Below are 57,671 nucleotides of genomic sequence, written 5' to 3' on the forward strand. Positions count from 1 at the left end.
CAGGACCTCCGACGAGGTGCGGCCGTCGCGGATGGCGACCGTCCGGCGGACCTCGCCCGCGACCTCCTGGTCATGGGTGACGATCACGATCGTCGTGCCCAGCTCCTCGTTCGCGCGGCGGAACGCGGCGAACACCTGCTCCCCGGTCGCCGAGTCCAGTTCGCCCGTCGGCTCGTCGGCCAGCAGTACGGAAGGGGAGTTGGCGAGGGCGACGGCTATCGCCACCCGTTGCTGCTGGCCGCCGGACATCTGGTGCGGGCGGCGGTCGCGGCAGTCCGCCACGTCCAGCATCGTCAGCAGCGATTCGGCCCGCGCGGCGCGCTCCGCCCGACGACCACGACCACGACCACGACCACGACCACCTCGGCCGTCGTCCCGGCCGCCGCCATCCCGGCCCCGGCCGCTCAACTGCATCGGCAGGGCGACGTTCTGAGCCGCCGTCATGTACGGGAGCAGGTTCCGTCCGGTCTCCTGCCAGACGAAGCCCACCGCCTCACGCCGGTAACGCAGCCGCGCCTTCGCGTCCATGCCCAGGAGATCGCGGCCCGCCACCTTCGCGGCCCCGGCCGTGGGCACGTCCAGGCCGGCCAGGATGTTCATCAGCGTCGACTTGCCGCTGCCGGACGCGCCCACCAGAGCCATCAACTCGCCCTCGGCCACCAGCAGATCGAGGCCCTGGAGCGCCTGTACCTCCACCCCGTCGGCGGTGAAGATCCGCACCAGCCGGTCGCAGGCGATGAGCGCGTCGTGCCCGTACGAGGGCCGGTCGCGATGGCTGCCCGCCCGCCGCTCCAACTGCTCCAGCGTCGTCCCGGCCGAACGATCGGCCCCCGCACCGGACCCGGTCGACGATGTCATCGGCTGTCTCCTGCCCTGAGTTCGCTGATCGATCCTTGCCGCCCCGCCCACCACGCCTGCACCACCGACACCGCGGCGGCGAGCGCCAGCACCCCCACGGCCGGCAGCACCAGTGACCACGCGTCGGCCCGCAGGGGCGCCCCGTCCAGCGGGATGTCCGACGTCGTGGTGAGCGCGAGGCGTACGAGATCCACCCCGGGCGCCAGCAGCACGACGGTCGCCCAGCCGACGAACGCCCCGCCCACGGCGGCGAGCAGCGCCTGTGGAAGGACCTCCAGGCCCAGGAGTTGGCGGCCCTGGCGCTTGGTGAGGCCCATGGTGCGCAGCCGTGCCAGCAACGTGACACGTTCCGGGGCCGTCTGCGACAGCGAGAGCAGCAGGGCCAGCAGGGCGTAACCCGCGCCCGCCGCGATCGCCGCCGCGTAGATCCGCTCGGCGCCCTCCTGCATGGGCGTGTTGACGAACGTCTTCCGCTCGTCGGTGCGCAGCTTCACGGAGAAAGGCACACCGCCCGTCCCACCGGCCGTCTCGCCGAATCCGGTGACCGTCCGCCGCAGCGCCCCGCCGTCCAGCTTCGCGCCGGTGACCAGCAGGGTGGTCGGCGCCCGCTGCGTCAGATCGGCGGCGTTCACCAGGAGGTAGTCGTCGCTGGGCGACGCCGGGGTGTGCCGGCGTACTTCCGCCACCCGCACCTTGAAGTCCCCGGCCGCCGACTGGATGTCGCGCGGCCCGTCGCCGAGCCGTTCGGCGACGGCGGGCGACGCGATCGCGGGCAGCACCCGCCCCGGGTCGGACCCGCCGTCGCGCACCCCGCCCCCGCCCACGGACCTCAGCCCGGCAGCCGGGAACTCCCCGAGTCCCGTCTCCCGCGCCAGCCGCGCGTACGCCTTCGGCTCCACACCGATCATGGTCACGCCGAGCGACGTCCGGAACCCCTTGCTGTCGGACGGGAGCGGTACGCCGTACTCGACCCGTACGGCGGTGACATCCCCGACCCCCGCGCTCTTCCGCACGGCCTCCGCCAGCCCGTCGGGCAGCACCGGCGACGAACCGACGAGGCTGATCCGGGCGTCGGCGCCCGTCGCCAGCACGGCGGCCCGCTCCCTCGCGCCGTCGATCCCGGCGAGCACGGAGCCGCCGAAGGCGGCCGTCGTCAGCGCGATCAGCAGGGCGAGCAGCGGCAGTGCCCCCGACGTCGGCGCGCGGCCCGCGCGGGCCAGCGAGAGGAAGCCCACGGCGCCGCGCAGCCGGCCGGCGGGACGGCCGGCCAGACGCAGCGGCAGCGGATAGAGACGCACGAGGACGAGCGCGGCGATCAGCCCGGCCAGCACCGGCGCGGAGCTGACGAGATAGTCCACATCGCCCACCCCGCCCGCGTCACCCAGGTCGACTCCGGCCGCGTCGGCAGGTCCGCCCGCGCCGCGCCGGCGCAGTGCGACCACCGCGCCGACGGCCAGTGCCAGCAGGGTCAGTTCGGCGATCGTGCGGCGGCGGGACGGCCTGGCCCGTACGAGATCCTCCCGGCCTCCGCGCGCCTGGGGCCTGCGGTGGGCCACGACGGCGCGGACCGGCAGCGCCGCGCACGCCAGCAGGGCCGCCCCGCCCGCGGCGGCCACGGCGGGCAGCAGCCGGGCCTCCGGGACGGTCAGGACGGCCGGCAGCAGACCGACGGCCGCCGCCGGTACGACGATCACCGCCGTCTCGGCGAGAAGCCGGCCACCGATTCCGGGCAAGGAGCCGCCGCGCGAGCGCAGCAGGGCGAGTTCGGACCGCCGCCGCGCTGCGGTCAGGCCGCCCGCCATCACCAGGACGACACCGGCCACCGCGCCGATCCCCAGCGCGGCGACCGCGACGACCGGAGCGATGGCCGCGCGCATCGAGCGGTGCCCGGCGACGATCTCGTCAAGTCCCGTCGCCACCACGGCCGCGGGACCCACGACGGTCGGGGCGCGCAGTTCGGTCAGCTCGGGGCCGCTCTCCAACGAGGCGATGCCCGAGGCCAGTTGAGGCGCGTCGCGCGCGGTGAGCTCCGTGGTGTCGGGGGCGATGCGCCAGTACAGCCGGGGTTCACCGGTGGTGCCGAGCAGTACGGGCGCGGCGTCCGGGGCCAGCAGGAGGGAGGCGCGCCAGTAGCGGGGCTGGGGGCGGTCGTTGGTCGGTTTGGTGACCAGGGCGGGGGAGCCGAGTGTGGTCTCGACGGACCAGTAGCTGTTGTCCGGCTGCCGTGGCGCGACGATTCCGGTGATCCGTACGCCGAGCTCGTCCCGGTCCACACCGGGCACATGCACCACCGAACCGACCTTGAGCCGCAGCGACTTCGCGGTCTCGGCGGTGACCGCCGCCTCCACCTCTTTGGTGACCGCCGTCACCGGGCCGTCGGCGCGCGGGAGCCGGCCCTCGCGGAGGGTGGAGTGGCGGTCGAGGCCGGCCTGGGCGGCGAGGGTGAGCATCGGCGGCAGACTGTCCGGCGCGGGCAGCCAGGGGTCGGTGCCCTCGACCGGCTCGGAGGTCCGTACGCCGTACGCCGAACTGCCATCGGCGGCCCGTATCGGCGCGGGCAGACTCCGGGTGATGTTCCGCTGTGCCTGTGTCACCCAGGCGGCGCGCAGGGTCTTCTCCCGCTCCGGCTGCGGCATCCCGAGGCCTGGCGGCGCCGAGGTGACCTCCAGGACGCTCTCGGCAGCCGTGGCGGTACGGATGTCGTGGCGCAGGCCGTTCGTCTCGTAGGCGTCGACGGAGCGCGGGAACGCGGCGGCGAGGTACGCGGTGAGCACGACGAGCACGGCCATCGCGGCGGCGGCCCCGGGCGCGGTCCGCAACCGTGTCCGCACCCAGGGCGCGACGACCCGCGCGGGACGGGACGGATGAGACGGATGAGATGGATGGGACGGATAGGGCGAGCCGGCGCGCATCTCAGTTGCCTCCCCGTTCGCGCAGCGTGACCGCCGGGTCCGTACGGCGCAGGGTGAAGTACGCGATCAGCAGCAGCGGAAGCACGGACACCCCCGCCAGCAGCGCGGCGACCTGGCCGGCCGGCAGGTCGACCAGGACGTGCGGCACCGGCTGGGTGGCCTGGCCGGTCAGTACGACCAGAGGGACGACCGCCCTGGTGAGTACGGCGCCGAGGGCGAGGCCGACCAGGAGCGCGACGGCGAGGAGCAGCCCCTGTTCGGCGGCCAGCAGGCGCGCGAGTTGGCGGCGCGGGGTGCCCAGCGCCCGCAACAGGGCGAATTCGGCGCCCCGTTCACGTACCGATCCCGCCGCGCTCACCGCGAAGCCGACGGCCGCCAGCGCCGCCGCCGCGATGGCAGCGGCCAGCAGCGCCGACTGCGGGCCGACACCCAGCGGATCGGTCAGCAGCTCGTCCACGGTCTCGTCGCGCACCATCACCTGTGCCGGGTCGACGTCGGACCGCTCGCGCAGCGTCTCGGCGATCTCCGGCGCGCGGCCGGGCGCCGCGCTCAGCCACCACTCGGTGGGGGCCAGCGACGGCTCCCGCCGGTCGGCGAGTGTCCGGTTGACGGCGCGCAGATCGAGCAGGAGCCCGCCGCCGTCGCCCGTACGGCCGCCGTCGGCGGTCTCGGCGGCGGCCTGCGCGCTCAGGGCGCCGGGACCTGTGGTGGGCAACTGGTCGACCGCGCGCACGATCCTGACCCGGAGCCGGTTGCCGGAGACCTGGACGTCCAGGCTCTGCCCGGTCTTCGCGCCGGCGGCACGCAGGAAGGTCCCGGTGGCGATCGCGGGCAGCACGGCGGGCGGATCGGGCCGCTCCACGCCCACCTGGACGCTGATGCTCCGCGCCGGGTCGTAGGAGCTGCCGGCCTGAGGGCTGACCCCCGTCCGGTACGTGAGCACCAGCGGCGCTGACGCCGAGACGGCCGGCTTCAACGGCACCGCCGGGTCGGCCTCGCCGTCCAGCGACCCGAGGCGCGTCGCCTGCCACCCGAAGTCCGGGTCGGCGCGCACCGTACGCGCGGCCCCCTCGGCGTCCAGGGACTGGAGCGCGTCGACACTGAGCCGGTGGGTCTCGCTCCGGCCCTGAGGGGCGTTCGTGTCGAGTACGAGGCCGGTCAGCGTGAGCGGTTCCGCCGGGGTGAGCGGCGTGCTCGCCGCCTGTGGACCGCGTACGGAGTCCGAGGCTCCGGTCAGATCGAGCGTGACGGTGTGCGGGCGGCCGTCGACGGGCACCTCGCCCGCGAGCATGCGGTAGCCGATGCCGTAACGGTCCTCGACCACCACCGTGGTGAACGGAGCCCCGCCGGTCGGCGACACCCCGTCGCCCGCCGAGGTGTCGGTGATCCGCAGTGTCACCCGGAGCCGCCGGGTCCCGTCCGGCAGCGGGAGGCCCGGCCGCGCCGTTTTCGGCGGCTGTACGGCGTCGAGGAGCGGGGCCGCCCCGCCGCCGTCCCCGTCCTCCCCGCCCTCGTCCTCGCCGCCCCCGCCGGCCAGGTCGTCGCGCAGGAGCATCCGCTCGCCGGCCTGACCCGTGTCCAGCGCCAGGACGGTCGCCGTCCGGTCCGCCGACAGATCGGTGGTGGCCCGGTGCGCGGGTGCCGCCTCCCGTACCCCCGGCAGCGCGGCGTAGATCCCTGCCTGGCCGGGGTCCCCGGGCCGGTTCGTCAGCACCCGCAGCGACGCGCCGGTCCTGAAGTCCGCCTGGTCCTCCTGCGACCGGTCCCACGACGCGCTCTGCCCGATCGCCAGCATCCCCATCGCCACGGCGAGCACCAGCAGCAGCACCGGACCCGCGCCGCGCAGCGGCCGGCGGCTGAACTGCCAGCCCGCGAGCGCCGCCGAGAGGCCCCTCCCGCTCGCCGCGCGCCGTTCCGCGAGGCGCGCCACGGGCGGCAGCAGGCGCAGGGTCAGTACGGTGCCAGCGAGCAGCGCCAGCGCGGGGGCGGCGACCAGCAGCGGATCGACGCCCAGCTCGCCCCGGGTGTCACCGCTGAGCGCCCCGCCGCCCGAGGTGGCGGTCTGCCGGTCCAGCTGCCAGTACGCCACCGCCGCGACCACCAGCAGCCCCACGTCGGCGCCCGCGCGCACCGGGCCGGGCAGCGCCCCCGCCCTGCCGCGCCGCAGCCGGGTGACGCCGGCGGAGGCGAGTGCGGGCGCCACGACGGCGGCGGCGCACGCCAGCGCGACCCCGGCGCCGGTCAGCCACACCTCTGCGGTCGAGGTGTCACCGAGCCGGAGCCCGATCTCGGTGAGCCCGCCGCGTTCGGCGAGCAGCCGGGTCAGCGGCCCGGCGAGCAGCGGCGCGCAGATCGCCGCGGGCACGGCCAGCAGCAGTGCCTCGACCGTGGCGAGCCAGCCGATCCGGCGCCGTGAACCACCGCGCGCCCGCAGCAGATCGGTCTCGCCGGTCCGCTCCGTGCTCAGCAGCCGCGCGACCAGCAGCAGGGCGCAGGCGGCGAGCAGGACGAGCTGGACGGCGACGATCAGCAGTGTGGAGCGCGACACGAGCAGCGCGCGTTCGGTCCGGTCGAGCACGCTCGGCAGCGTGGTCCGCGCGGTCACACCGCCGTCGAACACCGGCTGCGCGGCGAGGGACTTGGGGCCGCGCTCGGCGGCGGCGCGCAGCGAGCCGATACGGCCGGTGGTGACGGACCGGAAATCGGCGGCGGCCAGCCAGGACAGGTCGCCCGCCGGGAGCCGCCCGGAGTCGAACAGGGCGGGGTCGGCGAGCAGCGGGCCGTAGGTGGTGAAGGTGACCGTCTGGACGCCCTGGCCACCGACGGTGTCCAACTTCCAGTACGGGTCGGTGAGATCGGCCGGCCGGTAGATGCCCGTGACCCGGATCGTGAGGGGTTGGTCGCCCAGCCGGTCGACGAGGGTGAGCCGCGTCCCGGCCTTGAGCCCGAGCTGGGTGGCGGCCTCTTCGGGGAACGCGACCTGCACGGGCGCCGCGCCGGAGGCTTCCGCCCCGTCCGGCCAGGCGCCCGTCACCAGCCGTACGCGCGAGCGGTCGAGCGTCGCGAAGTGCGTGAGGTCGGGTTCGCCCTTGCGCGCCGCAGGCGGCTGGAGGGCACGGGGGAGCGCGTACGACCCCGAACGCTCCAGCTTCCGTACGGTGACGGGCAGCCCGTCGAACGCTTCCCTCGCGACCTTGGACGCCGCCTCGTTCGCGGTCTCCCGGTCGCCCGCCGGGACCTGCGCGGTGATCACGAGCGCTGCCGCGGCGGCCTCGCGCCCTTGGAGGGTGTGGCGCAGCGCTGCGTCCCCGATGGAGCCGGAGAAGGCGGTCAGGGCGGACAGGACGCAGGTGGTGAGAAGAACGGCCAGCAGAGCCGCGGCGAGCAGGAGGCGGTGCGCGCGGACGCGCAGGAAGACGAACCCTGTCACGCGTCCCCCCGCCGATCCCTCGCCCGCCCCGGAGCTCGGATACTTTCAGAGGGCAGCCGTCATCTGAAACCGCTTACGGCCGGACTTTGACCGGATCGTGACCGTTGTCCGGAACGGGAGTTCCGCATTCCGGGGCAGAAGCGAGGGGCCCACGGCCGGTCCGGGCAGATGGTCTCAGCTGTTGATCATCGACGCGGCCGCGTACGTCATGTAGTTCCAGAGCTGCGTCTCGTGTTCCTCCGAGAGCCCCAGCTCGTCGATGGCCGTCCGCATGTGCCGCAGCCAGGCGTCGTGCGCCGCCTGGTCGACGGTGAACGGAGCGTGACGCATCCGCAGCCGCGGGTGGCCGCGGTTGTCGCTGTACGTGCGGGGACCGCCCCAGTACTGGATCAGGAACAGCGTGAACCGCTCCTCGGCGGGCCCGAGGTCCTCCTCCGGATACATCGGCCGGAGCAGCGGGTCCTCGGCGACCCCCTGGTAGAAGCGGTGGACAAGGCGCCGGAAGGTCTCCTCGCCGCCGACCTGCTCGTAGAAGGTCTGCTCCGAAAGCGTGCCGCGCGGAATCTTGTTCACCCCTCCATCGTCTCAGACGCACCGGCCGAGTACCTGAGGTCTAGGACCTGCCTCTTCGACCTGCCTTCCCGGTCCCGAATCCGGTTACCTCCGGTCGGGCAGCCGGTACTGCTCGCTTCCGCGCCCGTGACACAGGACAGTGGAACCATGGGCGTTCACCATGAGCACCGCGAGGCGTACGGGCCCGGCGACGAGGTCGAGGGCGTCGCCGCCGAGGCGCGTGCCGCCATGGTGCGCGGCATGGCCGCCGAGGGGGTCCTGGACGACCCGGCCTGGCGCGCGGCCTTCGAGGAGGTGCCGCGGCATCTGTTCGTCCCGTACTACTTCGTCAGCCGGCCCGGCGGCCACGACCGGCTGTGGTGCGAGGACCCCGACCCGGCCCGGCGGCTGCGCTGGCTGCGCGGCGTGTACGCGGACGGGGCGCTGGCCACCCGCGTACGGGACGGTGAACTGATCTCGTCCAGCAGCCAGCCCTCCCTGATGGCCGGGATGCTCGCGGCGCTCGACGTGCACGACGGGCAGACGGTCCTGGAGATCGGCGCGGGCACCGGCTACAACGCGGGGCTGCTCTCGCACCGGCTGGGCGACGACCGCGTGACGACGATCGATCTGGATCCGGAGATCACGGAGTCCGCCCGTACACACCTCGCGGCGGCCGGATACCGGCCCACCGTCGTCACGGGAGACGGCGCGCTCGGCTGCCGCCGGCGGGCGCCCTTCGACCGGATCATCGTGACCTGCACGCTGCCCGCCGTGCCGTCCGGCTGGCTGGCGCAGTGCGCGGACGGGGCGCGGATCCTCTCGCCGCTGTCCACCGGGCTGATCGCGCTGGACATCGGCGAATCCGCCCACGGCCGTTACGCGGAAGGGCACTTCCTGCACACGTCGGCCTTCTTCGTCCCCCTGCGGGGCGGGCAGGAGGAGGCCGCGCTGCCCGTTCTCCAGCGGATCGGCGGGCTGCCCCGGCGAGCGCTGGAGAACGATCTCTTCCGCTTCATGCTCTCGCTCACGGCGGGCAGCCTGGACCCGCACGAGGCCCTCTCCCTCTGGGAGCGCGAGGGGCGCCCGCAGCGGGAGAGGTTCGGCATCACGGTCGGCCCCGACCGGCAGTGGGCCTGGCTGGACGATCCCTCGGGGCCGTACGTCTGGCCACTCAGCCCCGGCGGATCGTGATCGTCGTCCAGGCGCCGACGTGCACGCGGTCGCCGTCGTTGAGCGGGACGGGGACGTACGGCTGGATCGGGTCCTCGGCGCCGTTCAGCGTCGTGCCGTTGGTGGAGTTCTGATCGACGACCGCCCAGCTGCCATCGGGCTGCTGGACCAGGACCGCGTGCTGGTGCGAGACGCCCGGGTCCTCCGGCGGCACCGACAGGTCGACATCCGGGGACTCGCCGGTGGAGTGGCGCCGACGGCCGATGGTGATCTGGTTCCCGGTCATCGGAAGGTGCTGTTCCGGTGAGTACGCGGGCAAGTTGAGGCCCGTCGCCTCGGGGCCGCTGCGCTGCATCATCGCCATGAAGTACTCACGATCCGGGGCGACGACCGCGGTCCAGTTGCCGGGCGGCTGGTACTGGTGCGGCGGCTGGTGCTGCTGCTGCGGAGGCGGTCCCTGCTGGAACTGGTGCGGGGGCGCCGGAGCACCCGCCTGTGAGGGCGGCGGCAGCACCCAGTCGTCGCCACCGGTCTGCTGCGGCGGGGCCGGCGGCCCCGACTGCTGGAACGAGGGAGGCGAAGGCGGACCCTGCTGCTGGTACGGCGGGGGCGGCGGAGGCCCCTGCTGACCGTGCGGCCCAGGAGGTCCGGGGAGTCCGGGAGGCCCGGGAGGTCCGCCCTGCGGTCCGAGCCCACCCGGCTGACCCTGCTGATCGGGCGCCAGCGGCTCGGCGGGCCGGTTCAGCTGCGAAGGGCGCGAGCCCTGGTAGTCGTACGGGTCGGGCGGCCGGGGCGGCGACTGCTGGGCCTGGAAGCCCGGCGGCAGGTTCAGTCCGGGAGGCGGAGCGCCCCCCGGGCCACCCGGCCCGCCCGGTCCACCGGGCCCCTGGTGCTGCGGCGCCAGCGGTGTGTACGAGGTCGCCGTGTTGGTGAGGAAGTTCCACCGGCACTCCTCGCAGAACAGGGCGTTGCCCTCACGCGGCGTACGGCACTGCGGGCAGAGCTCCGCCTGCGCCGTCGCGTTCGGGTCCTGCGGGTAGCCGTAACCGGGCGCGGGCGGCGGTGGCGGAGGCGGCGGCACCGAACCGGCGGGAGCACCGGCTCCGGCCGCCATGCGATGGCCGCAGACCTCGCACCAGTCGTCGGAACCCGACTGGTGTCCGTTCGGGCAAGTCGGCATGTCGGCGCTTCCCCCTCTCCTCGTCCGGCCCGCAGGCCGCTGCTGTTCGCTGCTTGTCGCTGTTCGCTATTTCTTGACGCGAACGGTTTTGGTCGAGCGAGTTTCCAGTGTCATCTCGTCCGCGTCCGCCACCTTCGCTTTCAGTCGCACAGTACCCGTCGCCGCATCGACCACGTCCACCACCTTCGAAAGCAATTTCGCCGTATCCGCGTTCCCGGAGTCCGACGCGAGCTGTACCGCGCGGCCCAGTTTGGCGGTCGCGCCGTCGAAGTCCCCCGACTTACGGGCCTCCAGGCCCTGCTGGATCACCTGTGCCAGTTCGGCCTGGCCGGTGTAGTGCGCGACCTGCGGATTGATGGACGTCGACGCCGCCATGTCGTCGGTCCAGACCGCCCGTACCAGCCCCTGGGACAGCACCTGTGACGTGCCGTCGGCCGCCGGGAGGATCAGCGAGACCCTCGCCGCGAGCATCTCCTGTCCGACGCCCGCCTCCGGGACCTGGACCGATACGTGGTAGTCACGGGACTCGTCGCCCCAGGAGCCCGTCGGATAGTCCCCGGCACGGGGGTTGGCGTCCGTACGCCGCTCGGTCAGCTCCTCGACCGTCGGTGCCACCTGCTTGACGAACTTGATCTCCACACCGACGGGTGTCCAGAGCCGCAGGGCGACGTCCGCGACCTCCTTGCCCATCGCGTTCTCCATCATCTCCGTGAAGTCGGCGGCCAGGCCCGCCGGATCGGCGACGATGTCCGCCGTGCCGAGCATCGCCGAGGCGATGCCTGTGACCTCTTTCACCACCCAGTCGGTACCGACGCCACGGGCGTCGCAGGTGAACCGGCCCGCACAGGCGTCGAGCGAGGCGCGCAGATCCTCCGGGGTCTCGTGCTCGTTACGGCCGTCGGTGAGCAGGATGCCGTGCCTGATCGACACGTCGGCCGAGGACAGCAGCCGGTCCGCGAGCCGCAGCCAGGTGCCGATGGCGGTACCGCCGCCGGCGCTCAGCTTGCGCAGGGCGTTCCCGGCCTCCGCGCGGGTGGCGGCGTCCGCGACCGCGAGGGCGCCGTTGCCCGGGTAGACCTCCTTGGCCACATGCGTACCGGCGACGACGGCGAAGGCGACACCGTCGCGCAGGGTGTCGATGGCGGCGGACGTGGCGTCGCGGGCGTTGCGCATCTTCGTCGGCGGGTAGTCCATCGATCCCGAGCAGTCGACCATGATCACCACGGCCGCGTCGGGGCCCTCGCCCGGCGGCCTCGTGGGCCTGGGGGACGCTCCCGCGAGGGGCACCCCGCCGGTCGTACCACCTCCGGTGGAGGTGACCGTCACGATCGCGTTCACCTCTCGCCCGCCCTCCGGCAGGTACTCGTTCTGGTACACATCGACGGAGAACTGCGGCACGGTCGACTTCGAGAAGTTCGCCATCTGTATCGGCTCCTTGACGCTCCACTGGCAAAAAGTTCAGAAGACATGAGTAGGGACAGCGGGACAACGGGCGGGCGGACTCCCGGGATCGGACCGGGCTCCCGTCCATGGCCGCCGGGTCCCGCCGGTGGTCCGGGCAGTGGGTCCGGGCAGTGGGGTGCTCAGGCCGTGCTGTAGGCGGATCCTGCCCCTTGCTGTGGTACGGCGAACGGCAGCAGGGCCACTGTTACGTTGTCGTGGCCCCCACCGTCGAGCGCGTGTCCGACCAGCACCTGGGCGCTGCGCAGGGGCTGTTGGGCGGCGTCGGGCGGAAGGGCCCGAGCCATTTCCTGCGGGCTCTCCGCGTAGTTCCACAGGCCGTCCGTGCACACCACCACGACACCGGAACGGTCCGGTTTGAAGGACGCCGTGTGCGGTTCGAGTTCGTACGCGTCGGCGCCGAGCCAGCCGGTGATGGCGTGCGCGCGCTCGTCCGCGTACGCCTCCGCCTCGTTCATCAGGCCCGCCGCGACCATCTGGGCGGCCCAGGAGTCGTCCTCGGTCAGCCGGGCGGGCGGTGCCGTGCGGTCGTCGGGGACCCAGTAGGCGCGGCTGTCGCCGACCCAGCCGATGACCAGCAGCCCGCTCGCCACGACCGCGCCGACGATCGTGCACGCCGGCGCGTTCTGCGCGCGGTGCGCCGCTTCGTGACCGTCGTCCCGACCCGGCCTGGCGGCAAGGAGGTTGACGGCCTCGGCGGCGGCCACGATCGCCTCGTGCATCGCCTGCTGGGGGTGCGTACCGCGCGGCAGCGTCGCGAGCAGCAGCTCGTTGGCGGCCGAGGAGGCAGCCGCCGACGCCTCGTCGGGGCGGGTCGCCGACGACACGCCGTCGCAGACGATCGCGATGACGGCCGGCGAACCGTCCGGCAGGGCGGCCGAGGACACGGCGAACGCGTCCTCGTTGCGGTGGTGGCGAAGCCCGCGGTCGCTGACCGCCGCCACGGCGTCCAACTCCTGCTCCAGATGGTCGCGTTCGCGCGGCTGGGCGTGACCGCAGTTCTCGCAGTAGCCGTCGGTGTCGACATGGCCGGCGCGGCAGGCCACGCAGAGCTTCGTGCCGGCCGGGACGGCGGGCGGCGCCGTACGGGGGTCGGCGGGGTCGGCCGGGGGCGGGTCCGTGACATGGGGTACCGAGGGCGGTGCACCGGCGGGCATCGCCGGTGCCGGTACGCCCGCGGGCGCGGGCAGCTCGAAGTCACCGGCGGGAGCGGGCGAAGCGGGTGGGGCGGGCGGGGCGTGCGCGGGTGGCGGCACGGACCCGTACCCGGCCGACGTGTGACCGGACAGCGGCACCCCGGCGGAGTCCAGCCCCGGCAGCTCACCGGGCAGATGCACCGGCGCGGCCGGGGCCGTGCCGTCGGTCCGGGCGGCGCTCGGCCAGTCGACGGCGCCCGAGGCAGGCGCGGAAGGGGCTGCGCCCGAAGACGTCCCGGCCGACGCCGGGGCGCCGTTGATGACGATCGTGGGGTGGTCGTCCGGCGGCGGGGGTACGGCCGACAGGTCGTACCCGCACGCACCGCAGAACAGGTCGCCCGACTCCAGCGGCTCCTCGCAACCGGGACACCGCGAAAGGGCTGTCGGCTGGTGCATCTGCGACATCACTCACACCCACGTCCGGGGGCGGAAGCGGTTGGCCCGCTCCACCAGGTCGATCCTCTCCTCGCCACGCTGAGCGAGCCGGGCGAGCACCCGGTACGAGCGCTCCAGTCCCAAGCGCAGACCACGCTCGTCCAGTTCACTGCCGAGCAGCGAGGTCTGTCCGGGCTGATTCCCCGGACCACCGGAGAGTACCCAGTCCAGAGCCGTGCCCAGAACCTCCGTCGACAACTGCTCGCGGCGCATCGCGTCCAGACCGAACTGGCCCAGCCGCGAAACCTGGTCGGCCGCCGCTCTCAGATCGTCGATCAGCGGTGTGTCGGGCATGGCTCCCGGCAGGGCGAGCGGCGACTGTGCGCGCAGGTCACGGCGGCGCAGCCGCGACCGTACGGCCGCGATCCTGGCCGCCGTGTAGTGGATCGACGCCTCGGGGACCGACTCCAGTGTCCGTACGGCTCCGATCCGGTCCCCCGACGCGTTCTGCACCCGGGCGAGTCCGAACGCGGCGCTGACATAGCTCGGGTCCGTCATCCATACGAGGCGGTAGTACTCGGCCGCGTTGTCGAGCTGGCCCAGCACCTCGGCGCAGACTCCGAGCGCCAGCTTCGGCGCGGCCTCGCCCGGGAACGCGTCGTATATCGCGTCGAAGGAGAGCGCGGCGATCTCGTTCTCACCGGTCACCAGCGAGGCGATGCCCCGGTACCAGACGACCCGCCAGTCGTCGGCGTGGCGCGCCTCCAGCTCCGTCAACGCCTCGGAGGCCGTGACCAGTTCACCCATCTCCAGGCGGGCGCGCAGCTCACGCAGCCGGCGCTCGACGGAGTCGGCGGGCGCCTCCGCCAGCGCGGAGATCAGCTCGGCGGGCGCGGACGCCATCAGTCCGGCGAGGAAGCCGGCGTTCGGGTCTTTCGCGTCGACCCGGGGCACCGGCAGCGCCAGCGCCGTGGCGGGCGCGTCGATGCGCGCGAGCGGAGCGCCGGTCTCGACGGATTCCATGGCGGGGACGCCGGGGTGGCCGGGGACGGGGGCACCGGGGGCGCCCGCTCCCGGACCGCTCCGGGGTGCCGGGACGCCGCCCTGCGGGGCGCCGGGCGGGAGCGGGGGCGGTGACCCGAAGGGGGCCGGAGGCGGCTGGATCGCCGGGTGGCCGGGCAGCGGTGCCGGTACGCCCGTGCCCGCGTACCCGCCTGCGCCCGGCGGCAGCGAGGAGGGGGCGGCGGAGCCTCCCAAGGAGGCGTGCGCGGTGCCGTTCGCGCTTCCCGGGGACTGCGCGGACTTGTCGCGGCGCCAGAACAGACCCGCCCGCACCGGCTCCGGCCGGACCCCCAGCCGCGAGACGTCCTGCCCGGTCTCGGCGAACAACTGCGTGTCCGTGACCCGCGGTTCCGTACCGAACTGGGTCGACAGCGCCGGCCGCGGACGCCCCGTCTGGAGCGCCACGACCTCGCGCAGCACACCGGTCAGCTGCTCGGCCATCTCCTGCGCGGAGGCGAACCGCCGCGCCGGATCGGGGTCGGTCGCCCGCACCAGCAGCCGGTAGAACGACTCGTACGTCCGGAACACGTCGATGTTGTCCGGGTCCGGCAGGGAGTCCACGAACACGTTCGTGTACCCCTGGAAGTCGAACGTCAGCACCGCGAGCGTGCGCGCGACCGTATACAGGTCGGAGGCCACCGACGGGCCGACCTCGGCGACCTCCGGTGCCTGATAGCCGACGGTGCCGTAGATCGCCGACTCCTCGTCGTCCATCCTGCGGACCGCGCCCATGTCGATGAGCTTGAGCTGGTCCTCCGACTGGATCGCGTTGTCGACCTTGAAGTCGCAGTAGAGGAGATTGCGGCTGTGCAGATGCCCGAGGGCCTCCAGCGCCTCGATGCCGTACGCGCACGCCTGCTCGACCGGCAGCGGGTCACGCTTGCCGTCGGGGGAGCGCCGCTCGTTGGCGATCTCCTTGAGCGCCTTGCCGCCCACGTACTCCATGACGATGTAGCCGTCCATGGAGCCGGTGCGCTGGTCGAGATGTTCCACGAAGTTGTAGATACGGACGATGTTGGAGTGCTCGATCTCGGCGAGGAAGCGCCGCTCCGAGATCGCCGCCTCCATGGCGTCCTGGTCACCCGTGTCGAGCAGGCCCTTGAGGACCACCCAGCGGTTGGAGACCGCGCGGTCGACGGCGAGATAGATCCAGCCCAGACCGCCGTGCGCCAGACAGCCCGCGACCTGGTACTGCCCGTGGACGACGTCGCCCTCGCTCAGCTTCGGCGTGAACGAGTACGGGTGGCCGCACTTGGTGCAGAACCCTTCCGTACGCCCCGGCCGCTCACCGCGCGAACGGCCCACCGGCGCACCGCAGTCGGACCGCGAGCAGTACCGCTTGCGCTCCGGGACCTCGGGGCTCGCCATCACCGCCGAGCGCGGATCGGGCTTCGGCACGTCCGGTACGGAGACGAGGCCCGCCCCCAGCCGGTTGCGCGCCGATGTGCCGGTGGCGGCGCCGGAGCTGCGGACCGAGACCGACCGGCTGGAGAGCCGGCCGGAGAGCGAACGCGACAGCCGCCCCGAGACCGAACGCCGTGACGTCGACGAGCGTGAGGAGGCACGCGAGGAGGACCGGGACGAACCGCTGCGCGCCGAACCACTGCCCCTGCCGCTCGACTTGCTCTCCCTGCCGCCGCCGGTGATCCCCGTGGGCGGCGACGACAGCATGCCGGTCGGCGAGACGACCGGGGCCAGACCGCAGGTGTCGCAGTACAGCTCACCGCCGCCCATGTCCTCGTACGACCCCTCACAACCGGGGCGCTGACATCTCCTCGTCCCGCTCATCGGTCCCCCCGCTCGCTCGGCTTGCTGTCGACTGCTCCATCGGCCACCGGTCCATCGGTGCTCACACGTGCCCCCTGCGGTCGGTGGGCCCGGACTGCCGCTGGGCCAGTGCCTCGGCCGCCGCCTGCTGGTAACGCAGCACCGCCTGCTCGGCCACGCGCAGATCGCACGGCGCGCTCCACAGCATCCGGCGGGCCGCGTCGTAGCGCTCGGTCAGCATCATGTCCTCGGCGAGCCCGTGCCGGGCCATCTTCGCCTTGTACGCGTCGAGCCTGCCCCGCAGCTCGGCCCGGACCGCGAGCGGCGCCGTGACAGCCGTCAACGACTCGCGGGCCCGGTGCAGTTCGTCCTCGGCCTCCCGCTCCAGGGACTCCAGCAGCGGCGAGAGACGGTGCCACTGCGCGTGTCTGCGGTACTCGGCCGCCGTCGACAGCCGCTCCTGGAGCGCCGTCGGCGGCCCGCTCACCGCGGGCACCTCGGAGGCGGCGATCTTCGCCAGCACCTCGCCGCGCGCGGAGCGGGCCTCGGTGAGCGTACGGTCGGCGCGCGACAGCACGTCCCGAAGCCGCAGCAGCCGCGCCTCCGAGTCCTGACGCACCGTCAGTACCGCGTCGATCTCCCGGCGTACGTCCTCCAGTGCGCGGGCCGCCCGGTCGTAGCGCTCGGTGTCGGGCCTGCCGCCGCCGGGCGCCGAACTGCCGTGCACCGGCTGCCAGAAGGCCAGCGGATCGGAGATCACCTGGGCGCGCAGCGTGCTCAGCTCGTCGGTGATCGCCTCCAGCTCGTCACCCGCCGGGTGCTCACCGGGCCGGACCCCGGCGGAGTGCGCCAGCGAACGGGTCCGGTTCAGCTCGGCGGCCAGCAGATCTATCCGCGCGGGCAGCGCCGACCAGACGGAGTCCGATGCCACGACCATGTCCAGCGACTGCGCGTACAGCTCGTTCATCCGCGCGACCAGCTCGGCGAGCGTGAACTGCTCGGAGAGCTTCGCCGGCCCCGTGATCGAGGTGGCGGCGGTGGCGGAGCCCGCGACCGTGACGCTGGGGCCCCGCAGCTTCTCGGTCAGGTCCACCAGATCCTGCTGGTTGAGCCACCGCAGCCGGGCACGGGCCTCACGGGCACCGCGCAGGGCGGCGGAGTAGGCGTCGAAGTAGTTCCACAGCAGAGTGACCGTCTGCTCGGTGGAGGCCCAGCGGTCCTTGGTGACCCCGCTGAGGGCGGCCCCTTCGAGCAGCCGGCGGCCCGCGTGGTCCTGGAGGGCGAGCAGGGACGTCTCGATCGCCTCGTGCTCGGCGCCGAGGCGCGCGAGGGCGCGGTCCGCCTCGTCCCGGTCCATCGCCGGACCGGCAGACCTCCCCGTCGATCCGGGGAAGGAGCCCGCGTCGCCCATCGATCACCTCTCCGCTCTGCCCTGACCGCTTCCGTCACCGGTGCGCGGTCGTCGGTCGTCGTTCGTCGTTCCGGGGGCTGACCCCTCAGCTCTCGCTACCCCATCCTCAGTCCTTGTACTTCGCCGCGGGCGGCGCGGTTATGCCGGGCAGTCCGGCTTCGAGCCATTTCTTGTACGACTTCATCCAGAGGCTGTTGGCACCGCCCGCGCGGTACTCCACCAGGACCTGGTTGACCCGGCGTACCAGGTCGTCGTTGCCGAGCTTGGCCGCGACGCCGTAGTACTCCTCGGTGAACGGCTCGCCCACCAGCTCCACCGCCGGGTCCTGGGCCGCCTGGCCGGCCGCGAGCGCGTTGTCCGTGACGACCGCGTCGACCTCGCCCATCTGGAGCCGTACCAGACAGTCCAGCTGGTTCGGCACCGTCAGCTTGTCCTCGTCCCGGTCGGTGTCGTCGCCCTCGTCCTTGAACGTCGCGCCGAACGACTTCTCCGCCAGCTGGTCGTACGCCGTCGAGCCCTCCGCCGAGCAGACGCGCTTGCCGGACAGTGACTCGTCGTACCCCGTGATGTCCGAGTCCTTGGGCGCGAGCACCTGCTGGCCGGCCTGGAAGTAGGCGGTGGAGAAGGCGACCTGCTCGATCCGCGCGCAGTTGATCGTCATGGTCCGCACGACCAGGTCGACCGTTTCGTTCTCCAGGGCGCCGACCCGCTGGTTGGTGGGGATGGCACGGAAGATGATGTTGTCGGGGGAGCCGAGGATGTCGTCGGCGATGGCCCGCGCGAGGTCGATGTCGAAGCCCTCGATGGTGCTGCTCGCGGGATCGCGGTAGCCCCAGCGGAAGCTGTTCTGGTCGATGCCCACGATCAGATCGCCGCGTGCCTTGATGCGGTCGATGCTCGGTCCGTCGGCGGAGGACGGCCGCAGGCTGCGCTCCGGTTCGTCGCACTCGGGAGCCGCCGCGGCCCCGGGCGCGGCCTCGGCGGCGACCTCCTGCGGCTCCCGCCCGTCGTGCGTCCGGCTGTCGCGCGAGAGCGGCAGCAGGGCGAGCGTCGCCGTCAGAGCGACGGCGGCGGCGATCGTGACTCCCGTGCGGCGGCCGGCCTGTCGCCGTACGGTCTCCGGCGACCCGTACGGCTCGCGCGGCGCGTTGGTGTCCGTGGCGTCGGTTGTCATTCCTCCCCCTGTCACCGGTACTCCGAAAGCCTGCGGTTGATGCCGAGGATCGCGCCGACCGCGCCCAGCAGGGCCAGCACGACCGCACCGATCGCCAGGCCGGTCAGCGCGTCGCGCCCGCCCTCGGCGGAGTCGGTGAACTCCTTCTGCTCGTGCTCGATCGCCTTCGCGAGCGCCTTGTCCACCTGGTCGAAGGACTGTCCTGTCGAGTCCTTGTCGCCGATGACCTTCGCCAGGGCGCCTTCGTAGTCACCGGCCTTGTCGGTGTCGTTCGCCGACTTGTGCCGCTTCTGCCACTCGGTGGCCGCCGTGCGTGCCTGGCCGACCGGCCGGGCCCCCGCCTCGTCGTCGGCGAGCTTCCGCGCGTCCTCCAGCGCCGTGCCGAGGGACTTCATGTCGCTCAGATGGTCCGTCTCGTACTGGTCGCTCTTGCCGTCCTTGGTGAGGACGGCGCCGCGCGCGACCAGGGTCAGATTCTCGTTCGCCCGTGCCTTCAGCGAGCTGATCCGGGCGTCGTTGAGGACCTTCAGCGACGCCTGGCCGTGCGCGTTGGCGTTGTTCAGGTCCGTGCGGGCGACCGTGTGCCCCACCGCGAGCCACAGCAGCACCACGGTGGAGGCGGCCGTCGCCGCCAGCAGCCCGTGGTTGAACACCCTGTTCGTCCGCTCGTAGTTACGGCGCTGCGCCCAGGCCAGGAAACCGAGGGCGACCACGCCGGCGCCGAGGGCCAGGAACGGCCACACCCGGGCGCTGTCGGTGTCCTGGTCGAGCCGGGCCGTCTCCGACGCGTACAGCTTCTCGGCCGCCGGCAGGATCTCCTTCGCCATCTGCTGGTTGGCGTACCGCAGATAGGCGCCGCCGAGCGGCAGCCCCTGCCGGTTGTTGGCCCGCGCGCGCTCGATCAGGCCCGTGTAGCGCGGGAGTCGCTCGTTGAGCGTGGCGATCTGGCGGCCGGAGTCGCTGGTGCTGTCGGTGTTCGTCGCGGCCTTGATCAGCAGCCTGGAGGCGGTGTCGATGTCGTCCCTGTACCGCTTCTGTACGGTCGCGGGCTCCTGCGCGCCCGCCAGGAAGCCGCTCGCCGCGGCCGTGTCGGCGTCCGCGAGCGAGCGGTAGATGTTCGCCGCGTCCGCGCTCAGTGGCTGGCTGCGGCCGACGACGTCCTCGGCGGCGGAGGCCCGGTCGGCGACCTGCAAAGCAGTCACCGCCCCGAACACCACGACGAGCAGGGCCAGGACGGCCCCGATGATCTGGAGCCGGCCGGGCTCCGTCGTCGCCGCCGCGCGCAGGCGCTCCCTGATCTCCGCCCAGGCACCGTGCCGCGCGGGCGGCGGCGGCGCGGGCGGTGGAGCCGACTGCGCGGGCGCGTGCGTCGGCGCCGGAACAGGCGCTGTGCGCACGTTCGGCGGGTATGTCACTTGACCTCCCCCTCGGTCACTGACGGCGGCGTCGCGCCCCTCGGCGGACGGAGGGACGGCTCCCGGCCAGCAGTATGGCCGCAGGGACCGGCATCCACACAAGCCTTGACGCGATCTTGTGCTGACCAAGCGTGCCGGCGGAGCACGATCCCCCTGCCGTGCTCCCCCCATTGAATACGTCAGGGACCCGTGATCGGTTCCCATTCGCGAGGGCCCGCGAGGGTCCGATCACGGGTCGGCGGGCCGTACGCGCTCCGGCGCCGCCCCGGCACCGGCGCGCGTCTGTCCCCGCGTCAGGCGTCGTAGTGCGCCCGCAGCCTGGCGTGCGCGTGCGGCGGCGCGCCGGTGTGATCCAGCCCCAGCAGCCCGGCGCCCAGCACCGGCGGTGCCGTCACCACCCCCACCACGGCCTTCGGCGCGCGGGCCGCGAGCAGTTCCCGGATCCCGTCGTCCAGCTGCGGGTGCCTGGCGGCCAGCACACTGCCGCCCAGCAGCACCGGAACCTCCTCGTCCAGCAGCCCCAGCCGCTCCAGCGCCACTCCCGCGAGCGCCACGACCTCGGCGGCGAGCCGGTCGACCAGCGACCTGGCCACCGCGTCACCCGCCGCGCTGGTCGCGAAGAGGACCGGCGCCAGCTCGTGCCTGCGCCCGAGCGGGACATGCCCCAGGTGCAGCGCCTCGATCAGCTCGTACACCGAGCCGAGGCCGAAGTGCCCGGGCACCGTACGCATCAGCTCCGTCGGCTCGCCCCGCCCGTCCTCGGCGCGCGCCGCGAACCACAGCGCCTCCTCGGAGAGCCCGGAGCCGCCGCCCCAGTCACCGGAGATCCGTCCGATCGCGGGGAAGCGCGCCGTACGTCCGTCGGGCAGCATGCCCACGCAGTTGATGCCCGCGCCGCACACGACGGCGACCCCGCGCGGTTCCGCGCCGCCCGGCAGCCCGGCACGCAGTATCGCGAAGGTGTCGTTGCGCACCTCTGTGGTGCGTCCCCAGCCGCGCCGCTGCACCGCCGACGCCAACTCCCGCTCCTCCACCGGGAGATCGGCGTTGGCCAGACACGCCGAGACATGCCCGGCGATCCCCTCCGTACGGAGGCCGGCGTCGGCCGCCGCGTCGGCGACGATCGCGGCGAGCCGGTCGATCGCCGGCTCCACGCCCACGACCGGCGGCTGGAAGCCACCGCCGCGCGCCGCCCCGAGCACATATCCGTCCGCACCGATGACGGTCACATCGGTCTTGCTGTTCCCGGCGTCGACGGCCAGGACGCTGCCGCGCCCCGCCGCCGGCTCGGTACGGCTCACGCCCACGCGAGGTGCTCCCGGTTGTGCGCGATCAGCCGGTCGGTGAGGCCATCGGCGTACTCGTACTGACCGATCAACGGGTGGGACAGCAGCGCCTTGTAGACGCGGTCGCGCCCACCGTGCAGCGCGGCCCGGAGCGCCAGGTCCTCGTACGCGGTGACGTTCGCGACGAGCCCCGCGTAGAGCGGGTCGAGCTCCGGCACGGCCAGCGGCGTCGCGCCCGAGGCGTCGACCCTGGCCTGGACCTCGATCACCGCGTCGTCGGCGAGGAACGGCAGCGTGCCGTTGTTGTACGTGTTGACCACCTGCACCGGGCTGCCGCCGCTGCCCGCCTCACCCAGCAGCGAGGCGGCGAGATCGACCGCGGCCTCGCTGTAGAAGGCGCCGCCGCGCTTGGCCAGCAGCTCGGGCTTCTCGTCCAGCGCCGGGTCCCCGTACATGGCGAGCAACTGCTTCTCCATCTCGGCCACTTCCGCGGCCCGCGACGGCTTGGTGCCCAGCTCCCGGACGACCTCGTCGTGCGCGTAGAAGTAGCGCAGGTAGTAGGAGGGCACCACGCCGAGGGTGTCGAGCACCCGGCGCGGCAGCCGCAGATCGGCGGCGATCGTGTCGCCGTGCTCGGCGATCAGCTTCGGCAGCACGTCCTCGCCGTCGGGGCCACCGAGCCGTACGCTTCGCTCCCACGTCAGATGGTTCAGCCCGACATGCTCCAGATGGACCTGCGAGGGGGCGACGTCCAGCAGTTTCGCGAACTTCCGCTGGAAGCCGATCGCGACGTTGCACAGCCCGATCGCCTTGTGCCCGGCCTGGAGCAGGGCGCGCGTCACGATCCCCACCGGGTTGGTGAAGTCGATGATCCACGCGTCCGGGTTGGCGCGCCGCACCCGCTCGGCGATGTCCAGCACGACCGGGACCGTACGCAGCGCTTTGGCGAGACCGCCCGCGCCCGTCGTCTCCTGGCCGACACAGCCGCACTCCAGCGGCCAGGTCTCGTCCTTCAGGCGTGCGGCCTGTCCGCCGACGCGCAGTTGGAGCAGGACGGCATCGGCGCCGGCCACGCCCTCGTCCAGGTCGGACGTGGTGACGATCCGGCCGGGGTGCCCCTGCTTGGCGAAGATCCGCCGCGCGAGACCGCCCACCAGCTCCAGCCGGTCGGCCGCCGGATCGACGAGCACGAGTTCACTGATCGGGAGCGTGTCCCTCAACCGGGCGAAGCCGTCGATCAACTCAGGTGTATAGGTGGACCCGCCACCCACTACTGCGAGTTTCATGTGTTGTTGCTAGCCCTTCACTCCGGTCAGTGTGACGCCCTCGACGAAGGCCTTCTGTGCGAAGAAGAAGACGACGATCACGGGGGCCATGACCAGTACGGTCGCGGCCATGGTCAGATTCCAGTCGGTGTGGTGCGCGCCCTTGAAGGATTCCAGCCCGTAACTGAGCGTCCAGGCGGCCGGGTTCTCCGACGCGTAGATCTGTGGCCCGAAGTAGTCGTTCCACGCGTAGAAGAACTGGAACAGCGCCACCGCGGCGATGCCCGGTTTCGCCATCGGCAGGACGATCCTGAGCAGCGTACGGAACTCGCCGCACCCGTCCACGCGCGCCGCGTCCAGGTACTCGTCGGGGATCGTCAGCAGAAACTGCCTCAGCAGGAAGATGGAGAACGCGTCGCCGAACGCCATCGGGATGATCAGCGGCCAGAGAGTGCCCGACAGGTCGAACTGCTTCGCCCAGAAGAGATACATCGGGATGATGATCACCTGGGGCGGCAGCATCATCATCGAGATGACGAGCATCAGCGACAACTGCCGCCCGCGGAACCGGAACTTGGCCAGCGCGTACGCCACCGGGATCGAGGAGAGCACCGACAGCAGCGTCCCGAGCCCCGCGTACAGCAGGGTGTTCTTCCACCAGGTCAGAAAGCCCGGTGTGTCGAAGACCTTGGCGTAGTTGCCCCACTCCCAGCTGTTCGGGGTGAGGTCGCGGGTGAGCGCCTGCTGGTCGCTCATCACCGAGGTGAGGAAGAGGAAGACGAACGGCAGCACGAAGAAGAGCGCCGCCGCGACACCGAGCGCGTGCACGGCGATCCAGTGCAGCACCGCCTTGCGGCGCGCCGTACGGGCCGCCGGTGTCGTCGCGTCGGACCCCTTCACCGGCCGGCCGGGCGCGTCCAGGAGTTGCTGGGTCATGGTCAGTCACCCGTTCCGATCAGTCCGCCGCGACGCCGCATCAGGAACGCGGTGAAGACCATGGCCAGGGCGAACAGGACGAGCGCGACGACGCAGGCCGCGCCGTAGTCGAAGCGCTGGAACCCGAGGTTGTAGACGAGCTGCGGCAGGGTCAGCGTGGACTTGTCCGGATAGCCGGGCTCGAACTGCTGGCCGGAGCCGCCGATGACGCCGGAGGCGACCTTGCCCGCGACCAGGGGCTGTGTGTAGTACTGCATCGCCTGGATCACACCGGTGACCACGGCGAACAGCACGATCGGCGAGATGTTCGGCAGCGTCACGAACCGGAACCGGTGCCAGGACGACGCGCCGTCCAGCTCGGCCGCCTCGTACTGCTCCTTCGGTACGTCGAGCAGCGCGGCCATGAAGATCACCATCAGGTCGCCGATGCCCCAGACCGCCAGCGCCGTGAGCGCCGGCTTGGACCAGGAGGCGTCGTTGAACCAGCCCGGAGTGGGCAGTCCGAGATCGCCGAGGATCGTGTTGACCGGCCCCGTACCGGGGTTGAGGAGGAACACGAAGGCCAGCGTCGCCGCGACGGGCGGCGCCAGATACGGCAGGTAGAACAGGGTCCGGAAGACCCCGGTGCCCGTCTTGATCTTGGTGATCAGCAGGCCGACACCGAGACCGAACAGGACCCGGCAGGCGACCATGACCAGGACCAGCCACAGGGTGTTGCGCAGCGACGGCCAGAACATCGGGTAGTCGCTGAAGACGTACGACCAGTTCCCCAGCCCGTTCCAGACGGGGGAGTTGAAACCGTCGTACTTCATGAAGGAGAAGTACACGGTCGACACGAGCGGATACGCGAAGAAGACCGAGAACCCGATCAACCAGGGCGACATGAACGCCACCGTTCGCAGCGCGCCCCTGCGCCGCTTCGAACGGAGCGTGTTGCTGGACATCAGCCGGTTTCCCCGCCTGCTACTTGGCCTGCTCGATGTCGCGGTCGATCTGCTTCGCCGTCTTCTCCAGACCCTCCTGGAGGTCCTTCACGGAGCCCTTCTCGTACTGGAAGCCGAAGTCCTGGAGCGTCTGCTGGTACGTCGCGCCGTTGATCGCGCCGTCGGGGGTGCTGGACTTGGGGTGCTGGGCGATGTCGAGGAACGTCTTGAAGCGCGGGTCGAAGTCCAGGTCGGGCGACTTGAGTGCGGGGAGCGTGGAGGGCACGTTGCGGATGCCGTTGGCGAACTCCACGACCGCCTTCGTGTCGGTGGTCATGTACTTCACCAGCTCCCAGGCGGCGTTCTGCTTCTTGCTCTGCGGCGCGATGCCCATGATCGTGCCGGACAGGAAGCCCTTGCCGTAGCTGTCGGCCTCGTCGTCGGCGACGGGCATCGGCGCCACGCCTATCCCGAAGTCGGCGCCGGCGTCCTCGGCCATGCCGAGCCGCCACTCGCCGTCCAGCTGCATCGCGACCTGGCCGGTGTGGAAGGGGTGCTTGGCACCCCACTCGTCACCGAAGGCGCTGCGGAACTTCTCCAGCTTCTCGAAGCCGCCGAGGTCCTCGACGAGCTTCTTCTGGTACGTGAACATCTCGGCGAAGGCCGGGTCCTTGGCGATGTTGGACTTGCCGTCCTTGTCGAAGTAGGCGTGGTCCCAGCTCGACATGTAGTGGTCCACGACCGTCTCGTAGCCGTGGTACGTCGGCATCATGCCGACCCGCTCGTAGCTGTCGCCCTTGGGCTTGGTGAGCTTCTTGGCGACGTCGGCCAGTTCGGACATCGTCTTCGGCGGGGCCGTGATGCCCGCCTCCTTGAAGGCGTCCTTGTTGTAGTACAGCCCGTACGCGTCGCTGAGCAGCGGCAGCGCGCAGCGGTCGCCCTCGAACTGGGTGTACTGGAGCAGCACCTTCGGGAACGTCTTCTCAAGGTCGATCTTGTCCTTCTTTATGAAGGGTCCGAGATCGGCGAAGGCGCCGGAGGAGCAGAACTTGCCCACGTTGGAGGTGGTGAAGGACGACACGACGTCCGGGCCCTTCGAACCGCCCGCGCGCAGCGCCTGGTTGAGCTTGTCGTCGTTGATGTTGCCGACGACGTCGACCTTGATGTTCGGGTGGGCGTCCTCGAAGCGGTCGATGTTGTCCTTGATGGCCTTGACCTCGGAGGGCGCGCTCCAGCCGTGCCAGAAGGTGATCGTGGTTTTGGCGTTCGGGTCGTCCGACGCGGATTCACCGGACTGCCCCGTACACGCGGCGGCGAGGACGGACAGCGCGGCGACCGCCACGGCGGAAGCGGTCAGACGGCGGTTTGTGGGCATGACGGAACTCCCGGTGTCGTTCGGGTCCTGAAAGGTCCTGAAAGGGATGGTGCGGGTGTCGAGGGGGCTCGGAGGCCGCGGCGGACGGGTCAGCGGGAGGTGTCGAAGACCTCGTCGCGGGTGGTCGCGAGGGCGCTCTCCAGCGCGCCCCGCAGCACGGGGTCCCGCCGCACCTCACCGATGAGCAGCCGGGGCCTGGAGGCGGCGAGTTCGGCGAGTTCCGCCTGGACGAGCGCGCGCAGCGGTTCTCCGCCGGCGGTGGTCACCCCGCCGGCGAGGACGATGACCTCGGGGTCGAGCACCGCGGTCACGGACGCGAGACCGGTGGCGAGCCGCTGCGCGAACAGCCGCAGCAGCTCGGCCAGCCGCGGGTCGTCCTCGTGCCCGGCCGCCGCCTTCGTAAGGAGGCCGGCGGCGACGTCCGCGTACGGCTGCTCCGGGGTCTCGATGCCGAGACCGCGCGCGAGGCGCGGTACCGACTGGGCGCCCGCGAGTTCCTGGAAGCCGCCGCTGTTGGCCTTGACCACCTGGCGTACGAGGGGAGTGCCCGGCACCGGCAGGAAGCCGACCTCGCCGGCGCCGCCGGTGAAGCCGCGGTGCAGCCGGCCGCCGATGACCAGGGAGGCGCCGAGACCTTCCTGGTTCCACAGGAGGACGAAGTCGTCGTGGCCGCGGGCCGCTCCCAGCCGCTGTTCGGCGACCGCCGCGAGATTCACGTCGTTCTCGTACTCGACGGGCATCGGCAGGGCCGCGGCCAGTTCGTCGAGCAGCATGGGGGAGTGCCAGCCGGGCAGGTGCGAGGCGTACCGCAGCCGTCCGGTCGACGGGTCGAAGGCGCCCGGCGTACCGATGACGACGCGGTGCACGTCGGAGCGCGCGAGACCCGCGGCCTTCACGGCGCCGTCCAGGGCGTCGGTCACCTGGGTCACCACGCTGTCGGCCGACCGGCGCCCCGGCGTGGGCAGTTCGAACCGGCCGACGGTGGCGCCGGTGATGTCGGCGACGGCGGCGAGGATGCGCTCCGGGTTCACGTCGAGCCCGGCGGCGTGGGCGGCGCCCGCGTTGACCGCGTACAGCTGGGCGTTGGGTCCTGGCCGCCCCTCGGTGGTGCCCGTGGCGACGACGAGACCGGCCGCCTCCAGGCGGGCGAGCAGCTGGGAGGCGGTCGGCTTGGAGAGACCGGTCAGTTTGCCGATCCGGGTACGGGAGAGGGTGCCGTGTGCCAGCAGCAGGTCCAGCGCGGCGCGGTCGTTCATCGCGCGCAGGACGCGTGGTGTGCCCGGGGACGGCGTGGACGGATCGCTCACGGCGTGCACCTGCCCTTCGGCGACTGCTCTCCCGTGTGTCGCGCTTGGCGACACTGTTAGGAAAGTTTCCTATTTGATGGGAGGAAAGTAGGCCGGGCGTCGGGGAGCAGTCAATACCCGTTCACGACCGGCGCCCCCGCGGCAACCAAAGCGTTACCTGCGGGGGCGCGTGTGCGACGGACTTTCGATTCGGTGCCGCTGGGCCGGTCCCTGAGCCGGTTCCTGAGCCGGTTCCTGAATCGGCCAGTGAACCGGACCCTGAACCGGTCCTACTTGGTCAGATTGGGGTTGGGGGCCTGCTGCTGCGCTATCGGCGCCGCCGCGAGGGACTGCGGCGACGTGGGGCTCGCCAGGGCCGACGGCGCGGCCACGGCGGCCGCCGGGTCGGCCGGGGCCGCCTCCGTGCCCGCCAGGGGCAGTCCGCCGACGATCTGGATGCCCGCCGCGTCGAAGGCCCGCTTGATGCGCCAGCGCAGCTCGCGCTCCACGCCCAGCGCCTTGCCCGGCATCGTCTTGGCGCTCACCCGCACCGTCATCGATTCGAGCAGGACGGAGTCCAGCCCCAGCACCTCGACCGGGCCCCACAGCCGCTCGGCCCAGGGGTCCTCCTTGGCCATCTTCTCCGCGACCGAGGTGATGACGTCGCGGACCCTGTCGAGGTCCTCGGTGGGCCGGACCGTCACATCGACACCGGCCGTGGCCCAGCCCTGGCTCAGGTTGCCGATCCGCTTCACCTCGCCGTTGCGGACGTACCAGATCTCGCCGTCGTCGCCGCGCAGCTTGGTCACCCGCAGCCCGACCTCGATGACCTCGCCGGACGCGACGCCCGCGTCGATGGTGTCGCCCACCCCGTACTGGTCCTCCAGGATCATGAAGACGCCGGAGAGGAAGTCGGTGACGAGATTGCGCGCGCCGAAGCCGAGGGCCACACCGGCGACGCCCGCCGATGCCAGCAGCGGGGCCAGATTGATGTTCAGCGCCCCGAGCGCCATCAGCGCGGCCGTACCGAGGACCAGGAACGACGTCACCGAGCGGAGCACCGAACCGATGGCTTCGGAGCGCTGCCGGCGCCGCTCGGCGTTCACCAGGAGGCCGCCGAGGGCCGTGCCCTCGACGGCCGTGGCGCTGCGGTTCATCCGCGCTATCAGCTTGGTGATGGTGCGCCGCAGGACATGGCGCAGGACGAGCGCGATCACCACGATCAGCAGGATGCGCAGGCCGATGCTCAGCCAAGTGGACCAGTTCTGCTCCACCCAGCCCGCGGCTTCGTTGGCACGGTCCGCGGCCTCGTCGAGTGTGGCGGGCTCGGGCGACGGGCCGGGGACCGACGGGGCGGACGGGGACACGGCGGGACCTCCTGCGAAACACGGGCGGGGACCAACCACACTAACGGGGCATCGCCTCCGCTCCATTGCCCCGCGAGAGGGAGAGACACTCCTCACGCGCGGGTGGCGGGCGAAGTCGCAGGAAGGTACGGGGGCACGGACACGCCAGGTCAGGGGTCCCGGAGGGGGTGTGGGCGAAAACACTCCGAGCCCGTTACCAAGACGTGGTGGCGTTTCGACCAGGCATGAGGAGAGACTGAGACAGATCGTCCCGGCGCGAGCCACGCGCCGCCGGCGTACTAGGAGGCACCGTGCCACATGTCCTGGTCCTCAACGCGTCGTACGAGCCGCTCGGTGTCGTACCGCTCCGTCGCGCGCTCGTCCTCGTTCTGGAGAACAAGGCCATCTGCCTTGAGGAATCCGGCGCCTTCCTGCACAGCGAGACCCAGGTGCTCGCCGCACCCAGCGTCGTACGGCTGAAACGGTTTGTAAGGGTCCCCTACCGGGGGCCCGTTCCCCTCACCCGTCGTGCGCTGTTCGCCAGGGACGGCGGGCGCTGCATGTACTGCGGGAGCGTCGCCACCAGCGTCGACCACGTCATCCCGCGCAGCCGGGGCGGGAAACACGTGTGGGACAACGTGGTGGCGGCCTGCCGCCGCTGCAACCATGTCAAGGCCGACCGGCACCTGCGGGAGCTGGGGTGGAGACTGCGCCACCAGCCCGCGCCGCCGTCGGGGCTCGCCTGGCGGATCATCGGGACCGGACACCGGGATCCGCGCTGGATGCCGTATCTGCAACCCTTCGGCGCCGAGGACGCGGTGGCCCGGATCGACGGCATCTCTGCCTAGGATCCGGGCCTTCGTCGTGCCGGGGCGCGAACGCGCCGTGTGCCGCTCAGGCATGCCCCTTCGGGGCCGCAGGCCGTGTCCTCCTTAGGGAGGCGGCGGCTTACGGAGACGGCGGCGGCGTCGCCTCCATGACCGCGTACGCCTCGACCGACCACAGCGAGTAACCGAAGCGGGTCGCCCGTCGCTCGCCCTGGATACGGATGAAGCGGGTGTCCTTCGCGTCCATGCGGACGGACTCACGCCCGCCCCGCCCGTCCTCGACCCGCGTCGCGTCGCGCCACGAGCGGCCGTCGGCCGACACCTGGATCCGGTAGGCGCTCGCGTAGGCGTCCTGCCAGTTCAGGACCACCTGGCCGAGCCGGACCGGCTCCGCAAGCTCCACCTGCCACCACGCGCCGTCCTCGGCGGGGGACGACCACCGTGTGGCCGGGTCGCCGTCGCTCGCGGCGGTGGCGGGGAAGTCGGGCGTCTCGTCGCCCGACGACGAGGGCACAACGCCCGGCGTCCTTATGAGGTCGGGCCCGCCCGTACGCGGCGAGGCCCGCACCGTCAGGGTGCGCTCCTCACCGCCGAACGACAGCGGCACCCGGTAGGTACCCGCCGGGGTGCCCTCGGGGACGGTCACCTGGACCGGCACCGTCGTACGGAGGCCGCGCGGCACCGTCACCCGCTCGGGCACCGTCACCTTGACGCCTTTCGGGGCCTTCGCCGTCAGCGCGCCGCTGATCGGTCCTGGACGCTGCGCCTCCAGCTCCGCCTCGACGGTCGTGGCCTTCCCGCCGATCTCGGCGTCCGCGACACCGCGCACCAGTTCGAGCCGCACCCGCGGCTCGTCGGTGAACCACGGCACGACGCGCCGCACCGACGGCGTCGTCGCGCCCGGCACGTCCGGCCAGGTGATCCGTACGGCGTCGGCGCGCAGCCCCTTCGCGTCGGTCTGCGTCCAGCCGCTCTGCGACACGGGCCCCAGCCTCCGCCAGCCCTCGCCCGGGACATGCGCCTCCACGGAGGCGCCGTCGCCCGTTCCCGGCTCCGTCATGGTCGTGATCACGCCCACGGGGCGGGCGCGGCCGACCCCGACCGTGTACGCGTCCGTGCTCCGGGTGGCGCGGGCCTCCGGGCCGGCCGAGCGGTCGGCGCCGGTCCAGGCGGCCGACTCCTTGGCCGCGCGGTCCAGGAACGGGTCGAGCACGCCCTTGCCGACCGTGACCGTGCCCTTCGCCGCCGCCTCCCGCAGCGGTTCGAGGCTGAGCGACGCCTGCCAGGCGGCGTCACCGTCGCCCCGGGACTGCGCCTGGAGCATGTCGACCGACAGCTCACCGGCCCGCCCGTACCGCGCCAACTGCTCGCTCCACGGCCGCACTTCGTCGTCCAGCCGCCCGCCGGCCGTGCCGGACAGACGCTCCGGGGTCTCGCGCATGACCGTGAAGGCGGCCCGCAGCCGGCTCGCCGCCGCGTCCCTGGCCTTCGGGTTCTCCGCGGCCCTGGGCCCCGTACGGGTACGCCAGAACTCCTTCAGCAGAGGGCGCAGATACGCCGACTCCGTCCGGTTCAGGATCGACGAGGAGTCGTTCCCGGCGAGCGCGCCGATCGCCTCGCGCGCCTTGGCGTCGTCGCCGGCGAGATCGTCCATCGCCGCCTGCCAGGACTCCTGCGGCTCGTAGCCGCGCGGGTTCCACGCGTAGTCGGCGGCCGTGAACAGCGGGATACGCGACGCGGACGGCTGCTCCATCGCGTTGGCGAGCAGCGCGGCCGAGCCGGAGGCTACGGCGGGCTCACGGCCCGTGTAGGGGCCGAGGAAGATACGCCCCTGCTCGTAGTCGTTGACCGGGTAGTTGTCCATCGTCACCAGCGGGTGCTGCTTGAACGCCTCGCGCGCACCGGCCAGTTCGCTTCCGGTGATGGTGCGGGGCACCACGCCGACGCCCGTCCACGCCACCTGCACCCGGCCGTCGAGGTCGTCGGCGAGCGCCGTGCGGTACTCGGTGGCCCCGTCCTGGAAGTACTCCGTCGGCATCACGGTCAGCGGCTCACCGCCCGGGTACCGCCGCGCGAGATGCTCCGCCACCTCGTTCGCGACCCGCGCCTGCGCCTTCGCGGCGGCACCGGGACCGGAACCGAAGGTGTCCCGGTCGTCGTCGCAGTGCCACTCGCTGTAGCTGACGTCCTGGAACTGGAGCTGGAAGGCGCGCACCCCCAGCGCCCACATCGCGTCGAGCTTGCGGTTGAGCGCCTTGACGTCGTCCTTCGACGACATGCACATGGCCTGGGCCGGCGCCACAGCCCAGGCGAGCGTCACATGGTTGCGCCGCGCGCGCTCGGCCAGGTCGCGGAACTCCGCCCGCTGCGCGGCGGGATACGGCTCGCGCCAGCGCGCCTGGCGGAAGGCGTCGTCGCCCGGCGCGTAGAGGTAGCGGTTCTGCTTCGTCCGCCCCATGAAGTCCAGTTGCGACAGCCGCTCCTGATGGCCCCACGGGTCACCGTAGAAGCCCTCCGTCATCCCGCGTACGGCGGTGCCCGGCCAGTCCCGCACGAGAACGCCCGGCACCCTGGCCCGGCCAGGTGCGCCGACGATCAGCTGGCGCAGGGTCTGCGCCGCGTGGAAGAGACCGTCGTCGCCGACCCCGTCGAGCGCGATCGTCTCGCGGCCCCCGACGGTGCCCACGGCGATCCGGTAGCCGCCGGAGGGCAGATCGGTCCTCTCCCGTGCCCGCAGGGCCCTCAGCGCGTCCTGGGCGCCGCTGCCGCCCACCAGGACGACGGGGCCGTCGCCGGTCGGCGGGGGCGCGGGGCGGCCGGACACGGGCGGGGCTGTCGTACGGACCGTACGCACCCCGGCCTCGCGCAGCGCCTCCTTCAGGGCATCGACGGCGGACGGATCCGTCTCCTCGGCCGCGACGACGGTGACCTCGTCACCGAGGGTGACGGACTGGCCGCCCGCCTTGAGCGACTGGGGACGGGGCCAGACGGCGGGCAGACCCGACTCCGTCTCCGCGTCGGGAGTGGTGGCCGCCGTGGCGCCCGGGTCGGCGGGTGCCGCCGTCGCGCCGGGCGCCGTGCCCAGGAGTCCGCCGATCACGGCCACCGCGACGGCTGTCGCCGTCCGCTTTCTGCGCCCGAGTTGCACGCCCCTGCTCCCCTCGTGGCTCCCTGAGTTCCGGTCTGTCCGGCCGATCGGCGTCGAGCCCACCACCCTGGGCTGAAGGTGTCAATGCGCGTGGCCGTTGTGCCCTTTTTGCCGGTTGTGATAGGCAGGGAGGGTCAACTGCCGCTCGGGGAACGCAGCGTGAGCCGGGGCACGTTAGGTCCTGTGGAGAGTTACGTCTGTGGCCGTGCCGACTGGGTAGGGCTGCTGTGTCCCGTTGTCCGAGCCGTCTTTGGAGGCGCCGCCATGGCCGCCGCACAGTTGCTTCCCACCGCCCGTTCCAAACAGGCGGTTCCTGGTGACCCGACCGGCGAGGAGCCCCTCGCCGTCACGCTGCCCGGACCGCTGACCAGCGACACGCCGGGCCCGCTCACCAGCGAACCGCCCCTCGCCGACGCCGCCCCCCTCACCAGCGAGCCCCCGCTCGCCGACGCCGCCCCTCTCACCAGTGAGCCGACCGCGCCCGGTACGGCCGGTGGCACGGAGTTCTCAGGAGTCTGAATGGGCCTGGCCAGGCTCGCGGCGCTGCACGGTGTCGCCACCGTCCACTCACCGAGCCCCGACGTCGCGGTCCCGGTCCCCGGCGAGACGGTCGTCGCGGTGCTCGCCGCGCTGGGCGTCGACGCGTCCACGGACGAGGCCGTCCAGGACGCGCTGACCCGCGCCGAGTCCGCCGCCGCGAGCCGTCTGCTGCCGCCCACCGTGGTCGTGTGGACCACTCCCGGGAACGCCACCGCCGGCGCGGGAACGACGGGGACGCCCTGCGGGTCCCCCGTAGGGGTGCTGCCTCCCGCTCTTCCTCGGGCGCTGGCCGATCTGCCGCAGGGCACGCTCCTGCGCGTCGAGACGGAACAGGGCGACACGGTCGAGTGGCCCTCGCCCGACGCCCCGCCGCCGGACGCGCCCGCATCGGCTGCGGGCACGCCCCTCAGGGCCCCTGAGGGGCGTTCCTGGCCCGGTCTGCCGCTCGGGGTGCACCGGCTGGCCGCCGTCGCCGCCGACGGCCGTACGGCGGGCGCCGTGCTCGTCGTCGCCCCGCGCGAGGTGCCGCAGCCCCCGCCCCGTACGCACGGCTTCCTCGTCCAGCTCTACTCCCTGCTGTCCGGCCGCTCCTGGGGCATGGGCGACCTCGGCGACCTCGCGGAGCTCGCCACCTGGTCGGGCCGGGAGCTGGGCGCCGGTTTCGTCCAGATCAACCCGTTGCACGCCGCCGTCCCCGGCGACCCGACCGACCCCTCGCCGTACCGCCCCTCGTCGCGCCGCTTCCCCGACCCCGTCCATCTGCGGGTCGAGGCCGTCCCCGAGTACGCGTACGTCACCGGGCAGGGGACCGCGCGCCTCGCCGCGCTGCTGGAGCAGGCCGCCGGACTGCGCGCCGCCGTCCTGGAGAAGGACGCGCTGATCGACCGCGACGCCGTCTGGCGGCTCAAGCGCGAAGCCCTGGAGATCGTCCGCGAGATCCCGCTCGGCCCCGGCCGCCGGGCCGCCTACCACCACTTCCTGGCCGAGCGGGGCCAGGCCCTGGAGGACCACGCGACCTGGTGCGCGCTCGCCGAGGTGCACGGCTCCCGGTGGCGCGACTGGCCGCCCGGCCTGCGCGACCCGCGCTCCGCCGAGACCGGACGGGCACGGCACGAGCTGATCGACCGCGTCGGCTTCCACAGCTGGCTGGCCTGGCTCACCGACGAACAGCTCGCGGCGGCGAGCCGCGCCGCCCAGGACGCGGGCATGGCCGTCGGCATCGTCCACGACCTCGCGGTGGGCGTGCATCCCGACGGCGCCGACGCCTGGGCGCAGCGCGACGCCTTCGCCGATGGCATGTCCGTGGGCGCCCCGCCGGACGCCTTCAACGCCCACGGGCAGGACTGGGGGCTGCCGCCCTGGCGCCCCGACGTACTGGCCGCCTCCGGGTACGCGCCGTACCGAGGACTGCTCCGCGGGCTGCTGACCCACGCGGGCGCCCTGCGGATCGACCATGTGATGGGCCTGTTCCGGCTCTGGTGGGTGCCCGCCGGCACGGACCCGACGCGGGGCACGTATGTGCGTTACGACGCCGAGGCGATGCTCGCCGTCCTCGTGCTGGAGGCGCACCGCGCGGGCGCCGTCGTCATAGGGGAGGACCTCGGCACGGTCGAGCCCGGCGTACGGGAGGCACTGCACCGCCGCGGGGTGCTCGGCACGTCCGTGCTCTGGTTCGAGCGCGACTGGCAGGGCACGGGCCTGCCGCTGGCCCCCGAGAGCTGGCGCGGGGACTGCGTCGCCACCGCCACCACCCACGACCTTCCGTCCACGGCCGCGCGCCTCACCGGCGGGCATGTGGAGCTCCGGCACCGGCTGGGGCTGCTCGGCCGCCCGCTGGAGGAGGAGCTGCGCGAGGAGTCCGCCGAGGTCGCCGAGTGGCTCGCCACCCTCACCCGGCTCGGCCTGCTGCCGCCCGGCGGGGGCGACGAGGAGGAGCAGATCCGCGCGGTCCACCGCTTCCTGCTGCGCACACCGGCCCGCATGATCGGTGTCTGGCTGCCGGACGCGGTGGGCGACCGCAGACCGCAGAATCTGCCCGGGACGTGGGACCAGTACCCGAACTGGCGGCTGCCGGTCGCCGACGCCGACGGCCGGCCGATGACGCTGGAGGAGCTGGCCGCCTCGCCCCGGTTGCACCGCCTGATGAGCGTATTGCGGCCCTCTGTGACGGATTGACACCTTGTACGGGACCCCCGGGCGCGCGCCCGCCGGGCGGGTTCGCTACGTTGGCACCGTGGACAAGAAGAACGCCCTGCGCGCCGGCGCCGTCATGGCCGGAACGACGCTGATGATGCTGCTCATGTCGTCTCCCGTGCTCGCCGTGAACCGCGACGACGGCGACGACCCGGGCCCCGGCCTGACCGTCGTGGAGACCCTCGGCCTGTACGTGCTGACGCCGCTGGCGGCGTTCGCCGTGATCGCCGGCCTGGTGATGGTCCTCGACAAGTCCAGGAAGCAGCAGCGGGTCTGACCGGCCGGGTCCGACAGCTCGGACGCCCTCCCTCGTGAAGAAGACGCCGCGCGGCACAGGTCTGCCGCGCGGTCGCTTCCGTGGCGCTATCCGCGCCAGGTGCCGATCCCGTCCCACGCCGCTTCCAGTTCACGCGCGGCGCTCACGCCGAGTTCGGCCCGCACGTACTCGTGCGCCTCAAGCATCTGCTGCTTGCCGTTGATCAGCTCCAACTCGGCACCGATCTCCCGGGTGCGGGGCCTTCCCTTCCCGGACAGGAATCCCCGGCCCCGCCCTGTCTCCGCGAGCTCGTGGGTGAGCCGGTCGGCGGGGACACTCAGGTCGAGCGGGCCACCGGCGCCCGGGACCGGGGGCGGCCCGAAGCGTTCCGCGAAGTGCTGCTCGATGCCCTTGCGCAGTCGTCGGTCACGCAGCTGGTTCCTGATCAGCGGGACCATCGCCACGAGACCAACGACCAGGATGAGGACGACGATCGGGGGCACGACATCTCCTTCGCTCGAATCATGTCGGATGATGCCCTGCCGCCCACCGCCGAACCAGTGGATCGGGGCCGGAACCGGCCCCGATCCCCGGCCCGTCAGCCCGCCGCCCGGTCCGCCTCCTGGGCGCGCAGCGCGCGGTCCACGCCCGCCCGGGACTCCGACATCAGGCGCCGCAGCGCCGCGTTCGGGGACGCCGAGGCCAGCCAGGCGTCGGTCGCGTCAAGCGTCGACCGCGCCACCTGGAGCGCGGGGTACAGACCCAGCGCGATCTGCTGCGCCATCTCATGGCTGCGCGAGTCCCACACGCCCTTGACCACTTCGAAGTACTTCTCAGTGTACGGCGCGAGCAGTTCAAGCTGGTCCGTCTGGACGAACCCGCCGATGACCGCCTCCTGGAGCGCGTTCGGGAGCTTGTCGGACTCCACGACCGAGGCCCACGCCTCGGCCTTCGCCTCGGCCGTCGGGCGCGCCGAGCGTGCCGCCGCCGCGTGCCGCTCGCCCGCCGCCGTGCGGTCGCGCTCGTACTCCGCGGCGATCTCGTCCTCGTCGAACACCCCGACCGCCGCCAGCCGCTGGACGAACGCCCAGCGCAGCTCGGTGTCCACGGCCAGGCCGTCGACCGACTCGGAACCGTCCAGCAGCCCCTGGAGCAGGTCCAGTTGCTGCGGCGTACGGGCCGTCGCCGCGAAGGCGCGGGCCCAGGCCAGCTGGTGGTCGCTGCCCGGCTCCGCCGTCCGCAGATGCGCCAGCGTCGCCTCCGTCCACTGGGTGAGCCCCGCCTCGCGCCACTCCGGCGCCGCGTACAGGTCCAGCGCGAGCTTCACCTGGCGGTGCAGCGACTGCACCACGCCGATGTCCGTCTCCTTGGCGATGCCCGACAGCGCGAGAGCCAGGTAGTCGCGTGTGGCGAGCTCGCCGTCACGCGTCATGTCCCACGCGGACGCCCAGCTCAGCGCGCGCGGCAGCGACTCGGCGAAGTCCCCGAGGTGCGCGGTGACGACCCGCAGCGACTCCTCGTCGAGGCGGACCTTCGCGTACGACAGGTCGTCGTCGTTGAGCAGGATGACCGCGGGCCGGGGCGTGTTCGCGGGGAACGGCACAGGCGTCAGCTCGCCGTCGACGTCCAGCTCGATCCGGCTGCTCCGGACCAGTTTCCCGCCCTCGGCCAGGTCGTAGCAGCCGATCGCGATGCGGTGCGGGCGCAGCACCGCCGTGCCCTTCGCGCCCGGGGGCAGCGCGGGCGCCTCCTGCCGTACGGCGAGGGAGACCACGTGCCCCGCCTCGTCCAGCTCGATCTCGGGCCGCAGGATGTTGATGCCGGCCGTCTCCAGCCACGCCTTCGACCAGGTCTTCAGATCACGCCCGGAGGTCTCCTCCAGTGCGCCGAGCAGATCCGAGAGGCGCGTGTTCCCGTACGCGTGCGCCTTGAAGTACGCCTGTACGCCCCGGAAGAACTCGTCCTGGCCGACATAGGCCACGAGCTGCTTGAGGACGGACGCCCCCTTCGCGTACGTGATCCCGTCGAAGTTGACGAGCACGTCGTCCAGGTCGGTGATCTCCGCCATGATCGGGTGCGTCGACGGGAGCTGGTCCTGCCGGTACGCCCACGTCTTCATGGAGTTGGCGAACGTCGTCCACGACTGCGGCCAGCGCGACTCCGGCGCGTGCGCGAGGCACGCGATCGAGGTGTACGTCGCGAACGACTCGTTCAGCCACAGGTCGTTCCACCACTCCATGGTGACCAGGTCGCCGAACCACATGTGCGCCAGCTCGTGCAGGATCGTCTCGGCGCGCGTCTCGTACGCCGCGTCCGTCACCTTCGACCGGAAGACGTACTGGTCGCGGATGGTGACGGCGCCCGCGTTCTCCATCGCGCCCGCGTTGAACTCGGGCACGAAGAGCTGGTCGTACTTGGCGAACGGGTACGCGTAGTCGAACTTCTCCTGGAACCAGTCGAAGCCGAGCCGGGTGACCTCGAAGATCGCGTCCGCGTCCAGGTACTCGGCCAGCGAGGGCCGGCAGTAGACCCCGAGCGGCACCGACTGCCCGTCCTTCTCGTAGGTGCTGTGCACCGAGTGGTACGGACCGACGATCAGCGCCGTGATGTACGTCGAGATCCGCGGCGTCGGCTCGAAGCGCCACACGTGGGACTCGGGCTCCGGCGTGGGGGAGTTCGAGATCACGGTCCAGCCCTCCGGGGCGGTCACCGTGAACCGGAACGTCGCCTTGAGGTCGGGCTGCTCGAACGAGGCGAATACCCGCCGCGCGTCCGGCACCTCGAACTGCGTGTACAGATAGGCCTGTTGGTCGACCGGGTCGACGAACCGGTGCAGACCCTCGCCGGTGTTGGTGTACTCGCAGTCCGCGGTCACCGTCAGCTCGTTCGCGCCCTGCCGCAGATGGTGCAGCGCGATGCGCGAGTCGCGGAAGACCGAGGCGACGTCGAGCTGCTTGCCGTTCAGCACCACCTGGTGGACGGCGGGTGCCACCAGGTCGATGAAGGTCTCCGCCCCGGCGTCCGCGCTCTCGAAGCGTACGGTCGTGACGGACCGGTAGGTCCCGCCCTCCTGCGCGCCGCTGAGATCGAGGTCGATCTCGTACGAGTCAACGGTGAGGAGGCGCGCCCGCTGCTGCGCCTCTTCACGGGTCAGATTTGTGCCAGGCACCCGGTCATCTCCTCGGATCGGTACGTTTTGGCTCATCCTTCCACGGGGCGGCGGGACGGCGGCCAGGTGGCGGGAGTGTTCCTACCCGGGTAGCATCGAGAGTATGAAGATCAGTGTGAGTCTGCCACAGGAGGATGTCGCCTTCGTTGACGAGTACGCGAAGAGGACGGAGGCCGAGTCGCGGTCCGCGGTGATACACGCCGCCATCGAGTCACTGCGTGCCGCCCAGCTTGAGGCCGAGTACACAGAGGCTTTCGCGGAGTGGAGTGGGAGCGAGGACGCCGCTCTTTGGGACCGGACGAGCGGGGACGGAATCACCGATGAGGCGTGGTGACATCTACATGGTCGATCTGGAGCCGGCGCGGGGCGGCGAGGCCAACAAGCGCAGACCAGCGGTGATCATCTCCAACGATGGTGCCAACGAGTCGGTGGAGCGCAACGGGAGAGGTGTGGTCACCGTGGTGCCTCTGACGTCGAACACTTCTCGTGTTCTCTCGTTCCAGGTGTTCCTCCCTGCGGGTGAATCCGGCCTGCCCAAGGATTCGAAAGTTCAGTGCGAGCAGATCCGTGCCGTGACTCCGGAGCGTGTTCTCCAGCGGGTCGGCTCGGTGCCACGCCAACGCATGGCCGAACTCGCAACGGCACTTCGACGGCACCTGGCGCTCTGAGCAGAGAGGGGGCGACCACCGAAAACTCGGGGCCGCCCCGTCGATGTACCGACTAGCCGCGCGGCTCCGCCGCCACCAGCTCCGCGATCTGCACCGCGTTCAGCGCCGCGCCCTTGCGCAGGTTGTCGTTCGAGACGAACAGCGCCAGGCCGTTGTCCACCGTCTCGTCCTGGCGGACGCGGCCTACGTAGGAGGCGTCCTTGCCGGCGGCCTGGAGCGGCGTCGGGATCTCGGAGAGCTCGACGCCGGGGGCGTCCTTCAGCAGCTCGTACGCCCGCTCCACACTGATCGGACGCTCGAAGCGGGCATTGACCTGGAGGGAGTGCCCGGAGAAGACCGGCACCCGCACACAGGTCCCGGAGACCTTCAGCTCCGGGATCTCCAGGATCTTGCGGGACTCGTTGCGGAGTTTCTGCTCCTCGTCCGTCTCGAAGGACCCGTCGTCCACGATCGAGCCCGCGAGCGGCAGCACGTTGAAGGCGATCGGGCGCTTGTAGACACCCGGCTCGGGGAATTCCACGGCGTCCCCGTCGAACGTCAGCCGGTCGGCGTTCTCCACGACCTTGAGGGCCTGGTCGTGGAGTTCCGCGACGCCCGCGAGGCCGGAGCCGGACACGGCCTGGTACGTCGTGGCGACGAGCGCGACGAGACCGGCCTCGGCGTGCAGGGGGCGCAGCACGGGCATGGCGGCCATGGTGGTGCAGTTCGGGTTGGCGATGATGCCCTTGGGGCGGTCGGCGACCGCGTGCGGGTTGACCTCGGAGACCACCAGCGGGACCTCGGGGTGGCTCCGCCAGGCGGACGAGTTGTCGATCACGACCGGGCCCTGGGAAGCCACCTTCTCGGCGAGCGCCCTGGACGTGGCGCCGCCGGCGGAGAAGAGCACGATGTCCAGGCCGGTGTAGTCGGCCGTCGACGCGTCCTCGACGGTGACCGGCTCGCCCCGCCACTCGATGGTGGATCCCGCGGAGCGGGCGGAGGCGAACAGCCGCAGCTCGTCGGCCGGGAATTTCCGCTCGGCCAGGATGGTGCGCATGACTGTGCCGACCTGACCGGTGGCTCCGACGATTCCGACCTTCACAGGGACTCCTCCGTACGTACACGCGGCTCGGGTGCCGCGTCCATGATGCGTCTGTCCGAGCCCGCCTTGTCCAATCCATTCCGCTGGTCGGGACTGTGCGGCGTCGGTCACACCGGTGTCCGGGGCACACGCGTAAGGGGCGGGCGCCCGTCCGGACGCCCGCCCCCTTCGTACACAGCCCTTACGCAGCGGCCGGTCCCGCCGTTACGGCAGGACCTTCTCGATCACGACACTGCCGGTGCCCGCGGCCGTACCGCGCGCGTTCAGCAGCTGGACCTCGCCGAAGAACTGCCGTCCCTCCGGAGCCGCGCCCGCCACCGTCACCTCGGCGGAGACATCCGCCGACGCGCCGTTGGCGAGCTTCACCGGAGCGTCGCCGACCGTGACCTCACCCAGCGACGCCGAGTAGAAGACGTCGCGGTAGTCGTACTCGGTGGTCCCGGCCGGGACCGAGTAGCCGGCCACCACGAAGGTGTACTCACCGGCCGCCGGCTCGATCAGGCTCACGGCCTCCTCGGAGTCACCGTCGGCGGCCTGTCCGACCAGCACACCGTCCCTGAAGACCGCGAGGTCCAGGTCGGCCGCAGTGTCCGAGGTGCCGCCGATGGCCACGTCGAGCCGCTCGACGCCCGCACCGATGGTGACGGTCGTCTCCTTCTCCTCGCCCTGGCCGATCGAAGGCCGGTCGACCTTCGCCGAGCCGAGCGAGCCGCCGGCGAGCTTGCCGTCGATGGCGGCTGACCCGTTGGTGACGGTCCACTCGACCGGGGCCGGTGTACCGATCTTGGCCTCGGGGAGCGTGGTGACCGCCGGGTCGAACGAGGCACCCAGCACGGTGACGTCGAGCTTGTACGGGTTGTTCAGCAGCGGCGACGTACGGCGCGACTCGACCTCGATCTCCCAGACGCCCGGCGTCGGGTCCGTGTACGAACGCAGGTCCGGACGGCAGGTGTTGGCCGGGTTGTTGTAGTTCGGGTAGCAGAAGATCGTCGAGCTGTCCTCCATCTGCACACCCTGCGGGTGGAGGCTGATGAAGCGGGTCTGGCTGCCGTCCGCGAGCCCGCCGAGCGCGACCTCAAGGGTCTTGGCGCCCTCGGGGACGGTGACGAAGTACGACTCCGTGCCGTTGCGCTCGACCGAGCCCAGCGACGAGTACGTGAAGGCGGGCTTCGCCAGCTTCTTGGAGACGACCACCGTGGTCAGGATCTGCTTGTCCACGCCCGTGCTGGAACGGTCGTCCAGTTCGAGGATGGCGCTGTGCGCGCCGGCCTGGTCGGGCTTGGCCTGCACGGTGACGGTGACCGGCTTGTTCTTCGGCAGCTTGACCTTCTTGCCGCTCAGCAGCTTGAAGGTGCCGTCGTTGTACTTCCAGTTGAGCTGGTGCTCCACCAGGCGGTTGGGACCGGTGGTGCGGGTGATGGTGACGTCGTACGTCCGGCTCTTGCCGGCCTGGAGGCCGCCCTCACGGTCGTACACACCGGTGCCGAAGCCCGGGGTCTTCAGCGCGAAGTCGATCGAGGTGTCGACGGGGGCCTTGACGCTGTACTCGTTGGCCTTCGCGCCGTCCTTGATCGCGTCCCACGCGCCGACGACGTCGATGAGGCCCGCGCCCTGTTCGTGCGCCTTCTTGCCGGCGATCTTGGTGGCGGTGGAGGTGAGCGCCGTCCGCAGCTTCGCGGGGGTCAGCTCGATCCCCTTCTGCTTGGCCGCCGAGAGCAGCAGCGCGCTCGCGCCGGTCGCCTGCGGGGAGGCCATCGAGGTGCCCTGGAGCATCGAGTAGCCGGGCGGCAGCTGGTAGCCGGCCTCGGCGACGGGGCCGCCGGGGAACCAGGTCTGCGTGGTGTTGATGGCGGCGCCGGGGGCCGAGATGATCGGCGCGAAGCCACCGTCCTCACGCGGACCGCGGGCGGAGAACGGCATCATGTCGTAGTCGGTCGTGGTGACCGAGCCGTAGTTCGCCGCCCATGTCTCCTTGGAGATCGAGGCGCCGACCGAGATGACCTTGTCAGCGACGGCGGGGTCGCTGATGGTGTTGGTGCCGGGTCCGTCGTTGCCCGCGGAGATCACGAGCTGGACGCCGTAGGTGTCGATGAGCCGGTTGTAGAGCTCGGCCCGCGCGTTGTTGCCGTCGTTGAGACCGGGCAGTCCGCCGATGGACATGTTGACGATGTCCACGCCGCGCTCGATGACGAGGTCGGCCATGCCCTCGGTGAGGGCGATGTTGGTGCAGCCGCCGCTCCATGTGCAGGCGCGCGACGAGACCAGCTGGGCGCCGGGCGCCGCGCCGTTCATCTTGCCGCCGAACAGGCTGTTTGCCGCGGTGATACCGGCCACGTGGGTGCCGTGGGAGCCCTCGATGACGCCGATGTTGACGTAGTCGGCCCTGGCGCCCGCGGAGTTGTAGACGACGTCCTCCCGGACCTCGACCACGAACGGGATGCGCTCGACGATCTCGGTCTTCGGGTCGTCCTCGCCGAAGTAGCCGATCTGGAAGCCGTTCTTGTACGGCTTCATGATCTTGTCGTTGCCGAACTTGGCGTCGTTGTTGAGGTCGATACGTACGGTGCGGGTGCCCGCGTCGTACAGCATCGCCCATACGTCGGTCGTGTCGCCGTCCCGGTTCAGGTCCCCGGCCATGTCGCCGCCGCGCGTGGCGGACTCGGCGAACAGGTTGAACTTGTAGTTCCCGGCGGGGGCCGAGTACGTGCGGTTGTTGACCGTGAACGACGGGCCCTTGACGTCGAGTTGCATCTGACGCCAGGTGCCGTCACCGTCGGAGACCGGGTCCGTCGCCGTGACCCAGTCGACGATCTTGCGCTCGCCGGTGCTGGTCTTCTGCAGCGCCGGGTGGCCCAGGTCGACGCCGGAGTCCAGGATGCCGATGGTGACTCCGCGGCCGTCGGCCTTCGGGTTCTGCTTGACGAAGTCCACCGCACCGGTCTCGAAGGACGGGTTGAACGGGTTCTTCGCCGGGGTGTTCGCGCCGGGCGCGGTCGCGGCCCTGGCGCCCTCGGCCTTCGCGGCGCCCTTCACCGTGTCGGCGGCGGGCGTCGGGTCGTCCAGCTCGATCTCGTGCTTGAGGTCGATGCCATGGACGGAGGAGAGCTTGCCCGCCGCCTTGAGCGCGGCCTCGGCCTTGCCGGTGGGCAGGGTCGCCCGTACGTAACCGAGCTGGTCGTACGTCTTGCCGACCACCGCGCCGGACACGGCGTCGAACTGGTCGGAGACCTGCTCGGTCTGGCCCGGCGCCGTGGCCACCATGACGGTGACGTTCTTCTCGCCCTCGGCGACAGCCTTGTCGAGCAGCTCGACATCGGCCGAACCGAGCTTCTCAGATGCGGACTTGGCAGGTTTCACAGGTGCGGCGGCGGCCGGGTCGTCGGCGGCCGGAGCGGCGAAGACAGGCAGCGCGCCACTGGCTATCAGCGCGGCCGCGAGAGACGCGGCTGCGGCGACCCGGGCCACGCGTCTCGGACCGGATATGGAGCTCTCGGATTCGGAGGTCATCAGCATCCCTGGTTGTGAAAGAGACAGTCCGGAATTCGGTACCGGATGACCGCTCAGCTTTGCGTAAATGACCAGGGTTTGTGGAGAGCTGTCAGTACTGGGAACCGGCGGTGGCGTACATCCGCCAGCTCACCGTCTCCGCCATCGAGGACCAACCACCCGATATCCGGGCCTCGTTCCTCACCTGGGCAGCACCACCACGCGCGCCGCGGGCTCGCGGTCGGCCGAGGCGAGCAGGGCCGTACGGACCACCGTCGCCTGCAACTCCGGCGAATCGCGCAGCTTCCGGGGCGTGAGATGGACGACGGTGATGCCGAGCCGCTCCAGGTGTTCGCGCTTGCGCGCGCACCGTGACCAAGCGACCTCGTCCTCCGGGGTCCTGCCGTGGTGCGGCGCGCGCGTGTCCAGTTCCAGGGCGACGGCGTGGTCGGGCCAGTACGCGTCGAGACCGCCGAGAGGCGGACCGCCCGGCAGCCGCAGGTCGACGTTCCAGACCGGCTCGGGAAGCTTGTGCGTGCGCACCATCTCGTAGAGCCTGCCCTCGGCGAGCGCCCGGCCGGCGGCGAGCAGCGAGTCCACGGCATCCACGACATGCGGCCGGGACAGCAGCCGCGCCTGGCTCAACTCCCGTACGACGGCGGCCGGTTCGCAGTGCCCGTACCGCACGGCCTCGGTGAGCAGCCGGCGTACGGCCGCCGGGTCGGTGAGCCCGGCGACCGCGTCGGCCAGGGCGCGGACGACGGGCGCCACGGGGAGGCCGGTGACCTGCCCGGCGGCGGGCAGCGCGTGCGCGCGGACGATCCGGACGTACCCCGTGGAGCGCAGCCGTCGGGTACGCGGGACGAGTACGTCGATGTGGTCCAGTGCGGTCAGCGCGGGGGCCGAGGAGAAGCCGTGCAGGGTGAGGGCGGCGAGGCCGGTGATCATCGCGCTGTCACGGGAGGGGCGGGTGGCGGCCGTACGGCCCGCGGGCTGGGCCGGTACGTCCCCGCGCGCCGCGCCGGGGGCCGGGCGGCGCTCCGCGTACAACAGGGCCCCGCGCAGGCGCTCTTCGCTCGTCGGTGGGCCCTGGTGGAGCAGGAACACCCCTGGCAGCAACTGCTGCCAGGGGCCGCCGGGCCCGCAGCGCGCGGCGGCGTGTGCCGCGCTGACGCCGTGCTCGCGCAACTGCGCGGCGGACAGGACGCGCCGCTGCGCGCCGGCGAGGTGGCTGAGGGGGCGGGGGAAGAGCGGGGAGGGGGTCTCGCCGCCGCAGGAGGTGGAGGAGTTGTTCATGTCCGGGGCTTCCCCGCGAACCGCCCACCCGCTAACCGCTGTTACGAGCCCGTCGACAAACCCGGACAAGCTCGCCCTAAAGTACGGACGTTCGAATGCCGATCAGACGGGGCGCTTCCGGACGCGCCCCGCCCCGGAGAGGCTCCCCGCTCAGTCCGACGAAGCCCGCCCCGACGCCGCGTCGCACGCCTGGGCCGCCAGCGCCCGCGCCAGGTCGTCCCGCGCCTCAAGTACCAGGCGGCGCAGGGCCGGTGGCGCGCCCTTGTGGGCGGACAGCCAGGCGTCCGTGTCGCGCACCGTCCCCTGACTGTCCTGAAGGCTCGGGTACAGACCCCGCACCACGTCCATGCCGATCTGGATCGAGCGCTCGGCCCACACCCGTTCGATCACCTCGAAGTACTTCGCCGCGTACGGCGCGGTCAGCCGCCGCTGCCCCGGCTGCGCGAAGCCCGCGATCGTCGCCTCGACCAGCGCGTTCGACAGGGCGTCGGAGTCCACGACATCCGCCCACGCCGTCGCCTTGACCTCCGCCGACGGCCGCGCGGCCAGACAGCGGACCTGGTGCCGCCTGCCGGAAGCGGTGTCGTCGCGGGCCAGTTCGGCGGCGATCACCGACGCGTCGGCCAGACCGTGCGCCGCCAGCGGACGCAGCAGGCTCCAGCGCAGCTCCTGGTCGACGTCGAGGCCGTCGATCTTCGCGGTGTTCCCCAACAGGCTCTGGAGCAGCTGGAAATCGGCGTCCGACGCGGCTGCCGACGCGAAGAACCGCGCCCACGTCAGCTGGTGCTGACTGCCCGGCTCGGCCTGCCGGAGCTCGCGCAGCGCGCCCTCCGCCAGCGCCCCCGCGCCCTCCCCGCGCCACTCCGGCGCCGCGTAGTGGATCAGCGCGCCCTGCGCCCATGCGTGCAGCATCTGGAGCACACCGATGTCCGACTCACGCCCGGCGAACCGCAGCACCAGACCGATGAAGTCCCGTGCCGGCATCAGTCCGTCACGCGTCAGATTCCACAGCGCCGACCAGCACAGCGCCCGCGCCAGCGGGTCGGAGAGTTCGGCGAGATGCTCGCGCAGCGTCTCCAGCGAGCCCTCGTCGAAGCGGATCTTGCAGTATGTGAGGTCGTCGTCGTTGACCAGGATCAGATCGGGCCGCTCGGCCCCTGCCAGCTCCGCGACGACCGTACGCGGCCCGTCGACGTCCACCTCGGCGCGCGCGTATCTGACCAGCTCCGCGTCCACGCTCTCGCGCCGGTACAGCCCCACGGCCACGCGGTGCGGGCGCAGTTCGGGGTGCGAGGCGGCGGCCTCCTGGAGCACGGCCAGCTCGGTCACATGGCCGGCGGAGTCGTAAGTGACAGCCGGAGTGAGGGAGTTGACGCCCGCCGTCTCCAGCCAGGAGTGCGACCACGACGTCATGTCCCGCCCTGACGTCTCCTCCAGCACGGACAGCAGGTCGCCGAGGCGGGTGTTGCCGTACGCGTGCCGCTTGAAGTAGCGCCGGGCGCCTTCCAGGAACGCCTCGCGCCCCACGTACGCGACGAGTTGCTTCAGCACCGACGCGCCCTTGGCGTAGGTGATGCCGTCGAAGTTGAGCTTGGCGTCCTCCAGATCGCGGATGTCGGCCGTGATCGGATGCGTGGACGGCAGCTGGTCGGCCCGGTACGCCCACGACTTGCGGTTGTTGGCGAAGGTGACCCACGCGTTGGTGAAGCGCGTCGCCTCCGCCAGCGACAGCGCGCCCATGAAGTCGGCGAACGACTCCTTGAGCCACAGGTCGTCCCACCAGCGCATGGTCACGAGATCGCCGAACCACATGTGCGCCATCTCGTGCAGGATGACGTTCGCGCGGCGCTCGTACGACGCCCGTGTGACCTTGCCCCGGAAGACGTAGTCCTCGCGGAAGGTGACACAGCCCGGATTCTCCATCGCGCCGATGTTGTACTCCGGCACGAACGCCTGGTCGTACTTCCCGAAGGGATACGGGTAGTCGAAGTTGTCGTGGAAGAAGTCCAGTCCCTGCTTGGTCACCAGGAAGATGTCGTCGGCGTCGAAGTGCCGGGCGAGACCCTTGCGGCAGAGCGCGCCGAGCGGGATCTCCAGCGTGGAGCCGTCGGGGAGCGCGCGCCGGTACACATCGGTGACGTGGTGGTACGGCCCCGCCACGACCGCCGTGATGTACGTCGGGATCGGCCTGGTCTCGGCGAACGTCCACACACCGCCGGCGGACCCGGTCGCCTCGCCGTTGCTCCAGACCGTCCAGCCCTCGGGCGCGGTCACCTCGAAGCTGAACGGCGCCTTCAGATCGGGCTGTTCGAAGGTGGTGAAGACCCGGCGCGCGTCGGCGGGTTCGTACTGCGTGTACAGATAGACCTCGCCGTCCTCCGGGTCGACGAAGCGGTGCATGCCCTCACCCGTACGGCTGTACGCGCACTGCGCGTCCACGACCAGCACGTTCTCGGCGGCAAGCCCGAACAACGCGATCCGCGCGCCGTCGAAGACGACGGACGGGTCCAGGGGACGCCCGTTCAGCGTCACCGATGTCACGCTCGGCGCCACCAGATCGGCGAACATGGCGATGTTCGGCTGCGCGGAGCGGAAGTGGATCGTCGTCACCGACCGGAAGGTGCGTGCCGCGCCCGCCCCGTCGCCACCCGCCCCGTCCTCCGGCGTGGCGCCCGGCACTCCGCCCGGCGCCTCACCGACCGCCGAGCGCAGGTCGAGGGCGACCTCGTACCGGTCGACGGACAGCAGCTCGGCCCGCTCGTGGGCCTCGTCGCGGGACAGATTCTCACCGGGCACGGGCACTCCTTCGTGTGCGTGTTTATGTCTGCAACGGCTCGAATTCTCCCACGGGCCCCTGGCGAACCCGCTCCGGGAATGCCTGCGGCGGCCGGTGGTGTTCCGGGTACGTTGCCCATCGCTGGACCGCACGTTTTCTTCTGAGGAGAGACTCGCCCATGAGCGAAACCAATACCAGGACGCCGGTCGACTTCTGGTTCGACCCGATCTGCCCCTGGGCCTGGATGACCTCCCGCTGGATGCTGGAGGTGGAGAAGGTCAGGAACGTCGAGGTCAGCTGGCATGTGATGAGCCTGGCCGTGCTGAACGAGGACAAGCTCGACGAGATTCCGGAGGCGTACCGGGAGGGTTTGAAGGCCGCCTGGGGCCCGGTCCGCGTCGTGGTCGCCGCCCAGCAGCTGCACGGCGACGAGGTGGTCGGCAAGCTCTACACCGCGCTCGGTACCCGCTTCCACAACGCCGGTGAGGGCAACAACCGCGAGTCCGTCGCCGCGGCGCTCGCCGACGCCGGTCTGCCGGCCGACCTCATCGAATACATGGACAAGGACACCTACGACACCGAGCTGCGCGCCTCCCACAAGGAGGGCATCGACAAGGTCGGCCAGGAGGTCGGCACCCCCGTGATCGCGGTGCCGGGATCGGACGGCGAGCAGATCGCCTTCTTCGGCCCGGTCGTCACTCCCGCGCCCAAGGGCGACGAGGCCGCGAAGCTGTGGGACGGGACCCTGATGGTCGCCTCGATCCCCGGCTTCTACGAGATCAAGCGCACCCGTACGCAGGGCCCGGTCTTCGACTGAGCCGTCTGTTGGCCGGGGCGGCTACGCGCGGTCGGTGACAGGGAGAAGGACCCCCGCGAGTCATGTCCTCGCGGGGGTCCTTCGTCATTCCGTCCGCACGTGAAGGGTGAGAAGACGATCACGAGCAGGACGTCTTTCAGGGGCGGCCGGTCCCGTCAGGGGGCAAGGAGCAGGACGTCGTCCCGCTCCTTCGCCGCCGCGTAACGCCGCGCCACGTCCTGCCAGTTCACGACACGCCACATCGCCTCGATGAAGTCCACCTTCTGGTTCTTGTACTGGAGGTAGAAGGCGTGCTCCCAGGCGTCGAAGACCAAGACCGGCACGGAGCCCTGCCCGATGTTGCCCTGGTGGTCGTAGACCTGCTCCACGATCAGCCGGCCGCTGACCGGCTCGTACGCCAGGACGCCCCAGCCGGAGCCCTGTGTGGTCGCCGCGGCTTTCGTGAGCTGGGCCTTGAAGCCGGCGAAGGAGCCGAACGACTCGGTGATCGCGTCGGCGAGGTCGCCGACACCGTCGGCCGCCAGCGGCTCGCCGCCGCCGTTGTCGCCCGTCATGTTGTGCCAGTAGATCGAGTGGAGGATATGGCCGGACAGATGGAACGCCAGGCTCTTCTGGAGGCCGTTGATCGCGCCCCAGGACTCCTTGCCGCGTGCCTCGTCCAGCTGCTCCAGGGTGTCGTTCGCCCCCTTCACGTACGCGGCGTGGTGCTTGTCGTGGTGCAGCTCGATGATCTGCGGATTGATGACCGGTTCGAGCGCCGCGTAGTCGTAGGGGAGTTCGGGGAGTGTGTAGATGGCCATGGGCGAGCCCTCCTGCTGCTTATTGCACATCCTATGCAAATGCACGCTAACAGCAAGAGGGCTCGATACTGATCAGGCGCTGGTCCTAGGTCCCCGAAGCCTCCACAGCGTCCCGGGCCATCGCCGCGATGTCCGGGTAGTCGGTCACCACCGCGTCCACACCACGCCCGAAGTGCAGCGCGTACTCGGCGAAGGCGTCACCGAACTCGTTGGGATTCGTGCCGCGCCGGAACTGCGCGGGCAGGTACTGGTTCTCCGCGCGGAAGGTGTACGCGCCCACCTTCAGACCCGCCCGGTGCGCATCCGCCAACAGGGTGAACGGCTCCATGACGGACGACTTGTCCGGGCCGATCCAGTCCGCGTACCGCGCGATCTTCCGCAGCCCCTCCGGCGTCATCATGTCCTTGTACGTCGTGGGGTCACCCGCCGCGACATGGTCGTACGGTGCGCCCGTCGTCCCCAGCGCCTGCCAGAGCGGCAGCCGCAGCCGTTCGTCGGCGAACGCGGCGAGACTGCTGGGCTCGAACGACTGGACCACGCACTCGTCGGCGTCCAGCCGGTAGCGCCGCACGATCCGCGCCAGCGCAGGCTCCAGGGGCAGCCCGATGGAGCGGAAGTACGTGGGGTGCTTGGTCTCCGGGAAGACGGCGATCCGGCGGCGGTGGCGCCGGGACAGCTCGCGCGCCAGCTTCACGACCTCCTCGAAGGTCATCACCGGCTCGCGGCCGTCGAAGACGGTGTTGCGGTTACGGATCAGCGGCAGCCGCTCGACCGCCCGCAGGGTCTTCAGCTCCGCCAGTGTGAAGTCCTCGGTGAACCAGCCGGTCACCGGTTTCCCGTCGACCGTCTTGGTCGTACGCCGGTCCGCGAACTCGGAGTGCTTCGCGATGTCCGTCGTCTGCGAGATCTCGTTCTCGTGCCGCACGACCAGGACATGGTCCTTGGTGGGTACGAGATCGGGCTCGATCCAGTCGGCGCCCGTCTGCACCGCGTAGGTGTACGCCGCCGCCGTGTGCTCGGGCCGCCACCCGGCGGCGCCCCGGTGCCCGATGACCACGGGCCGTCGGTCTCCCTCCCTGGCACCGGCCGCTGCGGCGGGCAGCGCGGTGACGGCGGTGACGGCGGTCGCGGCGCCGGCCGCGAGCAGTATCGAGCGGCGTCTGGGCTGTGCGGACATACGGGTCTCCCTCGTAAGGCTCGTGAGCTCGTGAGCTCGTGAGTCGGCGGACGGTCGGCGAAATCCAGGGGACGGCGGCAGCACGATAGGCAGGCACCCGGGCCGAGTTGGCGCGGTACGCGGCGGATTCACCGGCTGTACGGCGGGCGGCCGTCCCGGGTTCACCAGGGGCGCCGGGACGCGGTCAGGTACGGCGCCGCGCCGCCGCCAGACGCGCCAAGTGGTCCTCGTACCCCTTCGCGTAGTACGCCGCCCGCGCCGGGTCCGGCTCGATCACCGCCGTCGGGGCCGTCCACCGGGCGACGTCCAGCGCCACCCCGTGCCGCGCGGCCGACGCGATCACCGCGCCGCGCGCGCCCACCTCGCCCTCCACGATCCGCAGCGGCCTGCCCAGCACATCGGCGAACAGTCGCGTCCACGCGGGGCTGCGCGTACCGCCGCCGCACACCGCCAGCGTGCCCGTCAGACCCGCCGCCTCCAGACAGTGGCGGGCGGCGTAGGCGATGCCCTCGCACGTGGCCCGGATCAGATCGGCCGGCGTCGACTCCAGTGAGACGCCCGTCAGTTCGGCGCGCAGCGCCGGGTCCACGAACGGCGCGCGTTCGCCCGACGGCGCGAAGTAGGGCAGCACCCGCACACCGCCCGCGCCCGGCTCCACCGCGTCGAGCAGCGCGTCCACCTCCGCGTGGTCCGTGCCGGTCGTCGTCAGCACCCAGTCCAGCGCCGCCGTCCCCACCATCGCGGGCATCGCGCGCAGCCAGTGTCCCGGCCGGTCCGTCGAGATGTGCAGCCCGCCGGGCTCACCGTCCAGGTCGAGCGTGTCCGTCGCGACGAGCGAGGCCAGACACGTGCCGATGATGAGCAGCCCGTCGCCCGGCTCCGTGACCCCCGCGCCCAGCGCGCTGGCCGGCAGGTCGTAGGGCCCGTTGGCGATCCGTACACCCGAGGGCAGTTCACCGATCGCGATCGGATCGCTGACCGGCGCGAGCAGCGGCGCCCGGTGCGTGAGCCCCAACTCGGCGAGCACGTCGGGGGAATACGTGCGCGTCCTCGGGTCCAGGAACGGCATCGACGCGTCAGAGACATCCGTCGCCCGCACCCCGGTGAGCCGCTGGAAGACCATGTCCTTGCAGTACAGCGCCGTCTCCGCGGCCTGAAGCGCCGCCGGCTCATGACGGTCGAGCCAGGCGAGCAAGGGGCCCGGACAGCCGGGGAACATCGCGCTGCCGCTGCGCCGGAACACCGAATCGAAGACCCCCGACGCCAGCCACGCGTTCACGAACTCATGGGCCCTGCCGTCCATCCAGGAGATGGCGGGCCGCACCGGACGCCCCTGCGCGTCGACCAGCCAGACCCCGTCGCCCTGACCGGTGAGCCCGGCGAGCTCGACCGGGCCGGGCAGCGCGGCGGTGAGCGTACCGAGGGCGTCGACGACCGCGCCGTACAACTCGTCCATGTCCTGCTCGACATGGCCGCCGCGGATGTCCAGACGCACCGGGCGGGACTCGACGGCGAGCGCGTCGCCTCCGTCGTCGAAGGCCGCGGCCTTCACCGTGGACGTGCCGACATCGATACCGACGAACATCACGCTCTCCTTGAGGATCGGTCCCCGCGCTCAGGTCAGGCAGTGCGCCGGCGGCTCGCCCTTGGCGTAGCGCGCCACCTCCGCCGCCGCGATCCGCGCGGCTTTGCGCGCCACGGCCTTGCTCGCCCCGCCCAGATGCGGGGTCAGCACCAGATTCGGCGTGCGGCGCAGCCGGGAGCCGGCCGGCAGCGGCTCCTGCTCGTACGTGTCGAGCGCCGCCGTCGCGAGCTGCCCGCTGTCGAGCGCGTCGCAGAGCGCTTCGGTGTCGAGCAGCCCGCCGCGCGCCACGTTCACCAGGGCCGATCCCCTTGGCATCAGGGCGAGTTCGGGCGCGCCGATCAGCCGCCGGGTCTCCGGGGTGAGCCTGGCGTGCAGCGTGACGACGCTCGACCGGGACAGCAGCGACTTGAGCGACTTGGCCCGCATGCCGTGCACGTCGCCGCGTACGTACGGGTCGTACACCTCCACCTCCGCGCCGAACGCGGTCAGCACGCGGGCGACCCGGCTGCCGACCGCGCCGTAGCCGATCAGCCCGACCGGGGTGTCCTCCAGCTCCGGGCCGCAGCGCGCGTAGGTGTAGTGCGAGGCGTCCCACTCCCCGTCCAGGGCCAGGGAGTTGTGCGCCTGCGGGATCCGGCGCAGGGCCGCCAGCATCATCCCGACGGTGAACTCGGCGGTGGCCGCCGCGTTGCGCCCCGGCGCGAAGCAGACCTTCACACCGCGCGCCCTGGCCGCGTCGACGTTGACGTTGACCGGTCCGCCCCGGCACACCGCGACCATCCGCAGGGCGGGCGACGCGGCCAGCACCCGCTCGGTGAAGGGACCCATCTGGGTCACACAGACCTCCACCCCGTCCAGCGCCTCGATCAGCGCGTCCTCGCGGTCGTTGGCCTCATGGACCTCGGCGACCTCGCCGAACGGCGTGAGCGGCCAGGGGAGGGTGAGTTCGGTGATCTCGGCCGGTCCCGCGACACAGCGCCGCAGGGCCTCGGTGATCAGGGAGTTGAGGACGAAGTGGTCACCCGCGGCGAGGATCTTCACGTCAGCGCGTCTCCTGTCTCGGCGTCGAACACGTGCGTGTGCGTCGGGTCGGCGCTGACGCGTACGGTGTCGCCCCGGTCCAGGCGGACATCCGGGCCGGTCTCCACGACCAGGGGTGCCGCGACGCCGTCGAGCGAGAGCGTGGCGATTCCGGACTCCAGGAGCGGCTCATGGGCGCTGACCGTAGCCCGGACGCCGCCGCCCGGCTCCGCGCTCCACCCGGTTTCCCCCGTCCCAGGTCCGGTCTCACCCTCCCGGGTCAGCCGCAGGTCCTCCGGACGGATGCCGAGCACCACCTCGCGGCCGGCGGGTGCGCCGGGCGGGCACGGGAAGCGCACGGCGTCCGCGAGCCGTATCCACCCGTCGTCCGCCACGGCGCCCGGCAGCAGATTGATCGCCGGTTCCCCCACGAAGTCGGCCACGAACACGTTCGCCGGGGCGTCGTAGATCTCGTACGCCGTGCCGACCTGCTGGATCACCCCGTCCCGCATGACCGCGATCCGGTCGGCGAGCGACAGCGCCTCCTCCTGGTCGTGCGTGACGAGGATCGTCGTATGGCCCAAGTCCCGCTGAATCCGCTTGAGTTCGCGGCGCGTCGTATCGCGCTGGGCGGCGTCCAGATGCGACAGCGGCTCGTCGAGGAGCAGTACGTCCGGCTCCCGGATCAGCGCCCTGGCCAGCGCGACGCGCTGCTTCTGGCCGCTGGAGAGACCGGCGGGCCGGGCCGCGAGCAGATCGGTGATACCGATCCGCTCCGCCATGTCCCCCACGCGCCTGGCCCGTTCGGTGCGCCCGTACAGGCGGCGGGCCGCGAGCCCGAAGCCGAGATTCTCCGCGACGGTCAGCGGCGGGTAGAGCGCGTAGTTCTCGAAGGCGACGCCGATGTTCCGTTCCCGCGCGGGGAGGGCGACGACGGAGTCCCCGCCGACCAGGATGTCGCCGCCGGTCACGGACTCCAGACCGGCGATCATCCGCAGCGTGGTGGACTTGCCGCAGCCCGACGGGCCGAGCAGGCCGAGGAGTTCGCCAGAACGCAGCTCGATGTCGATGCCGCGCACCGCCTCCACGGCGGGACGGCCGCGCGGCACATAGGTCTTGCGCAGCGCACGCAGGGCCAGGCCGGGGCGCGGTTCAGTCACCGCCCACCTCGCAGACGTCGTAGGGGACCTTGTGCTCGTCCAGATCGCGCAGCGCCTCGGCGGAGGCGCCGGCGTCCACGAGCACCAGATCGAAGGCGGAGAGCGGGGCCAGGCGGTGCAGCGCGGCCCGGCCGAGCTTGGAGTGGTCGAGCAGCAGGACGTTCCTGGCCGCCGAGCCGAGCATCGCCCGCTTCACGGACACGATGTGCTGCTCCTGGTGGTAGGCGAAGCCGCCGGAGACGGCGGAGGTGGAGGTGAAACAGAGGTCGACCTGGAGCGACTGCACGGCCTCGACGCAACTGACCCCGAGGAAGGAGGAGTGCAGCGGGTCGTAGTCGCCGCCGAGCGCCATCAGATGGATGCCGCGCTCCCCTGACAGCAGATTGATCGCCTCCAGGAAGTTGGTGACGACGGTCAGCGGGGTGATGGAGCCGAGCCGGCGCGCGATCTCCAGGGTGGAGGTCGAGTCGTCCAGCATCACCGCCATGCCGGGCTCGATCAGGCTCAGCGCGTGCCGGGCGATCGCCGCCTTCTCCTCGTGCATGGCCTTGAGCCGGAAGGCGACGTTCGACTCGAAGACGCCGGACGGCTGGGCGGTCACCCCACCCCTGAACTTCCTTACGATGCCCTGCCGTTCGAGCTCGTCCAGATCTCGGTGGATGGTCATCAGGCTGACGTCGAAGCGTGCTGCCAGCTCGGCGGCGGTGCCCTCGCCCCGTGCGAGGACGTACTCGGCTATCGCCGCCTGGCGCGAGGCGGGCCCGCGCTGCTGCTGGGTGCTCATGGGGTGATCCTTCGTCCTGGGCGCTCCGGCCGGTCGGCCTCGAACAGGAGCAGGCTCTCAGGCTGTACGGAGAGCCGCACAGGATCGTCCACGCGCAGACCGGCCGCGGCGGCGCGCGGCGCCACGAGCGACAGCTGCCGGGAGCCGAGCCGGACGGTGACCTCGGTGGCGCGGCCGAGGACCTCGGTCACATAGACGGTGCCGCTCAGCTCCAGCGCGCCGCCGACGGCCCCACCCAGCGTGATGTCCCTCGGCCGTACGCCCAGCTGTACGGCGCTGCCCGGCGCCGCCGGTACGGCCACCGGCAGCTCGAAGCCGCCCTCCGCCGACCCGAAGTGCCCCTCCGCGGTGACGGTCCCCGGCAGCAGATTGATCAGCGGACGCCCGAAGGCGCGGGCCACGAACGTGTCGTACGGCCGGTGCCAGATCTCCTCGCGCGTCCCGGTCTGCGTGATCCGCCCGTCCCTGATCACCCCGATCCGGTCGCCGAGCGCCAGCGCCTCCACCGAGTCGTGTGTCACATACAGCGTGGTGGTGCGCCGGACGTCGCCGATCGCCTTCAGTTCGGCGCGCATCGCCTGGCGCAGTTTCGCGTCGAGATGGGAGAGCGGTTCGTCGAGGAGGAACGCGCGGGCGGGCCGTACGAGCACCCGGCCGAGCGCCACCCGCTGCCGCTGCCCGTTCGACAGCGCGCCGACCGGGCGTTCCAACAGCCGCTCGATACCGAGGAGTTCGGCGACCTCATGGATCCGCGTGCGCGCCTCGGCGGCGGGCAACCGGTACTTCGGCGAGCGCAGCGGCGAGGCGAGGTTGTCGTAGGCGGATCGGTGCGGATAGAGCGCGTACGACTCGAAGCACATGGCGACGCCCCGGTCGTACGGCTCCACCCCGGTCATGTCCCGGCCGCCCAGCTCGACGGTGCCGGAGTCGGGCTCCTCCAGACCGGCGACCGTCTTGAGCGTGGTCGTCTTGCCCGCGCCGGAGGGGCCGAGCAGACAGAAGAACTCGCCGTCGGCGACGTCCAGTTCGATGCCGTCCAGTGCGGTGGTGCGCCCGTACGACTTGTGGACGCCACGCAGCGCGATCGTCGTCGAGGAGGACGGGGAGGACGGGGAGGACGCCGGTGTCATGACTTCACCGCCCCGAACGACAGCCCCCGCACCAGATACCGCTGGATCGTCAGCGCGAGGAGCAGCGGCGGGACCACCGACACCAGCGCGGCGGCGGCCGTCAGGTTGTACTTGGGCCGGTCACCGCCGAGGAACGACAGCGCGCCCACCGTCACGGTCTGCGCGTCCGACGAGGTGAGGATCAGCGGGAAGACGAAGTTGTTCCACGCGAAGATGAAGGCCAGCAGGGACACGGCGGCGATGCCGGGCTTCACCAGCGGCAGCGCGACCCGGAAGAACGCCTGCTTGCGGGTGTAGCCGTCGAGCAGCGCCGCCTGCTCCAGCTCCGGTGAGAGATCGGCGAAGTACGAGCGCATGATCCATACGATCAGTGGCAGCGTGACCAGTTGCAGGACCCAGATCATGCCTACGTACGTGTCGAAGAGCCCGAGCTGCTGGTAGAGCACGAACAGCGGGATGATCACGGTCAGTTCGGGCGCGAAGCGGAACGACAGCAGCGTGAACATCAGATTCTCCGAGCCCCGGAACCGCCACCGCGCGGCGGCGTACGCGGCGGGCAGCCCGATCACCAGGGAGAGCCCGACGGCTCCCAGCGACACCACCAGGCTGTTGACGAAGAACCGTACGAACGGCACGCCCTCGTCCTCGCCCGCGCCGAGGACCGTCCGGTAGGAGTCGAGGGTCGGGGAGAAGGAGAAGTACGTGCTGAACAGCTCGTTCGCCGGCTTCAGGGAGAGGATCACCATCCACGCGACGGGGAAGAGCGCGAAGAGGAAGTAGAGGATCAGCGCCCCGTCGGCGGCGATCCCCAGCAGCCTGCGTCGTGTCACTTCGGCACCTCCGCGGCCCGGTTCTGGATCCGGCCCAGATAGCGCACCAGCACCATGGCCGCGAGATAGACCACCGCCCACAGCACGATCATGTAGCTCAGCCCGAACGAGTAGCGCTGGAAGCGGATCGCCTCCAGATACGCGCGGATCTGGAGCACCACCGTGGAGTCGCCGGGACCGCCCTCCGTCAGGGCGTAGATGATGTCGAAGACCTTCAGCGAGTCCATGAACCGGAAGATCACGGCGACCAGGACGTACGGCCAGAGCATGGGCATCGTCAGCTTGCGGAAGGTGAACCACCAGCTCGCGCCGTCGACCGCCGCCGCCTCGAACGGGGAGGCGGGCAGCGAGCGCAGCCCGGCCAGCGCGAGGATCGCGACGAACGGGGTGTAGACCCACACGTCCACGGCGATCGACGACAGCAGCGCGCCCGTCGGGGTGTCCGTCCACTGCACACCCCCGAGGCCGAACGGGCGCAGCAGATGGTTCACGACGCCGACCGACGGCTGGAGCATCAGTTTCCAGATGATCGCCGCGATCACCGG

Annotated in this window: 42 protein-coding genes (2 of these 42 running past the window's edge); 8 read left to right on the plus strand and 34 right to left on the minus strand. The window is 71.7% G+C overall.

Translation table 11 applies throughout. From position 1 onward, the window contains the following. The 4 genes from OIE74_RS25810 to OIE74_RS25825 all read right to left on the minus strand — a co-directional run. On the minus strand, window positions 1–858 hold the 5' portion of the coding sequence (locus OIE74_RS25810) for an ATP-binding cassette domain-containing protein (protein WP_329387574.1). 204 nt of this gene lie to the left of the window's left edge; only the first 858 of its 1,062 coding nucleotides appear in the window; the start codon lies at window positions 856–858; its stop codon lies beyond the left edge, outside the window. Continuing rightward, window positions 855–3,770 carry an ABC transporter permease gene (locus OIE74_RS25815; RefSeq protein WP_443076229.1) on the minus strand — a complete coding sequence of 972 codons (2,916 nt, stop codon included), beginning with the start codon at window positions 3,768–3,770 and terminating at the stop codon, window positions 855–857. The genes OIE74_RS25810 and OIE74_RS25815 overlap by 4 nt, the downstream gene beginning before the upstream one ends. Window position 3,771: 1 nt before the next feature. Then, window positions 3,772–7,200 (minus strand): FtsX-like permease family protein, encoded by a 3,429-nt coding sequence (locus OIE74_RS25820; protein WP_329387577.1) that lies wholly within the window; start codon window positions 7,198–7,200, stop codon window positions 3,772–3,774. 174 nt (window positions 7,201–7,374) lie between these two features. Next, window positions 7,375–7,773: a globin gene (locus OIE74_RS25825; protein WP_329387579.1), complete on the minus strand. Its 399-nt coding sequence runs from the start codon at window positions 7,771–7,773 to the stop codon at window positions 7,375–7,377. Between the two features lie 147 nt (window positions 7,774–7,920). Between OIE74_RS25825 and OIE74_RS25830 the strand changes: the two genes are divergently transcribed. Then, a complete protein-coding gene (locus OIE74_RS25830) occupies window positions 7,921–8,946 on the plus strand; it encodes a methyltransferase domain-containing protein (RefSeq protein WP_443076230.1) in 1,026 nt (341 codons plus the stop codon). On the opposite strand, the gene OIE74_RS25835 is transcribed toward OIE74_RS25830, so the two are convergent. From OIE74_RS25835 to OIE74_RS25900, 14 genes are all read right to left on the minus strand, one after another. Continuing rightward, a complete protein-coding gene (locus OIE74_RS25835; RefSeq protein WP_329387581.1) occupies window positions 8,927–10,105 on the minus strand; it encodes an FHA domain-containing protein in 1,179 nt (392 codons plus the stop codon). The genes OIE74_RS25830 and OIE74_RS25835 overlap by 20 nt on opposite strands. 66 nt (window positions 10,106–10,171) lie before the next feature. Continuing rightward, window positions 10,172–11,527: a vWA domain-containing protein gene (locus OIE74_RS25840; protein WP_329387583.1), complete on the minus strand. Its 1,356-nt coding sequence runs from the start codon at window positions 11,525–11,527 to the stop codon at window positions 10,172–10,174. Window positions 11,528–11,688: 161 nt separating this feature from the next. Beyond that, the gene (locus OIE74_RS25845; protein ID WP_329387585.1) at window positions 11,689–13,167 is read right to left on the minus strand and encodes a PP2C family serine/threonine-protein phosphatase; all 1,479 of its coding nucleotides are present in this window, start codon (window positions 13,165–13,167) and stop codon (window positions 11,689–11,691) included. Window positions 13,168–13,170: 3 nt separating this feature from the next. After that, window positions 13,171–15,987 (minus strand): serine/threonine-protein kinase, encoded by a 2,817-nt coding sequence (locus OIE74_RS25850; protein ID WP_329387587.1) that lies wholly within the window; start codon window positions 15,985–15,987, stop codon window positions 13,171–13,173. Between the two features lie 61 nt (window positions 15,988–16,048). Next, window positions 16,049–17,377 carry a hypothetical protein gene (locus tag OIE74_RS25855; protein ID WP_329387589.1) on the minus strand — a complete coding sequence of 443 codons (1,329 nt, stop codon included), beginning with the start codon at window positions 17,375–17,377 and terminating at the stop codon, window positions 16,049–16,051. A gap of 106 nt (window positions 17,378–17,483) precedes the next feature. After that, window positions 17,484–18,551 carry a glutamate ABC transporter substrate-binding protein gene (locus tag OIE74_RS25860; RefSeq protein WP_329387590.1) on the minus strand — a complete coding sequence of 356 codons (1,068 nt, stop codon included), beginning with the start codon at window positions 18,549–18,551 and terminating at the stop codon, window positions 17,484–17,486. A gap of 11 nt (window positions 18,552–18,562) precedes the next feature. Beyond that, a complete protein-coding gene (locus OIE74_RS25865; RefSeq protein WP_443076232.1) occupies window positions 18,563–19,966 on the minus strand; it encodes a hypothetical protein in 1,404 nt (467 codons plus the stop codon). A 293-nt stretch (window positions 19,967–20,259) separates the two neighbouring features. After that, the gene (locus OIE74_RS25870; protein ID WP_329387592.1) at window positions 20,260–21,267 is read right to left on the minus strand and encodes an N-acetylglucosamine kinase; all 1,008 of its coding nucleotides are present in this window, start codon (window positions 21,265–21,267) and stop codon (window positions 20,260–20,262) included. Beyond that, window positions 21,264–22,538, minus strand: coding sequence for a 6-phospho-beta-glucosidase (locus tag OIE74_RS25875; RefSeq protein WP_329387594.1), 1,275 nt, complete (start codon window positions 22,536–22,538; stop codon window positions 21,264–21,266). The genes OIE74_RS25870 and OIE74_RS25875 overlap by 4 nt, the downstream gene beginning before the upstream one ends. Window positions 22,539–22,547: 9 nt before the next feature. Next, complete coding sequence (locus OIE74_RS25880) at window positions 22,548–23,453, minus strand: carbohydrate ABC transporter permease (protein ID WP_329387595.1); 906 nt, start codon at window positions 23,451–23,453, stop codon at window positions 22,548–22,550. Window positions 23,454–23,455: 2 nt separating this feature from the next. Further along, entirely contained in the window at window positions 23,456–24,397 is a 942-nt protein-coding gene (locus tag OIE74_RS25885) for a carbohydrate ABC transporter permease (RefSeq protein ID WP_329387597.1), read from the minus strand. Window positions 24,398–24,416: 19 nt separating this feature from the next. Further along, on the minus strand, window positions 24,417–25,751 hold the full coding sequence (locus OIE74_RS25890; protein WP_329387599.1) for an ABC transporter substrate-binding protein: 1,335 nt from the start codon (window positions 25,749–25,751) through the stop codon (window positions 24,417–24,419). An 89-nt stretch (window positions 25,752–25,840) separates the two neighbouring features. Continuing rightward, on the minus strand, window positions 25,841–27,007 hold the full coding sequence (locus tag OIE74_RS25895; RefSeq protein WP_329392448.1) for an ROK family transcriptional regulator: 1,167 nt from the start codon (window positions 27,005–27,007) through the stop codon (window positions 25,841–25,843). Window positions 27,008–27,327: 320 nt separating this feature from the next. After that, on the minus strand, window positions 27,328–28,404 hold the full coding sequence (locus OIE74_RS25900; RefSeq protein WP_329387600.1) for a mechanosensitive ion channel family protein: 1,077 nt from the start codon (window positions 28,402–28,404) through the stop codon (window positions 27,328–27,330). A gap of 290 nt (window positions 28,405–28,694) precedes the next feature. Between OIE74_RS25900 and OIE74_RS25905 the strand changes: the two genes are divergently transcribed. After that, window positions 28,695–29,231: an HNH endonuclease gene (locus OIE74_RS25905; RefSeq protein ID WP_069629656.1), complete on the plus strand. Its 537-nt coding sequence runs from the start codon at window positions 28,695–28,697 to the stop codon at window positions 29,229–29,231. Window positions 29,232–29,331: 100 nt separating this feature from the next. On the opposite strand, the gene OIE74_RS25910 is transcribed toward OIE74_RS25905, so the two are convergent. Then, window positions 29,332–32,358, minus strand: coding sequence for a beta-N-acetylglucosaminidase domain-containing protein (locus OIE74_RS25910; protein ID WP_329387602.1), 3,027 nt, complete (start codon window positions 32,356–32,358; stop codon window positions 29,332–29,334). A gap of 264 nt (window positions 32,359–32,622) precedes the next feature. On the opposite strand from OIE74_RS25910, the gene OIE74_RS25915 reads away from it, so the two are divergent. The 3 genes from OIE74_RS25915 to OIE74_RS25925 are packed head-to-tail and all read left to right on the plus strand — an operon-like array spanning window position 32,623 to window position 35,368. Beyond that, entirely contained in the window at window positions 32,623–32,877 is a 255-nt protein-coding gene (locus OIE74_RS25915) for a hypothetical protein (protein WP_329387604.1), read from the plus strand. Beyond that, window positions 32,878–35,073, plus strand: a complete 2,196-nt coding sequence (gene malQ, locus OIE74_RS25920) for a 4-alpha-glucanotransferase (protein ID WP_329387606.1) — start codon at window positions 32,878–32,880, stop codon at window positions 35,071–35,073. A 58-nt stretch (window positions 35,074–35,131) separates the two neighbouring features. Beyond that, window positions 35,132–35,368, plus strand: coding sequence for a hypothetical protein (locus tag OIE74_RS25925; protein ID WP_329387608.1), 237 nt, complete (start codon window positions 35,132–35,134; stop codon window positions 35,366–35,368). Window positions 35,369–35,454: 86 nt separating this feature from the next. Here OIE74_RS25925 and OIE74_RS25930 read toward each other — a convergent pair whose 3' ends face one another. Then, window positions 35,455–35,850 carry a hypothetical protein gene (locus OIE74_RS25930; protein WP_329387610.1) on the minus strand — a complete coding sequence of 132 codons (396 nt, stop codon included), beginning with the start codon at window positions 35,848–35,850 and terminating at the stop codon, window positions 35,455–35,457. A 95-nt stretch (window positions 35,851–35,945) separates the two neighbouring features. Beyond that, complete coding sequence (pepN, locus tag OIE74_RS25935) at window positions 35,946–38,516, minus strand: aminopeptidase N (protein ID WP_329387612.1); 2,571 nt, start codon at window positions 38,514–38,516, stop codon at window positions 35,946–35,948. 103 nt (window positions 38,517–38,619) lie between these two features. Here pepN (OIE74_RS25935) and OIE74_RS25940 point away from each other — a divergent pair, with 103 nt between their 5' ends. After that, window positions 38,620–38,850 carry a ribbon-helix-helix domain-containing protein gene (locus tag OIE74_RS25940; RefSeq protein ID WP_329387614.1) on the plus strand — a complete coding sequence of 77 codons (231 nt, stop codon included), beginning with the start codon at window positions 38,620–38,622 and terminating at the stop codon, window positions 38,848–38,850. A gap of 7 nt (window positions 38,851–38,857) precedes the next feature. Continuing rightward, entirely contained in the window at window positions 38,858–39,184 is a 327-nt protein-coding gene (locus OIE74_RS25945; RefSeq protein ID WP_329387617.1) for a type II toxin-antitoxin system PemK/MazF family toxin, read from the plus strand. A 52-nt stretch (window positions 39,185–39,236) separates the two neighbouring features. On the opposite strand, the gene OIE74_RS25950 is transcribed toward OIE74_RS25945, so the two are convergent. From OIE74_RS25950 to pepN (OIE74_RS25965), 4 genes are all read right to left on the minus strand, one after another. Further along, window positions 39,237–40,265 (minus strand): aspartate-semialdehyde dehydrogenase, encoded by a 1,029-nt coding sequence (locus OIE74_RS25950; protein ID WP_329387619.1) that lies wholly within the window; start codon window positions 40,263–40,265, stop codon window positions 39,237–39,239. A 204-nt stretch (window positions 40,266–40,469) separates the two neighbouring features. Then, window positions 40,470–43,778, minus strand: a complete 3,309-nt coding sequence (locus OIE74_RS25955) for a S8 family serine peptidase (RefSeq protein ID WP_329387621.1) — start codon at window positions 43,776–43,778, stop codon at window positions 40,470–40,472. A 174-nt stretch (window positions 43,779–43,952) separates the two neighbouring features. Continuing rightward, complete coding sequence (locus OIE74_RS25960; RefSeq protein WP_329387623.1) at window positions 43,953–45,047, minus strand: hypothetical protein; 1,095 nt, start codon at window positions 45,045–45,047, stop codon at window positions 43,953–43,955. 150 nt (window positions 45,048–45,197) lie between these two features. Then, a complete protein-coding gene (gene pepN / locus OIE74_RS25965; protein ID WP_329387625.1) occupies window positions 45,198–47,843 on the minus strand; it encodes an aminopeptidase N in 2,646 nt (881 codons plus the stop codon). 158 nt (window positions 47,844–48,001) lie between these two features. On the opposite strand from pepN (OIE74_RS25965), the gene OIE74_RS25970 reads away from it, so the two are divergent. Further along, the gene (locus OIE74_RS25970) at window positions 48,002–48,640 is read left to right on the plus strand and encodes a mycothiol-dependent nitroreductase Rv2466c family protein (RefSeq protein ID WP_329387627.1); all 639 of its coding nucleotides are present in this window, start codon (window positions 48,002–48,004) and stop codon (window positions 48,638–48,640) included. A gap of 155 nt (window positions 48,641–48,795) precedes the next feature. On the opposite strand, the gene OIE74_RS25975 is transcribed toward OIE74_RS25970, so the two are convergent. The 9 genes from OIE74_RS25975 to OIE74_RS26015 all read right to left on the minus strand — a co-directional run. Further along, a complete protein-coding gene (locus tag OIE74_RS25975) occupies window positions 48,796–49,440 on the minus strand; it encodes a superoxide dismutase (RefSeq protein WP_329387629.1) in 645 nt (214 codons plus the stop codon). A gap of 85 nt (window positions 49,441–49,525) precedes the next feature. After that, window positions 49,526–50,617 (minus strand): glycerophosphodiester phosphodiesterase family protein, encoded by a 1,092-nt coding sequence (locus OIE74_RS25980; RefSeq protein WP_329387631.1) that lies wholly within the window; start codon window positions 50,615–50,617, stop codon window positions 49,526–49,528. A gap of 184 nt (window positions 50,618–50,801) precedes the next feature. Further along, window positions 50,802–52,202, minus strand: coding sequence for an FGGY-family carbohydrate kinase (locus OIE74_RS25985; RefSeq protein WP_329387632.1), 1,401 nt, complete (start codon window positions 52,200–52,202; stop codon window positions 50,802–50,804). Window positions 52,203–52,232: 30 nt separating this feature from the next. Further along, entirely contained in the window at window positions 52,233–53,243 is a 1,011-nt protein-coding gene (locus OIE74_RS25990) for a 2-hydroxyacid dehydrogenase (RefSeq protein WP_329387633.1), read from the minus strand. After that, window positions 53,240–54,382 (minus strand): ABC transporter ATP-binding protein, encoded by a 1,143-nt coding sequence (locus OIE74_RS25995; protein WP_329387635.1) that lies wholly within the window; start codon window positions 54,380–54,382, stop codon window positions 53,240–53,242. The genes OIE74_RS25990 and OIE74_RS25995 overlap by 4 nt, the downstream gene beginning before the upstream one ends. After that, a complete protein-coding gene (locus tag OIE74_RS26000; RefSeq protein WP_329387637.1) occupies window positions 54,375–55,166 on the minus strand; it encodes a DeoR/GlpR family DNA-binding transcription regulator in 792 nt (263 codons plus the stop codon). Before OIE74_RS26000 ends, OIE74_RS25995 begins: the two co-directional genes overlap by 8 nt. Continuing rightward, entirely contained in the window at window positions 55,163–56,296 is a 1,134-nt protein-coding gene (locus OIE74_RS26005) for an ABC transporter ATP-binding protein (RefSeq protein ID WP_329387639.1), read from the minus strand. Before OIE74_RS26005 ends, OIE74_RS26000 begins: the two co-directional genes overlap by 4 nt. Beyond that, window positions 56,293–57,126, minus strand: a complete 834-nt coding sequence (locus OIE74_RS26010) for a carbohydrate ABC transporter permease (RefSeq protein WP_329387641.1) — start codon at window positions 57,124–57,126, stop codon at window positions 56,293–56,295. The genes OIE74_RS26005 and OIE74_RS26010 overlap by 4 nt, the downstream gene beginning before the upstream one ends. Continuing rightward, on the minus strand, window positions 57,123–57,671 hold the 3' portion of the coding sequence (locus OIE74_RS26015; RefSeq protein WP_329387642.1) for a carbohydrate ABC transporter permease. The gene runs 471 nt beyond the window's last position; 549 of the gene's 1,020 nt are visible here — the last part of the coding sequence; the start codon falls outside the window, past its right edge — the gene reads right to left on this strand; it ends in the stop codon at window positions 57,123–57,125. The genes OIE74_RS26010 and OIE74_RS26015 overlap by 4 nt, the downstream gene beginning before the upstream one ends.

Origin of the sequence: Streptomyces sp. NBC_01716, assembly GCF_036248275.1 — a bacterium.
Classification (GTDB): Bacteria; Actinomycetota; Actinomycetes; order Streptomycetales; family Streptomycetaceae; genus Streptomyces.

Bases quoted from the DNA above. Each gene is read 5' to 3' on its own strand.
- OIE74_RS25955 (WP_329387621.1), bottom strand. From the start codon at position 43,778: ATGCTGATGACCTCCGAATCCGAGAGCTCCATATCCGGTCCGAGACGC.
- malQ (WP_329387606.1), top strand. From the start codon at position 32,878: ATGGGCCTGGCCAGGCTCGCGGCGCTGCACGGTGTCGCCACCGTCCAC.
- OIE74_RS25880 (WP_329387595.1), bottom strand. From the start codon at position 23,453: ATGACCCAGCAACTCCTGGACGCGCCCGGCCGGCCGGTGAAGGGGTCC.
- OIE74_RS25815 (WP_443076229.1), bottom strand. From the start codon at position 3,770: ATGCGCGCCGGCTCGCCCTATCCGTCCCATCCATCTCATCCGTCTCAT.
- OIE74_RS25845 (WP_329387585.1), bottom strand. From the start codon at position 13,167: ATGTCGCAGATGCACCAGCCGACAGCCCTTTCGCGGTGTCCCGGTTGC.
- OIE74_RS25850 (WP_329387587.1), bottom strand. From the start codon at position 15,987: ATGAGCGGGACGAGGAGATGTCAGCGCCCCGGTTGTGAGGGGTCGTAC.
- OIE74_RS26000 (WP_329387637.1), bottom strand. From the start codon at position 55,166: ATGAGCACCCAGCAGCAGCGCGGGCCCGCCTCGCGCCAGGCGGCGATA.
- OIE74_RS25875 (WP_329387594.1), bottom strand. From the start codon at position 22,538: ATGAAACTCGCAGTAGTGGGTGGCGGGTCCACCTATACACCTGAGTTG.
- OIE74_RS25970 (WP_329387627.1), top strand. From the start codon at position 48,002: ATGAGCGAAACCAATACCAGGACGCCGGTCGACTTCTGGTTCGACCCG.
- OIE74_RS26005 (WP_329387639.1), bottom strand. From the start codon at position 56,296: ATGACACCGGCGTCCTCCCCGTCCTCCCCGTCCTCCTCGACGACGATC.
- OIE74_RS25940 (WP_329387614.1), top strand. From the start codon at position 38,620: ATGAAGATCAGTGTGAGTCTGCCACAGGAGGATGTCGCCTTCGTTGAC.
- OIE74_RS25960 (WP_329387623.1), bottom strand. From the start codon at position 45,047: ATGAACAACTCCTCCACCTCCTGCGGCGGCGAGACCCCCTCCCCGCTC.
- OIE74_RS25830 (WP_443076230.1), top strand. From the start codon at position 7,921: ATGGGCGTTCACCATGAGCACCGCGAGGCGTACGGGCCCGGCGACGAG.
- OIE74_RS25915 (WP_329387604.1), top strand. From the start codon at position 32,623: ATGGCCGCCGCACAGTTGCTTCCCACCGCCCGTTCCAAACAGGCGGTT.
- OIE74_RS25890 (WP_329387599.1), bottom strand. From the start codon at position 25,751: ATGCCCACAAACCGCCGTCTGACCGCTTCCGCCGTGGCGGTCGCCGCG.
- OIE74_RS25885 (WP_329387597.1), bottom strand. From the start codon at position 24,397: ATGTCCAGCAACACGCTCCGTTCGAAGCGGCGCAGGGGCGCGCTGCGA.
- OIE74_RS25980 (WP_329387631.1), bottom strand. From the start codon at position 50,617: ATGTCCGCACAGCCCAGACGCCGCTCGATACTGCTCGCGGCCGGCGCC.
- OIE74_RS25840 (WP_329387583.1), bottom strand. From the start codon at position 11,527: ATGGCGAACTTCTCGAAGTCGACCGTGCCGCAGTTCTCCGTCGATGTG.
- OIE74_RS25855 (WP_329387589.1), bottom strand. From the start codon at position 17,377: ATGGGCGACGCGGGCTCCTTCCCCGGATCGACGGGGAGGTCTGCCGGT.
- OIE74_RS25860 (WP_329387590.1), bottom strand. From the start codon at position 18,551: ATGACAACCGACGCCACGGACACCAACGCGCCGCGCGAGCCGTACGGG.
- OIE74_RS25945 (WP_329387617.1), top strand. From the start codon at position 38,858: ATGGTCGATCTGGAGCCGGCGCGGGGCGGCGAGGCCAACAAGCGCAGA.
- OIE74_RS25895 (WP_329392448.1), bottom strand. From the start codon at position 27,007: ATGAACGACCGCGCCGCGCTGGACCTGCTGCTGGCACACGGCACCCTC.
- OIE74_RS25985 (WP_329387632.1), bottom strand. From the start codon at position 52,202: ATGTTCGTCGGTATCGATGTCGGCACGTCCACGGTGAAGGCCGCGGCC.
- OIE74_RS25835 (WP_329387581.1), bottom strand. From the start codon at position 10,105: ATGCCGACTTGCCCGAACGGACACCAGTCGGGTTCCGACGACTGGTGC.
- OIE74_RS25975 (WP_329387629.1), bottom strand. From the start codon at position 49,440: ATGGCCATCTACACACTCCCCGAACTCCCCTACGACTACGCGGCGCTC.